Genomic DNA, 56855 nt, shown 5'->3' on the forward strand with positions numbered 1-56855 from the left:
ATCCATGATCCGACTTGAAACCATCCTGACCCCCGGCCGTTCCCTCGTGAACGTGCCGGGCGGCAGCAAGAAGCGCGCCCTGGAAAAGGTCGCCAACCTGATTGCCGAGCAAGTACCTGAGCTTGCGATGCAAGACGTCTTCGAAAAGCTCATCGCTCGCGAAAAACTGGGCTCCACCGGTTTCGGTAATGGCATCGCCATTCCTCATTGCCGCCTGGAAGGTTGTACTGCCCCCGTCAGCGCCCTGCTGCATCTGGACGCTCCCATCGACTACGACGCCATCGACGGCGCCCCTGTGGACCTGCTGTTCGTGCTGCTGGTCCCGGAAGCGGCCACCGATGCCCACCTCGAACTGCTGCGCCAGATCGCCAGCATGCTCGATCGCAAGGAAGTCCGTGATCGCCTGCGTGCCGCCGACAGCAGCGAAGCCCTCTACCAGGTAGTCCTGGACGCACAGAACGAGCACTGAACATGCGCCTGATCATCGTCAGCGGCCGGTCCGGCTCCGGCAAGAGCACCGCGCTCGATGTGCTGGAAGACAACGGCTACTACTGCATCGACAACCTGCCCGCCGGGTTGCTGCCGCAGTTGGCGGAAAACGCGCTGATCAATACCGAACTGATGCAACCCAAGGTCGCCGTGTCCATCGATGCGCGCAACCTGCCGAGCCATCTGTCGCGCTTCCCCGAATTGCTCGAGGACGCTCGCGCACGTCACATCCAGTGTGACGTGCTGTACCTGGACGCCGACGAGGACACGCTGCTCAAGCGGTTCTCCGAAACCCGCCGTCGCCACCCGCTGACCAACGCGGACCGTTCGCTCGCCGAAGCGATCCGCGTAGAAAGCGAACTGCTCGGCCCCATCGCCGACCTCGCCGACCTCAAGATCGATACCACCAGCCTTAATCTTTACCAGCTGCGTGACTCGATCAAGCTGCGCCTGCTCAACCAGCCTGAACCCGGCACCGCTTTTCTCGTCGAATCCTTCGGTTTCAAACGCGGCATGCCGGTGGACGCCGATCTGGTGTTCGACGTGCGCTGCCTGCCAAACCCTTACTGGAAACCCGAGTTGCGCGAGCACTCTGGCCTTGAAGCGCCAGTGATCGAGTACCTGGCAGCACAACCGGACGTCGAGGAAATGTTCCAGGACATCTCCAGCTACCTGTTGAAGTGGCTACCGCGCTTTGCCGCCAGCAACCGCGCCTACGTCACCATCGCCATCGGCTGCACCGGCGGACACCACCGCTCTGTCTATATCACCGAGCGCCTCGGACAACTGCTGCAGCAAACCCTGAAAAACGTCCAGGTCCGTCACCGCGACCTCTAACCCACAGGATCCACCCCACGATGCCCGCCCGCGAAATCACCATCATCAACAAGCTGGGCCTGCACGCCCGGGCGGCAGCCAAGTTCGTCGGCGTGGCCGGGAAGTTCCCCTGCCAGGTTCGGGTCGGGCGAGCCCCCGACAAGCTGGTGGACGGCAAGAGCATCATGGCAGTGATGATGCTGGCCGCGGGCAAAGGCACCCAAGTGCACCTGCATACCGAAGGCGAGCAGGACAACGACGCACTGGATGCCCTGGTGGCGCTGATCAACAATTATTTCGACGAAGGCGAGTAAACTCCCGCCCCGTCCCGCCCTTCGCCTGACAACCTCAGGACATCGCAGTGTCCATCACCATCATCAGGCAGAAGCCGATGCATAACCCCAGGCTTGCCAGGCGATGATTGCCATTGCTGCGTGACTCGGGAATGATTTCCTGGGTCACCACCAGCAACATCGCTCCTGCCGCACACGCAAGCCCAAGCGGTAGCAGCAGCTCGGCAACATTCACCAGCCAGGCACAGATCACCGCCGCTACCGGCTCCACCAGCCCGGATGCAGCACCGATGAGGAAGGCCTTGAACCGCGACATCCCAGCCCCTGCCAACACCAACGCGATCACCAGCCCCTCCGGCACGTCCTGCAGGGCAATGCCCATGGCGAGGCTGTCGGCGTCTGGCATGCCGCCGCCAGCGGAAACACCAATGGCCATGCCTTCCGGGATGTTGTGCGCGATGATCGCGGCTACGAACAGCCAGATCCGCGCAGCGATCACCGGCTGATTGCCTTGCCCGACCATGGACTCCGGCGAAACCCCGGAGATTCTCAAGTCGACCAGGAACAGGCACAGCGCCCCGAACAACAACCCGGCACTGACCAGGCCACCGGCGCCCCAAGGGCTGAAGCCAATGGACTGAGCCGCATCAAGGCCCGGGATGATCAGAGAGAACGCGGTGGCTGCCAACATCACCCCGGCACCGAAGCCAAGCAAGGTGTCAGCCACCGCCACCGGCATGTTGCGGATCACCAGCACCGGGACCGCGCCCAGCGCCGTGCCCAGTGCGCACAATGCACCGCCTTCAAGCGCACGTAACATGCGCGGCTCCAGGTCCAACCAGGCGATGCCCCGCGCCACCAACAGCGCGGTGCCGACAAGCAACAGCAAAGTCCCAAGCGCCAGTCGGAACAGGCGCACACTGCTGACAGACATCACCTCGGAGCGCATGACAGATCGACTCACTTCAGGGCTTCAAGGTAGCGACGCTCAACTTCCGTCCAATCGACGACGTTGTAGAAGGCACCGATGTATTCCGGACGACGGTTCTGGTACTTCAGGTAGTAAGCGTGCTCCCACACGTCCAACCCCAGGATCGGTGTGTTGCCGTGCATCAGCGGGCTGTCCTGGTTGCCGCTGCTCTCCACCACCAGCGTCTTGGCCGGGGTCACGCTGAGCCAGGCCCAACCACTGCCGAAACGGGTCAGCGCGGCCTTGGTGAACGCCTCCTTGAACGCCTCGAAGCCGCCGAGCTGCGTATCGATGGCCTGGGCGACCTGCCCCTGGGGTTGACCACCGCCCTTGGGTGACATCACGGTCCAGAACAACGCATGGTTGGCGTGGCCGCCGCCCTGGTTGATCACCGCTCCTTGCAGCTTTTCGGGCAACTGCTTGACCGCGCCGACCAGCTTGTCGATCGGCCATTCGGCCCACTCGGTCCCTTCGATGGCGGCGTTGAGGTTGTTCACATAGGTCTGGTGGTGCTTGCTGTGGTGAATCTCCATGGTCTGGGTATCGATGTGCGGCTCCAGCGCATCGTAGGCGTAAGGCAGTGCAGGCAAGGTGTGGGGCATGTCAGTGAATTCCGTATGCAGGTGAACGGTGGGTGGCATCCGGCCGGGCAGCCAGTTCGCTCGCTTCAGGTGCATGGCGATTGAGCAAGCGCTCGGTGCGTGGGTACTGGCCGTATTCGGCGATAAAGCTCAACAGCTCGGTGTAGGTACGCCCGCTGTGGCGCAACGCGGCATCACGCAGGGCCTGGGGCAGGCGCGACTCCTGACTGGCCTGGAGCAGCCGCTGATGGGCCGCACACAGGTAATCGGCGCTTTCGTGGGGCTGATTCAGGCGCAGGTGCAGGTCAGCCAGGTTGTGGTGGGCGATGACAAAGGCCGCTACCGCCTCGTCAACGTCATGCCAGCGCTCGAACAGCACCTGCGCCAGGGCCAGGGCTTGCAGGTAGTGCTCCCGGGCGTCTACCAGTTCGCCTTGGTCGAACAGGCGATTAGCGGTTTCCGTAGTGCGTTTCCAATGCTGCATGACGTGTCTCCTGGGCGAGGACCGTGGATCAGATACCGCCAGCGGTGAGTTTTTCCGGATCCAGCAGGGCCTCGAGCTGATCACGCGACAAGTCGGTATGCTCCAGCGCCACCTCCACGATCGGGCGACCTTGCTTGTAGGCGGTCTTGGCAATCTCGGCGGCCTTGAGGTAGCCGATGATCGGGTTCAGTGCCGTGACCAGGATCGGATTGCGCGACAGCGCCTCCTTGAGCTTCGGCTCATTGACCTTGAAGCTGGCGATCGCCTTGTCTGCCAGCAGGCGACTGGCGTTGGCCATCAGCTCGATGCTCTCCAGCAGGTTGCGGGCGATCACCGGCAGCATGACATTGAGTTCGAAATTACCCGACTGGCCGGCGACGGCGATGGTCGCGTCGTTGCCGATAACCTGCGCGGCAACCATCGCAGTGGCCTCGGGGATCACCGGGTTGACCTTGCCCGGCATGATCGAGGAGCCCGGTTGCAGCCCCTCGAGCTCGATTTCGCCAAGTCCGGCCAGGGGGCCTGAGTTCATCCAGCGCAGGTCGTTGGCGATCTTCATCAGCGCGACAGCGGTGGTCTTGAGCTGGCCGGACAACGCCACGGCCGTGTCCTGGGAGCCGATCAGGGCGAACAGGTTTTCCCCAGGGGTGAACGGGATACGGGTCAGGTCGCTCAGTTCACGGGCAAAGCCCACGGCGAATTGCGGGTGGGCATTGATCCCGGTGCCGACCGCTGTGCCGCCCTGGGCCAACGCCTGCAGGGCGGGCAAGGTGGCTTCCAGATGCGCTTGAGCACCCTTGATCTGTGCCGCCCAGCCCCCCAGGACCTGGCTCATGCGCACCGGCATGGCATCCATCAGGTGGGTGCGGCCGGTCTTGACGTAACGGTGAACCTCGACAGCCTTGGCCTCGATCACCTGAACCAAATGCCCCAGCGCCGGCAGCAGTTGCTCGTGCAAGGCCAGCGCCGCGCTGACATGAATTGTGGTCGGAATGATGTCGTTGCTGCTCTGACCGCAATTGACATGGTCGTTGGCGTTGATCTTGTCACCTAGCACCCGGCTGGCCAGGGTAGCGATCACCTCGTTGGCGTTCATGTTGGAGCTGGTGCCGGAGCCGGTCTGGAACACGTCCACCGGGAAATGCTGGATGAAGTCCTCGGCCAGCAGTTGCTCGACCGCCTTGACGATGGCACCGCCCTGCTCCGCGCTCAGTTGCTCCAGCGCGATGTTGGCCTTGGCTGCTGCGGCCTTGGCCAACAGCAGTGCCCGAATGAACTGCAGCGGCATGCGCTGGCCGCTGACCGGGAAGTTGTCGACCGCGCGCTGGGTCTGGGCACCATACAGCGCCTGGGCAGGCACCTGCAGTTCGCCCATGCTGTCACGCTCGATACGGGTATTACTCATCATCGGATCCTTGCATCAGTTCATCGGGGGAAATCGAAGGCAGCAACACGCAACTGGCCAGTTGCATCGCATAGGGCTGCCAGCGCTCGTTCTGCTCGCAACGGTCGAGGTTGCGCAGGTCAAGCAGCGGGCGCCAGGCCTGATCAAGGCACTGGCAGCGCCAATGCCAGGGCAACATGCGGTCGCAGGCGGTATCCAGCAGCAGACGGAAGGAGGTCAACGCCACGGTCCAGGGCGAGGTCTCGGTGCAACAGACCAGATAGCGCCCCTCGGCCAGATAGTGTTCGATCAGCCGCGGTTCGTCCGGCTCGAGGGCACAGCGGATGCGCCGACTCAACCAGCGCCAGTTTTCCAGGTAGGGCAATTCGTGGAGGACGGTTTTCATGAACATCATCGCCGGGGTTGCTGGATAATGATATTCATTATTAATTGATAATTAAAATCACTTCAAGGGCGGAGCCACAAACAAAAAAAAACCCGGCGCGATGGCCGGGTCTGTCGTCAAGCGTGGGTCAGCGGTGCGCCGTCAGCTACCGGCGACGGTCATCCGTTCGATCAGCACCGAACCGCTGTGAATATTGCTGCGCGTTTCAATATCGCTGCCAATCGCCACAATCTGCTGGAACATGTCTTTCATATTGCCGGCGATGGTCACTTCCTGGACCGGGAACTGGATTTCACCGTTCTCCACCCAGAAACCCGCAGCGCCACGGGAGTAGTCGCCCGTTACCATGTTAAGGCCATGCCCCATCAGTTCGGTCACCAGCAAGCCGCGCCCCATGCGACGGATCAGTGCAGCCTGGTCTTCGACGCCATGGGTGACGAACAGGTTATGCACCCCGCCTGCGTTGGCGGTGCTGGGCAGTTTGAGCTTGCGACCGGCATAGGTACCCAGGATGTAGGAGACCAGTTCGCCCTTGTCGATGAACGGTTTGGCATAGGTGGCCAGGCCATCGCCGTCGAACGCGGCACTGCCCAGCGCACGTGGAATGTGCGGACGCTCGTCGAGGGTCAGCCAGGTCGGGAACAGACGCTGGCCCAGGGTGCCTTCAAGGAACGACGACTTGCGGTAAAGGTTGCCGCCAGAGATCGCCGACAGGAAGCTACCGAACAACCCGCCAGCCAGTTCCGCAGCGAACAGCACCGGCACCTCGCAGGTCGGCACTGGACGTGCGCCCAGACGGCTGGCGGCACGCTGGGCAGCGCGCTGGCCAATACTGCGCGGGTCGGCCAGCAATTGGCCCTGGCGATTGACGTCGTACCAGTAGTCGCGCTGCATCTGCCCTTCGCCTTCGGCGATCATCACACAGCTCAGGCTGTGGCGCGTCGAGGCGTAGCCACCGATGAAGCCGTGACTGTTGCCATACACCCGCACGCCCTGGTGCGTGTTGAGGGTGGTGCCGTCGGCATTGAGAATACGCTTGTCGGCATCGAAGGCGGCCGCCTCGCACTCCAGGGCCATCTCGATGGCACGCTCGGGCTCGATGTCCCAGTCGTGGTAGAGGTCGAGGTCGGGCATTTCACGCGCCATCAGTGCCGCGTCGGCCAAGCCCGAGCACTCATCCTCTGAGGTGTGCTTGGCAATTGCCAATGCAGCAGCCACTGTTTCGCGAATGGCCTCCGGACCGCTTGCCGAAGTACTGGCCGAGCCCTTGCGCTGGCCCACGTAGAGGGTGATGCCAAAGCCCTGGTCGCGGTTGAACTCGACCGTTTCGACCTCGCGCTGGCGCACGCTGGTGGACAGGCCCTGCTCCAGCGAAACCGCCACCTCGCAGGCACTGGCGCCCTGGCGGCGTGCTTCGGCAACGATCGCCTCGACCTGCTCCTGCAACGCTGGCAGGTCCTTCGGACCTATGCTCTGGACTGCACTCATGGTTTTCTCCACTCAAATTCTGCGTTCGGCGAGGGCCATTCTTCGACCGGGCCGGACAAAGCGGCCCCCGACTGGTTATCATGGCGGCGATTTCCTGCGGACTGCCACCATGGTTGATTCATACGACGACGCCTTCGACGGCGAAAAAAGCAAAACCCAGATCAAGCGCGAGCTGCATGCGCTGGTCGAACTCGGCGAGCGCCTCACCACGCTCAAGCCCGATATCCTCGCGCGCCTGCCACTCACCGACGAGTTGCGCAAAGCACTGGAGGAAGCGTCCAAACACACCGCCCACGGTGCCCGCAAACGCCACATGTCGTTCGTCGGCAAGCTGATGCGCGTACAGGACCTGGATGCCATCCATGCGCTGCTCGAGCAGATAGACAGCTCCACGCGCCAGTACAACGAACGTTTCCACGGCCTCGAGCGCTGGCGCGACCGGTTGATCGACGGCAACGACGAAGACCTCGAGCGCTTCGTCCAGGAGTTCCCCGATACCGATCGCCAGCAACTGCGCTCGCTGATCCGCCATGCCCAGCACGAAAAGGCGCGGAACAAGCCGCCTGCCGCTGCGCGCAAGGTGTTCAAGTACATCCGTGACCTCGACGAGCTGCAACGCGGCCTGCGCTGAGCACCGCCACCGACCGCTTGTAGGCGCGGCATCGCGTCGCGAAAGGGCTGCACGGCAGCCCCGTCTGTGTCGCCGAGATCTCGAGGCCGCCTGGCGGCCTTTGCGCGACACAAGGCCACTCCTGCAGGCAGGGCTTGTCATCAAGCCCCGGTACCGCCCACGGTGATCGCGTCCAGCTTCAGGGTCGGCTGACCAACGCCAACCGGCACCGACTGCCCATCCTTGCCACAGGTACCGACTCCGCTGTCCAGGGCCAGGTCGTTACCGACCATCGACACCCGGCTCATCGCCTCCGGCCCATTGCCGATCAGGGTCGCGCCCTTGACCGGCGCGGTGATCTTGCCGTCTTCGATCAAGTACGCCTCGCTGGTGGAGAACACGAACTTGCCACTGGTAATGTCCACCTGGCCGCCGCCGAGATTGGCACAGTAGATGCCCTTCTTCACCGAGGCGATGATCTCCTGCGGGTCACTCTCGCCGGCACGCATGTAGGTGTTGGTCATGCGCGGCATCGGCAGGTGCGCGTAGGATTCGCGTCGACCATTGCCGGTCACCGCCATACCCATCAGGCGGGCATTGAGCTTGTCCTGCATGTAGCCCTTGAGGATGCCGTTCTCGATCAGCGTGGTGCATTCGGTCGGCGTGCCTTCGTCATCGACGCTCAGCGAACCGCGACGGCCTTCCAGCGTGCCGTCGTCGACGATGGTGCACAGCTTCGACGCCACCGCCTCACCGATCCGCCCGCTGTAGGCCGAGCTGCCTTTGCGGTTGAAATCACCTTCCAGACCGTGGCCGACCGCTTCATGCAGCAGTACGCCCGACCAACCCGGACCGAGCACTACCGGCAGCGTGCCGGCCGGTGCAGGTTGCGCCTCGAGGTTGACCAGCGCTTGGCGCAGCGCCTCGCGGGCATAGCCCATCACCCGCTCTTCGGTGAAGTAGCGGTAGTCGGTACGCCCGCCCCCGCCCTGGCCGCCCCGCTCGCGGCGACCGTTGTGTTCGACGATGACGCTGACGTTGAAACGCACCAGCGGCCGCACATCCGCGGCCAGGCTGCCATCGGCCGCCGCCACCAGGATCCGCTCCCACACGCCCGCCATGCTCACGCTGACCTGCTGGATACGCGGGTCGAGGGCACGAGTGGCGGCATCGACGCGCTTGAGCAGTTCGACTTTCTCGGCGCGGCTCAGGACATCGAGCGGGTTGCCCGGTGCGTACAGGGCGGTCACGTCCTGGCTGCGGAAGGCCTGCACCTTGCCGTTCTGGCCGGCGCGGGAGATCGAGCGGGCGGCGCGCGCCGCTGACGTCAGGGCTTCAAGGTTGATTGCGTTGCTGTAGGCGAAGCCGGTTTTCTCGCCAGACAATGCACGCACGCCGACACCCTGGTCGAGGTTGAAACTGCCTTCCTTGACGATACCGTCTTCCAGTGCCCAGGTTTCCGAGATCTGCCCCTGGAAATACAGGTCGGCAGCGTCGATGCCGGGCCCTGCCAACTCACCCAGCACAGCCTGCAGGCTGTCCAGGGTCAGTCCGCCCGGGGCCAGGAGCTGCTCGCTGACGGTGGATAACATCTGGCTCATAGTCACTCCGAGGTGTGCGCAGGCCGCAAGGCGTCCTGCGAGAAAAAGCGCCGGTGCGAAACGACCGGCATGCGCGCCCGTATGGACGCTTGTTCTTCAGCGTCGCGCTCGGCGAGCAATATCGCTTCGCCATGCGCATGTTCGGCGACGATCCGCCCCCAAGGGTCGACGATCGCCGCATGGCCATGGGTCTCCCGCGGGCCTGGATGGATACCGCCCTGCGCGGCGGCCAGCATGTAGCACTGGGTTTCGATGGCGCGGGCACGGATCAACACTTCCCAATGTGCCGCGCCGGTCACCGCAGTGAACGCCGACGGGGCGCTGATCAGCTCGGCCCCGGCAGCGCGCAGGGCGCTGTAGAGCTCGGGAAAGCGCAAGTCGTAGCACACCGACAAGCCCAGGCGTCCAACCGGCGTATCGGCCACCACCACCTGCGCGCCATGGGCGTAATCGTCCGATTCGCGGTAGCGACCGCGGTTGTCGGCCACGTCCACATCGAACAGGTGCAGCTTGTCGTAACGCGCGGCGATCTCGCCGTGCTCGTCAACCAGCAGCGAGCAGGCATGGGCCTTGGCCTCGGGCTCATCGACCGGCGGCAACGGCAAGGTGCCGGCAACAATCCATAACCTGAGGTCGCGTGCGGCACGTTTCAACCATGGCAGGATCGGGCCTTCGCCAAGCGCCTCGGCGCGACCGATCGCGGCCGCATCGCGCCGCCCCATGGCCGCGAAATTCTCCGGCAGCACCGCCAGCCGTGCACCGCTGTCAGCGGCCTGCTCCAGCAGCACGTGAGCCCGCTGCAGGTTGGCCAGTACGCCGTCCTGGCTGACCATCTGGATCACTGCTGACTTCATGACCACTCCTAGCGCGATTTATCGAAAGGTTTCACAAAGGTGATTTTAGGCTCTTTGACCGGACCTTCGACCCGATAGTGCACGCTGGCGAAGCGCGCGACACGATCGCCGATCAGCCGATCGACAAGGAACAACGCGCCGCCGACCGCAGGTGCCCCGACGATCAGCGCCGCCAACGGCAGGTTGTTGGTGACCGGCAGGGTCACCTGCAGGTTGGCATCGATACGGTCGCGCACAAAGTCGAGGGTGCCATCGAGCTCGAAATTGCTGGAGGGGCCGGTGACAGCGATCGGTTCACGGGTGACATAAACGCCCTCGCTGGCCACCAGCAGGCCCTTGACCCGATCATAGGCCAGCCCCTCGCCGAACAGGTCGGAGAAGTCCAGGCGCAGACGACGACCAATGGAGTTGAAGTTGAGCAGGCCGAACACCCGCAACGCCTGGGCGCTACCCTCGACCTCGACGAACTGGCCGGTGCGCAGCGAGGCATCGAGGCTGCCGGAGAATCGCTTGAGGTTGACCCAGGCCGGCGAACCCGGCCAACGACCATCGACATCCATGCGGAAATCGCGGCTGGTGACCGTGGGCGCGAAGCCCCAGGCCTTGAGCACGTCACCCAGGTCCTTGCCGTCCAGGCGCCCCTTGTACCAACTGTTGGTGCTGCCAGGAACACCTTCCCAGCCGCCGCTGCCGTCGATGTGCAGGCCCTTGAGATTGAGGTCGATGTCGTCCAGCGACACACCACGGGCATTCGGCCGCAGCTTGACCGAGGCGCTGCCGAACAGGTCATCACCGCGATACAACTTGTCGATGCTCAGGTCCAGGACCGGCGCCTTGCGCGGGTCGAAGGTGGCCAGCGGATCAGGCGCATCTTCGGCCTGGGCCTCCTGCGGATCGGCCGGCGGCAGGCGCAAGGTCTGCAGTTTGACCACCATGGGCGCGGCCTTGGCATCCGGGATCCGCGCATTGCCGATCACTTCCTTGCTGTCCAGGCGCAGGTCCCAGGCGCTGGCAACACGAGCCAGACGCACCACTGCCTGGTTGAGGTCGGTGCCGAATGCCTTCAACTGGCCAATGCTCACATCCACGCTCTGCAGGCCCTGTCGTGCGCTGCCACCTGGGTCTTGACCTGCGTATTTGTCCAACTGCTGCTGCCAGGGCTCAAGGTCCAGCGATTCGAGGCGCCCACGCACCCGCAGGCCCTGGCCGCCCGGCACGCTCGCCTCGCCACCGCCGAGCACCAACTCGCCGCGTCCCTGGGCCAGCTTGTCGAGCGAAGCCGCATAGGCCAACCGTGCCACATCAGCGTAGCTCGCATCAAAGCGCCGCTCGGCACCTTGCAGGTTCATGCTGAAGCTGCTGTCGCGTGACTCGCCCGCCGTTTTGCCGAAGGGCGCTGGCAGGTCGATGGTCAGCCCCTTGAGCGACGAGTTGACGCTCAGGCGATTGTCGCGGCTCCCCAGGCTGACCTGAAGTTGATAGGGGATATCGCCCGAGGCCGGGAGTGCCTGCTTGAACTGCAGCCAGTCGGTCAACGACTTGAGCGGCACCTGGCCGGTGGCGTTGATCCGGGTCTGAATCTGGCCACCCTGCCCTTCGGCGAGAATCTGCGCGGTCACCGGCCTGTCGAAGGCCTGGAGGCTGATGCCCTTGCCGCTCAAGCCCTTGTCGAGGTCGAAGGTGAAGTCACCCTTCAAGCGGCTCAGATCGAGTGCCGGCGGCTCCACCTTGAGGCGAGCATCCGAAGTCGAGAAATCCACCAGCACCTTGGGACGCAGACCGTGCTCCAGCGGGATGTCCAACTTGACCTTGCCCTGCAGCGGGCCCTCGCCTTCCCAGCCGGCGAAGATCTCGCCAGTGCCGATCGGTGCCTCTTTCAGAATCTTCAGGCCGTCGCCCAGGCTGCCGTCGAACTCGCCGTCCAGGTACAGGCGGCTATGCTGGTCGCCCTCGACATGGGGGATGTTGACGCTGACATCACTGACCCGGGTGTCGAGCAGCAGACCCTTGCTGGCCTGGATGCGCACACCGGTATCCTCGATGTACACATTGCCGTCCACCTGCTGCACCTGCGGCCAGCCCGGCTGGAAATCGAGCGCTGCGTCATGCACCTTGAAGAACAGGCTGATACTGCGCGAATGCGCCGGGGCGTTGTGGTTCAGCGATCCCTGGTACTGGAAATAGCCCTCGTCGACCGCACCCTTGACGATGGCACTGCGAAGCCACTCATCCAGCGCCGGGCTGAGCACTTCCGGCAGGTACTTGGCCGTGTAGCGGCCATCGCCCTCGGTGAGGCCGACACGCAGGTCCATATAATCGGCCTGCTCTTCGTGGAACCTGAAGCGAATGAGAAAATCGGCGGCGATCTTGCCCTCGTCGCCCAGCACCTTGATGTAGGGCGCGATGAGGGTGAAGCCGTCCTTGTCGAGCGCCCAGGTCAGGCGGGCATTGGCTTTCTGGTAGTGCCAGGGTTTGCCGAAGATGGGGTACAGATGCAGCATGAAGGCATCGGTATCCAGGCGTAGTTCGCCGTGCCCGAGATCGCCGCTGATGCTGCCGCTGACATTGCCGGCTGCGGGCGCTCCGTGATACGCATCGAAACCGATCTTGTCGAGATTGGCGGCGAACTGCAGGCGCTGGTCACCTTCGGCATGGGGACGGATGTCGAGCTGGACGTTACGCAGCGTGCCGGTCACGTTAAGGGCGTCGACGACGGTCATCAGGTTGTCCGGCAGCGGTGCCAGGCCATCGATCAGCGGGGTCAGCGGCGTCAGGTCGAGACGATCGGCCTGGACATGCCACACATCCTCGGTAGCCTCCTGCCCAGGACGCTGGCGCGCTTGCAAATGTGTTTCCCAGCGGGTTTCACCGATACTCGCAGCCAACGAATCGACCACGATCTCGTAGCCCTCCTTGCCCCGGCGCACCCAACTGGTCAGCGCCAGGTTGTCGAGAGTCACGGTCTTGCGCCCGGCATAGGCGCCGCGCAGCTGTGGCGCGTTCAGGCGGGCGACGGCGCGCTGCAAATGACCTTTGTTCCAGTCGATCCAGAATTCGCCCCCCGCACGCAGGGTCTTGGCTCGCCACTGCCCGAGCAGGCTTGGCGGTACCCAGCGCGCCCAATCGCTCTGCGGCAGGCTGACATAGGCCTCCAGGTGTCCGTCGCGCCAGGCGTCGAGGGTGGCGCGGCTGCGCAGGTTCACCGCCAGGGGCTGACCGTCGGGCAGGGTCGCGCGCATCTCCAGGCGCTGGCGCGACGGACCGGCTTGCAAGCCAAGGCTGACATAGGTGAGCGTGACCGAATCACGGCGCCACGGCTGGAAGGTAACCTGGCTGTCGAACACATCGACCCGGCCCAGTTGCTGGAGGCGTTGCAGCAATTGGGCAGGGTCGAGGGGCGCATCGTCTTTCTTCGGCAGGCCTTCAAGGGTCCAGGCACCTTGCTGGTCTTCATGCAGGATCAGTTGCAGGCCGCCGAGCTGGACATGCGCCAACCGCACTTCGCGAGCCTTCAAGCTGGCCCACAGGTCGGGCACCAGCTTGACGTCATCCAGGCGCAAGGCTGCAGAGCCTTCGCCCAATTGCAGGTCGCGCAGCCTGAGCACCGGGGCCAGACCACTCCATCGCCCTTCGAGCGCCCCCACATGCACAGGCAAGCCCAAGGCTTGCTGGGCCTTGTCTTCGAGGTCGGCCCGGTATTCGGCCACCAACGGCACCAGTTGCCGACCGAGGCTGACATACAGTGCCACCAGCACCGCGAGCAAGGCGCACAGCCCCAGCCCCCAACGGGTCAACGCGCCTAGAACGCGGGTCAGACGTTCCATGGCCATTGCCCTCCGAGTCGTCCATTAACTATGGCCGCAAGCGGTGTTTTCGCCACTGGGCGAACGGTTTCAGAACGCGTCAGAGCAGCACCACATCATATTGTTCCTGGGAATACATGGACTCGACCTGGAAGCGAATGGTTCGCCCGATGAAGGCCTCCAGTTCGGCGACGTTGCCTGACTCTTCGTCCAGCAGCCGATCGACTACCTTCTGGTTGGCCAGCACGCGGTAGCCTTCTGCCTGGTAAGCCCGCGCCTCACGAAGAATTTCGCGGAAGATTTCGTAACAAATAGTCTCTGGCGTCTTCAGCTTGCCGCGCCCCTGGCAGGCCAGGCAGGGCTCGCACAGCACCTGCTCGAGGCTTTCACGGGTACGCTTGCGGGTCATCTGTACCAGGCCCAACTCGGTAATGCCGATGATATTGGTCTTGGCATGGTCGCGCTCGAGCTGTTTTTCCAGCGTGCGCAGGACCTGGCGGCGGTGCTCTTCGTCTTCCATGTCGATGAAGTCGATGATGATGATGCCGCCGATGTTGCGCAGGCGAAGCTGTCGCGCAATGGCGGTGGCCGCTTCGAGATTGGTCTTGAAAATGGTCTCTTCGAGGTTGCGATGGCCGACGAAGGCGCCGGTATTGACGTCGATGGTCGTCATCGCCTCGGCAGGATCGACCACCAAGTAGCCCCCGGACTTGAGCGGCACCTTGCGCTCCAGGGCGCGCTGGATCTCGTCCTCGACCCCATAGAGGTCGAAGATCGGCCGCTCGCCGGGATAATGCTCGAGGCGGTCGGCGATTTCGGGCATCAGCTCACCCACGAATTGCGTGGTCTTCTGGAAGGTTTCCCGCGAGTCGATGCGGATCTTCTCGATCTTCGGATTGACCAGGTCGCGCAAGGTGCGCAACGCCAGGCCGAGGTCTTCGTAGATCACGGTCGGCGCACCGCAGGCCTGGATCTGGCTGCCGATCTGCTCCCACAGGCGACGCAGGTAGCGGATGTCCTGGAGGATGTCTTCAGCACGCGCGCCCTCGGCGGCGGTGCGCAGGATGAAGCCACCGGCGTCCTTGATGTTCTCTTGCGCCATCGAGTCGCTGACCACCTGTTTAAGACGGTCACGCTCGGCTTCGTCCTCGATTTTCAGCGAAATGCCGACATGGCTGCTGCGCGGCATGTACACCAGGTAGCGCGACGGGATCGACAACTGGGTGGTCAGGCGCGCGCCCTTGGTGCCGATGGGGTCCTTCGTCACCTGCACCACCAGGGCCTGGCCTTCGTGGACCAGTGCGGTGATGGTCTCGACCGCCGAGCCTTCACGCTGGGAGATCTCCGAGGCGTGGATGAATGCCGCACGTTCCAGACCGATATCGATGAAGGCGGCCTGCATGCCGGGCAGCACACGCACCACCTTGCCCTTGTAGATATTACCGACGATGCCACGGCGCTGGGTGCGCTCGACATGCACCTCCTGCAGCACTCCGTTCTCCACCACTGCCACGCGTGACTCCATCGGCGTGATGTTGATCAGGATCTCTTCACTCATGGCAGGCTCTCGTCAAAGGTCTTCGGTAATGATGGATCGCTGTCGGGCGGCTGGCTAGCGTTGGACGGTATCCTCATGCTGCCAGCAGGGAATGCCGAACTGCTCCAGCAACTCGGCGGTTTCGCTCAGGGGCAGGCCGACCACGGCCGAATAACTGCCTTCGATGGCGCTGACGAACACCGCGCCCAGGCCCTGGATCGCATAGCCACCGGCCTTGTCCAACGGTTCACCGCTGTCCCAGTAGCGACATGCTTCATCGAAAGAGATAGTACGGAAACGAACCTTGGTCGCCACGCACAGGCTCAGGGAGCGCGTGCCGTCGGTCACGGCCACGGCAGTGAGCACCTGGTGCTCGCGCTTGGACAGGTCGCCCAGCATCGCCAGGGCGTGCTCGCGGTTTTCCGGCTTGCCAAGGATCTGGCCGTCGAGCACCACGGCAGTATCGGCGCCGAGCACCACGCCCGGGGCATCGAGCAGGTTGAAACCAGCCACCGCCTTGGCTTGCGCCAGGCGCTCGACGTAGGCCTGGGCGGCTTCGCCGACCTGCGGGGTTTCGTCGATGGGGGCGCTGACCACGGTGAATGGCACGCCAATCTGCGCCAGCAGCTCACGTCGACGTGGGGAGCCGGAGGCCAGGTGCAGTCGAGTCATGGGGACATCTCCGTGTCAGTGGCGACGCGTCAGTGGATATGCAGGCGTCGGCGCATGCCGCGCAGGGCGAAGCTGATCCAGGGCCAGAGCAAGGCGCTGATCACCGCCGACCACACCAGTGCAAGCGTCGGCAGGCGATTGCCGGTCAGGGCGCTGAGCCACAGCTGGATCAACTGGGCGATGCCGAACACCACCAGGATCACCAGGCTCTGCTGCCACATGGGGAACATGCGCAGGCGTTGCTGCAGGGACAGCACCAGGAAGGTGATCAAGGTGAGGATCAACGCGTTCTGCCCCAGCAGGGTGCCGTAGAGCACGTCCTCGGCCAGGCCGAGCACGAAGGCGGTGGTCATGCCGACCTTGCTGGGTACGGCCAGGGTCCAGAACGCCAGCAACAGGGCCAGCCACATGGGGCGGAACACTTCCATGAACTGCGGCATCGGCGTGACGCTGAGCAGCAGGCCGATGACGAAGGTCAGCCAGATGGCCCAGCCGTTTCTGCTGCGGGTACTGGCCATCATTCTCTCCGGGGCTGTGCAGGCGACGCGGGTGCGGCTGGTGGGTGTGAGGTGGAAGAGCCGTGGGCTGGCGCGGTGGCGGCAGGTGCTGGCGCATGGGCCGGTGCGCCGCTCGCAGGCGCAGTTGCCGGTGCTGGCACGGCCGCCGGCTTGGCACTCGCACCGTCCTGACGGTCGGCCTCTTCCTGGGCGATCGCTGCATCAGTGGCACGCTGCTCAGGCGTACGTCGATCGCTGAACACCAGCAACATGTACCGGCTGCGATTGAGGGCGGCGGTAGGAATGGCGCGAACGATGGCGAACGGCTGACCGGAGTCGTGAATTACCTCGTTGACCGTGGCCACCGGATAACCGGCCGGGAAACGCTGCCCCATGCCGGAGCTCACCAGCAGATCGCCTTCCTTGATGTCGGCGGTATCGGCCACGTGACGCAGTTCCAGGCGCTCCGGGTTGCCGGTGCCGCTGGCAATGGCGCGCAGGCCGTTGCGGTTGACCTGCACGGGAATGCTGTGGGTGGTGTCGGTCAGCAGCAGCACGCGCGAGGTGTAGGGCATCAGCTCGACCACCTGGCCCATCAGGCCACGGGCATCGAGCACCGGCTGGCCGAGGAACACACCGTCGCGCTCGCCCTTGTTGATCAGGATGCGATGAGTGAAGGGATTGGGATCGACCCCGATCAACTCGGCGACTTCGACCTTTTCATTGACCAGCGCCGAAGAGTTGAGCAATTCGCGCAGGCGCACGTTCTGCTCGGTGAGCGCGGCCAGCTTCTGCAGACGCCCCTGCAACAGCAGGGCTTCGGTCTTGAGCTTCTCGTTTTCGGCGATCAGCTCGGTGCGGCTGCCGAACTGCCCGGCCACGCCCTGCCACAGACGCTGCGGCAAGTCGGTGACCCAATAGGATTCCATCAGCACCAGCCCCATCTGGCTGCGTACCGGCTTGAGCACGTCAAAGCGCGAGTCGACCACCATCAGCGCGACCGACATCACCACCAGCACGAGCAGACGAACGCCCAGCGAAGGGCCCTTGGAGAAAAGCGGTTTAATGGGCCGTTCCTCGTGGACGACGATTCAGGCGGTCATTGCACGAGGTCAATGCAACCACCAGCCTGCGGATTGACGGAAACGACGCCCGACGGACGTCAACAGCGCATACAGGTAGCACTGTGCGTGCCACCTGTAAACCAGGCGATCTTCAGCGACGGCTGGACAGCGCCAGGACTCACTCGCTGGAGAGCAGGTCCATGGCGTGCTTGTCCATCATCTCCAGCGCACGACCACCGCCACGGGCGACGCAGGTCAGCGGGTCTTCGGCAACGATCACCGGCAGGCCGGTTTCCTGGGCCAGCAGCTTGTCGAGGTCACGCAGCAGCGCGCCACCGCCGGTCAGCACCAGGCCACGCTCGGCGATGTCGGACGCCAGCTCCGGCGGCGACTGCTCCAGGGCACTCTTGACCGCCTGGACGATAGTCGCCAGCGATTCCTGCAGCGCCTCGAGCACTTCGTTGGAATTCAGGGTGAAGGCACGTGGTACGCCTTCGGCCAGGTTGCGACCGCGCACGTCGACTTCGCGGACTTCGCCACCCGGGTAGGCGGTACCGATTTCCTGCTTGATGCGCTCGGCGGTGGATTCACCGATCAGGCTGCCGTAGTTACGGCGCACGTAGGTGACGATGGCTTCGTCGAAACGGTCGCCACCCACACGTACGGATTCGGCGTAGACCACGCCGTTGAGCGAGATCAGGGCGATTTCGGTGGTACCACCACCGATGTCGACGACCATCGAACCGCGGGCTTCCTCGACCGGCAGGCCGGCACCGATGGCGGCGGCCATGGGCTCTTCGATCAGGAACACTTCGCGGGCACCGGCGCCCAGCGCCGATTCACGGATGGCACGGCGCTCGACCTGGGTCGACTTGCACGGTACGCAGATCAGCACGCGCGGGCTGGGCTGCAGGAAGCTGTTTTCGTGCACTTTGTTGATGAAGTACTGCAGCATCTTCTCGCAGACGCTGAAGTCGGCGATCACGCCATCCTTCATCGGACGAATGGCAGCGATGTTGCCGGGAGTGCGGCCGAGCATGCGCTTGGCTTCGGTACCGACGGCCACGACGCTTTTCTGGTTGCCGTGGGTACGGATGGCAACAACCGAGGGCTCATTCAGGACGATACCGCGCTCACGCACGTAAATAAGGGTGTTGGCAGTACCCAGGTCGATGGACAGATCGCTGGAAAACATGCCACGCAGTTTCTTGAACATGGGAAAGTGACCCTGGGGAAAGCGTGGGTAAAAAAGTGCGGCAAACTCTAACAATGGCAGGGATTTTGGGCAAGGAGCCAATATGTTAAATTGGCAGTTTTTCCGAGCACGCCAGCCGATGATCGCGGCCGTATGACCGCCAGAATCCCGGCATGTTCCTCATTACGGAAGCATTCTGTTTCTGTTTTTCCTGGAGATCCCCATGGCGCTTCAACGCTGTGACGTGGAAAAGATCGCCCATCTGGCCCGTCTGGGCCTCAATGAAGGCGAACTGCCACGCATTACCGATGCCTTGAACAGTATTCTCGGGCTGGTCGACCAGATGCAAGCCGTCGACACCACCGGCATCGAGCCCCTCGCCCACCCGCTCGAAGCCACCCAGCGCCTGCGTCCCGACCAGGTGACCGAAAGCAACCAGCGCGATCGCTACCAGGCGGTGGCACCCTCGACCGAGAACGGTCTGTACCTGGTTCCGAAAGTCATCGAGTAAGGGATAGAGCCTGCCATGCATCAACTCACTCTGGCCGAGATCGCCCGCGGACTCGCCGACAAGTCGTTTTCCTCCGAAGAGCTGACCGGCGCGTTGCTGTCGCGCATCAAGCAGCTCGACCCACAGATCAACAGCTTCATCAGCGTCACCGAAGCGCAGGCGCTGGAACAGGCCCGCGCTGCCGACGCCCGTCGCGCCAATGGCGAAACCGGCGCACTGCTGGGCGCACCGATTGCCCACAAGGACCTGTTCTGCACCCAGGGCGTACGCACCAGCTGCGGCTCGAAGATGCTCGACAGCTTCACCGCCCCCTACGACGCCACCGTGGTCGCCAAGCTCGCCGAAGCCGGCATGGTCACTCTCGGCAAGACCAACATGGACGAATTCGCCATGGGTTCGGCCAACGAATCCAGCCACTACGGCGCGGTGAAGAACCCCTGGAACCTCGAGCACGTGCCAGGCGGTTCGTCGGGTGGCTCCGCCGCAGCCGTGGCAGCGCGCCTGCTGCCGGTCGCCACCGGCACCGACACCGGCGGCTCGATCCGCCAGCCAGCCGCACTGACCAACCTCACCGGCCTCAAGCCCACCTACGGCCGCGTCTCGCGCTGGGGCATGATCGCCTACGCCTCGAGCCTCGACCAGGGCGGCCCGATGGCCCGCACTGCCGAAGACTGCGCCCTGCTGCTGCAAGGCATGGCCGGTTTCGACCCCAAGGACTCGACCAGCGTCGACGAATCGGTACCCGACTACAGCGCCAACCTCAACGCCTCGCTGCAGGGCCTGCGCATCGGCCTGCCGAAGGAGTACTTCGGCGCCGGCCTCGATCCGCGCATCGCCGAACTGGTCCAGGCCAGCGTCAAGGAACTGGAGAAGCTCGGCGCGGTGGTCAAGGAAATCAGCCTGCCGAACATGCAGCACGCCATCCCGGCGTACTATGTGATCGCCCCGGCCGAAGCCTCCTCCAACCTCTCGCGCTTCGACGGCGTGCGCTTCGGCTACCGCTGCGAAGACCCGAAAGACCTCACCGACCTGTACAAGCGCTCGCGTGGCGAAGGCTTCGGCGTTGAAGTACAGCGCCGGATCATGGTCGGCACCTACGCCCTGTCGGCCGGCTACTACGACGCCTACTACGTCAAGGCTCAGCAGATCCGTCGCCTGATCAAGAACGACTTCATGGCAGCCTTCGAACAGGTCGACGTCATCCTCGGCCCGACCACGCCGAACCCGGCCTGGAAACTCGACTCGAAGAACGCCGACCCGGTTGCCGCCTACCTCGAGGACGTCTACACCATCACCGCCAACCTCGCGGGCCTGCCCGGCCTGTCGATGCCGGCCGGCTTCGTCGATGGCCTGCCGGTGGGCGTGCAACTGCTGGCCCCGTACTTCCAGGAAGGCCGCCTGCTCAACGTCGCGCACCGCTACCAGCAAGTCACCGACTGGCACACCCGCGCCCCCAACGGCTTCTGAGGAATTCACACATGCAATGGGAAGTTGTGATCGGGCTGGAGATTCATACCCAGCTCGCCACCCAGTCGAAGATCTTCTCCGGCAGCGCCACCACCTTCGGCTCCGAGCCGAACACCCAGGCCAGCCTGGTCGACCTGGGCATGCCCGGCGTACTGCCGGTGCTGAACCAGGAGGCCGTACGCATGGCCTGCATGTTCGGCCTGGCCATCGATGCCGAGATCGGGCCGCGCAACGTGTTCGCGCGCAAGAACTACTTCTACCCCGACCTGCCCAAGGGCTATCAGATCAGCCAGATGGACCTGCCGATCGTTGGCAAGGGCCACCTGGACATCGCCCTGGAAGACGGCACCCTCAAGCGCATCGGCGTCACCCGCGCACACCTTGAGGAAGATGCCGGCAAGAGCCTGCACGAAGATTTCAACGGCGCCACCGGGATCGACCTGAACCGCGCTGGCACACCGCTGCTGGAAATCGTTTCCGAGCCGGACATGCGCAGCGCAAAAGAGGCCGTGGCCTACGTCAAGGCCATCCACGCCCTGGTGCGCTACCTGGGCATCTGCGACGGCAACATGGCCGAAGGCTCGCTGCGTTGCGACTGCAACGTCTCGGTTCGCCCGAAAGGCCAGGTCGAGTTCGGTACCCGCTGCGAGATCAAGAACGTCAACTCGTTCCGCTTCATCGAACGGGCGATCAACAGCGAGATCCAGCGCCAGATCGACCTGATCGAGGACGGCGGCAAGGTGGTCCAGGAAACCCGCCTGTACGACCCGAACAAGGACGAGACCCGTTCCATGCGCAGCAAGGAGGAAGCCAACGACTACCGCTACTTCCCCGATCCGGACCTGCTGCCGGTGGTCATCGAGCCAAGCTTCCTCGAGACCGTCCGCGCCTCGCTGCCCGAGCTGCCAACGCAGAAGGTCGAGCGCTTCCAGAGCCAGTACGGCCTGTCGGCCTACGACGCCAACGTGCTGGCCAGCAGCCGCGAACAGGCCGACTACTTCGAGCAGGTGGCCAGCATCGGCGGCGACGCCAAGCTGGCGGCCAACTGGGTCATGGTCGAGCTGGGCAGCCTGCTGAACAAGCTGGGTGTCGAAATCGACCAGTCGCCGGTCAGTGCCGAGCTGCTCGGCGGCATGCTGCAGCGTATTCGCGACAACACCATCAGCGGCAAGATTGCCAAGACCGTGTTCGAGGCCATGGCTGCCGGTGAAGGCGATGCCGACAGTATCATCGAGAGCAAGGGCCTCAAGCAGGTGACCGACACCGGCGCGATCGACAAGATGCTCGATGAAGTGCTGGCCGCCAACGCCGAGCAGGTCGAACAGTACCGCGCCGCCGATGAAGCCAAGCGCGGCAAGATGTTCGGTTTCTTTGTCGGCCAGGCGATGAAGGCTTCCAAAGGCAAGGCCAACCCGGGGCAGGTGAACCAATTGCTCAAGGCCAAGCTCGAAGGGTGACCTGAACGCCCTCGTTCGCGGGCAAGTCGGAGCGGCGGTTCGGCGCTCCGACTTGCCCGCGAATGGAAGCACCGGAGAGCACCTGCCTTGCTGAAAAAAAACCTCACCGCCCTGGCTCTTTTCTCTGCCTTGGCCGGCTGTGCCAGCCATGACATCGACCCACGCGGCTACGACGAAACCGGCACCGCCTCCTACTACGGCTCCCGCCACCACGGTAAACGCACCGCCAGCGGCGAAGCCTTCAACCAGCACGGCCTCACCGCCGCCCATCGCACCCTGCCGTTCGGCAGCCAAGTACTGGTGACCAACCTGTCCAACCAGCGCAGCGTGGTGGTGCGTATCAACGACCGCGGCCCCCATACCCGTGGCCGACTGATCGACCTGTCACGCGCTGCCGCAGAAAAAATCGGCATGCTCCGTAGCGGAACGGCGCGAGTCCGGGTACAAGGTCTGAGCGACTGACCTGACTGGAGCCCTGCCATTTTCGACCTCGCCACCCTCCCCACCTTCAGCCTCCTGCAACTGGGCCTGGGCCTGGTGCTGTTGGTCATCGGCGCCGAACTGCTCGTACGCGCCGCCCTGCGCCTGGCCACGCGCCTGCACGTGCGGCCGCTGATCATCGGCCTGAGCCTGGTGGCCTTCGGCAGTACCGCGCCACAACTGACAGTCAGCCTGCAGGCGGCCTACCAGGGCGCGCCGGACGTGGCGGTGGGCAGTGTGATCGGCAGCAATATCTTCAATGTGCTGGTGATCCTCGGGCTTGCTGCGCTGATCATCCCGCTGCGCGTTTCGCGGCAACTGGTACGCCTGGACATCCCGTTGATGATCGCGGCCAGTGCAGTGGTCTACCTGCTGGCGGCCAACGGCGAACTGGGCAGGCTCGAGGGCGCGCTGTTGCTGCTGGGCCTGCTGGGCTACCTGGGCATGCTCTGGCATCAGTCCCGCCACTATTCCCGCACCTATCCTGCGCCCGACGCCGCTCGCCGCAGCCCGGGCCGCTTCTGGAGTACCGTGGTGCTGCAGACCCTGTTCGGGCTGGTGCTACTCAGCCTCGGCGGGCACTTGCTGCTGGAGGCGGCGGTCGAGGTCGCCACCGACCTGGGCCTGTCCGAGCGGATCATCGGCCTGACCGTGGTCGCGGTCTGCACTTCGCTACCGGAACTGGCCGCCGCGCTGATCGCCGCCCTGCGTGGCGAGCGCGAGATCGCCGTGGGTACGGTGATCGGCAGCAACCTGTTCAACCTCCTGGCAGTGCTGGGGCTTACCGCCTTGACCACGCCCGAACCGCTGACCATCTCACCCAACGCCCTGGCGTTCGACCTGCCGGTGATGCTCGGGGTCGCCGTCCTTAGCCTGCCCGTGTTTTATTCCGGCTACCGGATCACCCGCGCCGAAGGGCTGGTGTTCCTCGCGCTCTACCTGGCTTACGGTCTGCACGTGGTGGCCTTCACCACCGGCATGCCACTGGCCGGGCGCCTGGAGCGCCTCATGCTGTTCTACGTCATGCCGGTGCTGGCGGTGGTACTGCTATACACCACGCTTCGCGCCTGGCGCCGCCAACACTGAGGAAAACGCAATGACCGACAACAAGAACGCCGGTGAGCAGGTTCGGCGCCAGGTGATGGGGGACGCTTTCGTGGATCGCGCCCTGGGCAATGCCACCGAATTCACCCAGCCCCTGCAGGACTTCGTCAACGCGCATGCCTGGGGCAGCGTCTGGTCCCGCGAGGGGCTGCCATTGAAGACTCGCAGCCTGATCACCCTGGCGGCGCTGACCGCACTGAAGTGCCCACAGGAGCTCAAGGGCCATGTGCGCGGGGCACTGAACAACGGCTGCACGGTGGAGGAGATTCGGGAGGCGCTGCTGCATTGCGCAGTGTACGCAGGGGTCCCGGCGGCGATCGATGCGTTCCGCGCGGCACAGGAAGTGATCGACAATTACCAGGCCTGAGTCGCACCGGCCTCTTCGCGGGTAAACCCGCTCCCACTGGCACACCGCTGCGCGGCCCCTGTGGGAGCGGGTTTACCCGCGAAAAAAGCGACGCATCAGCGGAGATTCATCCCCTTGGCCTGACGCGCCTTCTTCACCCGGAATGCCACCCACAGCGCAGCGATCCACAGCGGAATCAGCATCACCGAGATGCGCACTGGTGGGGTGAGGTACATCACCACCAGGATCAGTGCAATGAACGCCAGGCACAGATAGTTGGTCAGCGGATGCCCCCAACTGCGGTAGAACGGCGTGATGCCCGCCGCCAGCTTGGCCTTGCGGAACTTCAGGTGGGTGATGCTGATGCTCGCCCAGTTGATCACCAGCGCCGATACCGCCAGAGCCATCAGCAAACCGAACGCCTCACCCGGCATCAGGTAGTTGATCACCACGCACAAACCGGTCGCCAGCGCCGAAACGCCCAGCGCCACCAACGGCACACCGCTGCGGCTGACCTTGAGCAACTGACGCGGCGCATCGCCCTGGCTGGCCAGGCCGAACAGCATGCGGCTGTTGGCGTAGACGCAGCTGTTGTATACCGACAGTGCGGCGGTCAGCACCACAACGTTGAGCACGGTAGCGACCACGTCGCTGTCCAGCTCATGGAAGATCATCACGAACGGGCTGCCGCCCTGCACCACCTTCTGCCACGGGTACAGCGCCAGCAGCACGGCAAGCGCGCCGATATAGAAGATCAGGATGCGGTAGACCACCTGGTTGGTGGCCTTGGGGATGCTCTGGCGCGGATTGTCCGCCTCGGCAGCGGTGATCCCCACCAACTCCAGGCCGCCAAAGGAGAACATGATCACCGCCAGCGCCATGATCAGCCCGGTGATGCCATTGGGGAAGAAGCCACCGTACTGCCACAGGTTGGCCACGCTGGCATCCGGGCCACCATGACCGCTGCCCAGCAGCCAGGCGCCGAAGCCGATCATGCTGACGATCGCCACTACCTTGACCAGGGCGAACCAGAACTCCATCTCACCGTAGACCTTCACCTGGGTCAGGTTGATGGCGTTGATCACCACGAAGAAGATCGCCGCCGTGGCCCAGGTCGGAAACTCCGGCCACCAGTACTGCACGTAGATACCCACGGCCGTCAGTTCGGCCATGCCAACCAATACGTAGACGACCCAGTAGTTCCACCCCGAGACGAAGCCGGCGAACTCGCTCCAGTATTGATGGGCGAAGTGGCTGAAGCTGCCGGCAACCGGCTCCTCGACCACCATTTCACCCAGCTGGCGCATGATCAGGAAAGCCATCAGGCCAGCGATCGCATAGCCCAGCAGTACCGAAGGGCCGGCCAACTGGATGGTTTGGGCGATCCCCAGGAACAGGCCGGTGCCGATGGCACCGCCCAGCGCAATCAACTGGATATGGCGATTCTTCAGCCCGCGTTGCAACCCCGCGGGCGTGCTCTGGTCTTGCATGAAGTGTCCTTTAGTTCAGGAGGCAGTGTTGTTGTGTTGTGGCGGCCAGCATCTAGATCCACCCGCCCCATTGCAAGATGAATATGCCGATATTGGTGGTGATCGCCGCCATTAGCGTCGTGATCACGATGATAGACGCAGCCAGCTCGTGATTGCCATTGGCCGCGCGGGCCATGACATAACTGGCTGCCGCCGTCGGGCTGCCAATGTAGAGAAACAGGATCCCCAGCTCCGCGCCGCGAAACCCGCACAGCCAGGCGCCCAAGGTGGCCACCAGCGGCAGCCAGACCATCTTCACCAGGCTGGCATCCACCGCGAGCTTGCCGCTGTCGCGCAGGGCCGCCAGCGACAGGGTGCCGCCGATGCAGATCAGCGCCAGTGGCAGGGTCATCTGCGCCAGGTAGTCGCCCGAGGTCAGCAACCAGTTGGGCAGGGGCACCTGCCCATACGCCATGGGCGTCGCTGCCAGCACGCTGATGATCAGCGGGTTGCTGAAGATGCTCTTGCACAGGCTCCACGGGTCGGATTTCAAGCTCGGGCTGTACACCGCCAACACCACCGTCGACAGCGAGTTGTAGAGCAGGATCACCAGCCCGGCGAGTACCGCACCGAGGGAAATCCCGTAGTCGCCATAGAGGCTGGCCGCCAGCGCCAGGCCGATCACTCCGTTGTTGCCGCGAAACGCACCTTGCGTGTAGATGCCGCGGTCCTCTGGCGGGCTGCGCCAGATCGCCAGCCCCCAGGAGAGCGCAAAGCACACCAGAGTCGCGAGGATGAAGTAGAGGATGACCCCGGGCTTGACCGCCGTCGACAGGTCGGCGTGATAGATACCCAGGAACAGCAGCGCCGGCATGCAGGTGTTGAACACCAGCGAGGACGCGACCTTGATGAAGTTGTCGTCGATCAAGCGGATGCGCTTGAGGAGCACGCCCATGAACAGCATGGCGAAAACCGGAGCCGTGATGTCCAACGTCTGGATAAGAAGGGCGAGCATTGCGCGCGATCCTGGAGAAGGTTGCCGATAGGGGGCTAATCATACGTCAGTGCCAGGTGATTGCGTCCGCCATGGATGAAGGATCTGTCCACAAACAGATCTTGACGTAGGAAATTTCCACCCTATTATCAAAACAACTGTATATACGTACAGTTAATTGGAATTTTTCAGACATCGCATGGAGCAAACAATGTCAGAAATGCAATCACTGCCGGCAACCGGCCAGGCCCATCTGTCGGTCGCGGATCTCGACCGCTTGTTCGACCCTGAGGGCGTTCCTCTGGAGGGGGCGCACACGCATCTGGTGCTGGTAGTGGACGGCCATCACACCGTCAAATATCACCGCCTGCCGCCACTCCAAGCACCTAAGCTCACCGGGCCCGAATTGCGCTTCGAAGGCGGCGAGCACACCGCCATCGGCGACAACGTCCTGCTGCGTTTTGCCGCCAACCAACCGCCGGTCGTGGCGCACCAGTCACCTCTGCCGTTGCCCAATGGCCTGAGCCTGACCTACGGCCAGGTGGTGGCTCTGGGCGGTGACTTCTATGGTGTGCCCGAACGCCCCATCGCCGATGGAGCAACACCCGCCGAACGCATCGAACGTTTCCTCCAGGCTTTCGACTCCTTGGCCCGCCTGCCAGCCTCCCGTGCCGAAGCCCAGGACATTCTGGCGGTCATGCAGGAAGAGATCTCGGCGGCCAATCGCGCCATCAAGGACGGACGTCAACCCCATGAAGCCTATGACGCACTGGGCGACAGCCTGTCGGCGCGCTGGAATCGCATCACCGGAGGCGGCAGCGTGGCTTCGGATCTACTGCCACTGGGCCGCTACCTGAAACTGGCCGCCAGCAACTGGGACCATTTCGGCCGGTCGGCCCTGCTGGCTTACCAGGCCGGCCACGGCGCAGCACTGCAGCAGGCACTGCGCGCCCGTGACAGCGGCGACGAACGCGACCTGCAACTGGCCTATGCCATGAACGCCTTCGCCGACCACTTCCTTACCGACCTGTTCTCCGCCGGCCATTTGCGCGTACCGCGCAAGGCCCTGGCCGACACGGTCACGCCGAGCGATATCGGCTCGCTGGTGTCGCGCTTCATGCACGACGAGGACAGCAAGTATGGCCTGCGCGTACGCAATGCCGAAGGCGAGCAATGGCGGGCCTATGGCGACAAGCGTTATTTCGACAGCGTCGATGTGACTAACCGACGCCAGGTCAGCCGCGCGGTACAGCGTTCGGCCGACGAAGTGTTCCAAGCCTTCGACAAGGGGCAGGCCACGTCGCCGGAGCAGTACGCCGCCCTGCGCCTGACACCGGACCTGCAGGCCGCCGAACAGGACCTGGTGCCCGGCAATTTCGCTCCGCTCTACCGCCAGCAAGACTCGACAGTGCTGCGGCGCAAGAATGTGGCCGACCTCAACGACGGCCAGTACACCCGTGATTGGTGGGGCTGGAGCACTTACCTGCTGCTCAAGGACTACAAGCCCAACCGTCCGACGGGCTTCATCGATGCCCCGACAGCCTCGCCAGCCATCGTTGCCAACGGTTGGCAACGCCGCGAGCCGGATGGCCTGAACTGGCGTCGGGGTAACGCCGTGCGCTATGCATTCAGTGTTGACGATGGCATCAACGAATCCTATATCGGCCCTTGGAATCCCTATAGCGAGCTGGGCGAGCAGTTCCACCCGACCGTGCAACTACCGCTCGATGCCCAACGCCGTGGGCGCAACCTGTTCCGCCAGTTTCGCGATGGCGCACCAGAGCTGATCGCTCGCCTCGACGGGCAGGCCACCACCTATATCGACCGTAACGCGTGACAAGGAGGTCACCGATGAACATCAGGATCAAACTGGAACTGGCTTCAGGCCAGTCGCTGCAAGGGATGCCGCTGGAGTTGCTGCGCGATGGGCAAGTGGTCGGGCGGGCGCAGGTGGGCCGGGATGGAGAGGTGTCGTTCGCGGTCGAGCCAGGCACAGGTGCGCTGGCGGTGCGAATGGATCGGGCAGTGATCGGGGGCTGATCTTCGCGGCGCCTGCTTCACGGGCAAGTCGGAGCAGACGCCGCGGTCTACCGATGGATCAGCGCCGCACCGGGCGCTTCTGCAGCTTGCGCTGCAAGGTGCGCCGGTGCATGCCCAGCGCCCGCGCCGTGGCGGAGATATTGCCCTCGTGCTCGGTCAACACGCGCTGGATGTGTTCCCACTGCAGGCGGTCCACCGACATCGGGTTTTCCGGCACCAGGGTATCGAGGTCGGCATGTTCGGACAGCAGCGCCGCCAGCACATCGTCGGCGTCGGCCGGCTTGCACAGGTAGTTGCAAGCACCGCGCTTGATCGCCTCAACCGCAGTGGCGATGCTCGAATAGCCGGTCAGGATCAGCACACGCATCTCCGGGTCCAGTTCCAGCAGCTTGGGCAACAGGACCAGACCCGAGTCGCCCTCCATCTTCAAGTCCAGCGTGGCGTAGTCCGGCAAGTCCTGCTGGGCCAGGATCAATCCCTCTTCGGCGCTGGCGGCGGTGCTCACCCGAAAACCGCGGCGGCTCATGGCACGGGCCATCACCCGGGTAAAGGTGGCGTCATCATCCACCAGCAGCAGATGCGGCAGCTCTTCGCCTTCGATCTGGTTCTCGTCGCTCATCGTTCATCTCCTCGCTTGCCATGGGGCAGGCGCAGCTCGGTCAGGGTGCCGCCCTCTTCATGACTATAGAGTTTCACCGAGCCCCCCGCGCGGGTCACGCTGGCCTTGCTCAGGAACAGGCCCAAGCCGAAGCCTTTGCCCTTGGTGGTAAAGAAAGGTTTGCCGATCGCCTCGGCGATGGCCACCGGTACGCCGGCGCCATGGTCGCGGATGCTGATCAGGATATCCTGTGCATCCCAGTCCAGACGCACTTCGAGGTCGTTCGGACAGGCATCGGCGGCGTTGTTCAGCAGGTTGAGCAGCGCCTGGGTGAGGTCGGGTGGCGGAATCAGCCGCGGCACCTCGCCATCGCGCAGGCGCTGGAAGCGGTAACTGGCTTCAGGGCGCATCAGGTGCCAGCGGTTGAGCGCCTCGTCGAGCCAGGCGGTGACCTCCTGCTCCTGCACATTCATGCGTCGGTTGGCTTCGGCAGCACGCACCAGTTGCTGCAGCGTCTGCTTGCACAGCTTGACCTGGTCCTGCAGTACCGCAAGGTCTTCCTGCAACTGCGGATCGGTATGGTCCTGGCGCATCTCGTTGATCAGCACGCTCATGGTCGCCAACGGCGTGCCCAGCTCGTGGGCGGCCCCAGCGGCCTGGGTGGCCACGGCCAGCAACTGTTCATCGCGCAGGCTTTCCTCGCGCCGTTCGGCACGCATCTGCTCCTGGCGGCGCAGCTCCTCGGCCATGCGCGCGGCGAAGAAGGTAATGACAGCAGCGGCCAGGGCGATGCTCAGCCACATGCCATACACCTGCATGGTGTCGCGCGCCAGCGGCAGCGTCTCCAGCGGGTAGAACTGCACCAGCAGCAGGCTGTAGGCGACCAGCGCAATGCCCGACAACACCAGTGAATAGATCCACGGCAGGGTCACGGCAGCAATCGCCAGCGGCACCAGGTAATAGGACACGAAGGGGTTGGTCGAGCCCCCCGAGTAGTACAGCAAGGCACTGTGGATCAGCAGGTCACAGGCCAGTTGCAGGGCGTACTCCATCTCCGTGACCGGCAGGGTCAGGCGCAGCCGCAAGGCGGTGAAGGCACACAGCAGCGACGATAGCGCCAGGGTTGCCACCAGCGACAGCCATGGCAGCGGCAGCAGCTCGGTCCAGTAGGCCACGCCCACGGAGCCGGCCTGGGCGGCCAGGACCAGGATGCGAATGATGGTCAGGCGCCAGAGGTTCTGGCGAGTGGCGGACATTGGGTGTGCGGGGGCGAGCATGAGCTCTCCTGATGAGTGCTCCAGGACAATCGGCTGGAGTATACCGAAGCCATGGCCCCCGCTGCAGCAATGCGGCAAAGCGCCACACTCTGTCACAAAGTCATGATGGCATTGTTGAACCCACTACACTGTTTTCGGTCTGATTGGCCATGCGTGGAATGGACATCATCCCCACGCTTTCCATTTGAAGGAGTCATACATGCACATTTCCCGTCGCAGCGCCGCGTTCGTCCTGTCTTGTGGCATGCTCGCCAGCCTGCCGGCCCTGGCCGCAGACGAGCCACGCTACAACCAGGTTTCGCTGCGCGCCGAGGTCAGCAAGGAAGTGGCCCGCGACCTGATGGTCGTCACCCTTTACAGCGAAGCGCAGAACACCGACCCGGGCAAGCTCGCCACGCAGATCACCGAGACCATGAACAAGGCGGTCCAGCAGGCCCGCGAAGTCAAGGACGTGAAGATCAGCCAAGGCAGCCGTAACAGCTATCCGGTCTACGACACCAAGGGCCAGAAGATCACCGGCTGGCGCGAGCGCGCCGAACTGCGCCTGGAAAGCGCCGACTTCCCAGCCCTGTCCAAGCTCACCGGTGAACTGCTGCAGGAGCTGAAGATGGGCGGCATGGATTTCTCCATCGCCCCGGCCACCCGCAAGGCCAGTGAAGACGAGCTGCTCAAGGATGCAGTCAACGCCTTCAAGGCCCGCGCCCAACTGGCCACCGAGGCCCTCGGCGGCAAAGGCTACAAAGTGGTCAGCCTGAACCTCAACAGCAGCGGCTACCCGCGACCTTACATGCGCAGCGCACCGATGGCGATGAAAGCCATGGCTGCGGATGAAGCGGCCTCGCCGGATATCGAAGCGGGCACCAGCGAAGTCAGCATGAATGCCGACGGGCTGATCGAAGTACAGATGCCGTGATCGCGGCTGCGCTCGATTGAGCGACCGGGGCCGCCGCCAGGACGGCCCCTTCCCTCCCCATCTCGCCGCACCTGTCGCAATGACAGCGGCGAAGCCCTTACCGCAGCTCTTCAGATGAATATTCCCACGCACCCTTAAAGTGCATCCTACATCCCTCAACGCTTCGAAACATGTCGCAAAATGCCAGCTTTTTTCTTGCGCAAACGTTCAACCTACGCAAAATTTACATGAATGCGACATCCATGTACGACCGTGCCACATTTCTGGCGCCGACTATCCTGTTGAGTGTTGCAATGGGTACACCCCCTGCATAAGTATCCGCAGGTCGGCTCACGAGGCCACCTCAAATCAAAAATGACAACAATGAGGCCACCATGCTCAAACACGCAGTCATTCCGTTCCTGGTAGGCGCAGGCCTGCTGGCTGGCGCCCCTGCCGCCCTCGCCGCGTCCAACCTGGTGTTCTGCTCCGAAGGCAGCCCCGCCGGTTTCGACCCGGGCCAATACACCACCGGAACCGACTTCGACGCCTCGGCCGAAACGATCTTCAACCGCCTGACCCAGTTCGAGCGTGGCGGCACCGCCGTCGTCCCCGGCCTGGCCACCAAATGGGACGTTTCCGACGACGGCAAGACCTACACCTTCCACCTGCGTGAAGGGGTCAAGTTCCACACCACCGACTACTTCAAGCCAAGCCGCGAATTCAACGCCGACGACGTGCTGTTCACCTTCAACCGCATGCTCGACAAGGACATGCCGTTCCGCAAGGCCTACCCCACCGAATTCCCGTACTTCACCGACATGGGCATGGACAAGAACATCGCCAAGCTCGAGAAGGTCGACGAACACACCGTACGCTTCACCCTCAACGAAGTGGACGCCGCGTTCATCCAGAACCTGGCGATGAGCTTCGCCTCGATCCAGTCCGCCGAGTACGCCGACCAGCTGCTCAAGCAGGGCAAGGCCGCCGACATCAACCAGAAGCCGATCGGCACCGGCCCGTTCGTGTTCAACAGGTACCAGAAGGACGCGCTGATCCGCTACAAGGGCAACAAGGACTACTGGAAACCGGACGACGTGAAGATCGACAACCTTGTCTTCGCCATCAGCACCGACGCCTCGGTGCGCATGCAGAAGCTCAAGCGCGACGAGTGCCAGGTCACCCTGTTCCCGCGTCCGGCCGACATCGAGCCGCTGAAGAAGGATCCGAAGCTGCAGATGCCTGAGCAGGCCGGCTTCAACCTCGGCTACATCGCCTACAACGTGATGGACAAGATCAAGGGGAGCAACGAGCCCAACCCCATGGCCCAGCTCAAGGTGCGCGAGGCGCTGGACATGGCGGTGAACAAGCAGCAGATCATCGATTCGGTGTACCAGGGCGCCGGCCAGCTGGCGGTCAATGCCATGCCACCGACCCAGTGGTCCTACGACACCACCATCAAGGACGCCAAGTACGATCCGGAGAAAGCCAGGCAGTTGCTCAAGGAAGCCGGCGTCAAGGAAGGTACCGAGATCACCCTGTGGGCCATGCCGGTGCAACGCCCCTACAACCCCAACGCCAAGCTGATGGCCGAGATGCTGCAATCGGACTGGTCCAAGATCGGCATCAAGGCCAAGATCGTCAGCTACGAATGGGGCGAGTACATCAAGCGCTCCAAGGGCGGCGAAAACGGCGCCATGCTGATCGGCTGGAGCGGCGACAACGGTGACCCGGACAACTGGCTCGGTACCCTGTTCGGCTGCGACGCGCTGGAGGGCAACAACTTCTCCAAGTGGTGCTACAAGCCGTATGACGACATCATCAAGCAGGCCAAGGCCACCTCCGACCAGGCCAAGCGCACCGAGCTGTACAAGCAGGCGCAGCACATCATCAAGGAGCAGGTGCCGATGACCCCTATCGCCCACTCCACTGTCTATCAGCCGATGAGTGCGAAAGTGAAGGACTTCAAGATCAGCCCGTTCGGACTGAACTCCTTCTATGGCGTAAGCGTGGAGAAATAGCGCCCAGCCAGCCCCGTCATTTGTCGGGGCTGGCGTGAGCACGGCGGGGCGCCGAAATTTCTCGGCAAACTTCCGAAATTTCTTACGCCACTAGACATATTCATTACCTGTCTCGCCCTTCCTGATGCCGCTAACGTCAGGAACGGGCTTCTGTTGCCGCCCGTTCAGTGTGCGGCAGCGCAAACAGATGAGGAAAGGATCGCCATGCGCCATACCACACTGCTCGGCACCGTGCTGGGTCTGGGACTGCTCAGCCAGGCCCTCCCTGCCCAGGCCAACAACCTGGTGTTCTGCTCCGAAGGCAGCCCGGCGGGCTTCGACACCGCTCAATACACCTCGGCCACCGACAACGATGCCGCCGAACCGATCTACAACCGCCTGGTCGAGTTCGAGCGTGGGGGCACCGCTGTGCAGCCAGGCCTGGCCACCGACTGGCAGGTCTCCGAAGACGGCCTGCGCTACACCTTCCACCTGCGGCCCGGGGTGAAGTTCCACCACAACAAGGACTTCAAGCCCACCCGCGACTTCAACGCCGACGACGTGCTGTTCACCTTCAACCGCATGCTCGACAAGGACCATCCTTTCCGCAAGGCCTACCCGACCGAGTTCCCCTACTTCATCAGCATGGGCCTGGACAAGAACATCGCCAAGGTCGAGAAAACCGACCCGCTCACGGTGGCCTTCACCCTCAACACGGTCGATGCCGCGTTCATCCAGAACATCGCCATGGCCTTCGCCTCCATACTCTCCGCCGAATACGCCGAGCACCTGCTGGCCAGCGGCAGGCCCAGCGACATCAACCAGAAGCCGATCGGCACCGGCCCGTTCGTGTTCCAGCGCTACCAGAAGGACTCGCAGATCCGCTTCAAGGGCAACAAGGAGTACTGGGCGCCTGACCGGGTGAAGATCGAGAACCTGGTGTTCTCGATCAACATCGACCCTTCGGTGCGCATCCAGAAGCTGCGCCGCAACGAGTGCCAGGTCACCCTTCACCCACGCCCGGCCGATCTCCCTGCGCTCAAGCAGGACAGCAAGCTGCAGGTCATGACGCAGCCCGGCTTCAACCTCGGCTACATCGCCTACAACACCCAGCACCCACCGTTCGATCGACTTGAAGTGCGCCAGGCGATGGACATGGCAGTCAACAAGCAGGCGATCATCCAGGCGGTCTACCAGGACGCCGGGCAAACGGCAGTCAACGCCATGCCGCCCACCCAATGGTCCTACGACGATACGCTCAAGGACGCGCCGTTCGATCCGCAAAAGGCCAAGCAGTTGCTGGAGCAGGCCGGGGTCAAGCCAGGCACGGAAATCACCCTCTGGGCCATGCCGGTGCAACGCCCTTACAACCCCAATGCCAAGCTCATGGCCGAAATGCTCCAGGCCGACTGGAGCAAGCTCGGCTTCAAGGTCCGTATCGTCAGCTACGAATGGGGCGAATACCTCAAGCGCATGAAAAATGGCGAACACGACATCGCCCTGATCGGTTGGACCGGTGACAACGGCGACCCGGACAACTGGCTTGGAACCCTGTTCAGTTGCGATGCCATTGGCAGCAACAACTACTCGCAGTGGTGCGACAGCCAGTACGACGAACTGGTCAAGAAGGCCAAGCAGGTCACCGACCGCGAACAGCGCACCCATCTCTACCAGCAGGCCCAGCAACGCCTCAAGCAGCAGGTACCGATTACCCCGGTGGCCCATTCGACGGTCAACCAACCCCTCAGCATCAGTGTGAAAGACTTCAAGGTCAGCCCCTTCGGACGCAACGTTTTCTCCGGCGTCAGCATCGATTGACCCTGTATCGCCAGACCGGGAGTGCCCCACTCCCGCGACCGCGTGCAGCCCGGATTTGCCTGGCAATCCCAGGTGAACACCCGCAGTACCGCGTCACCGAGCCAAGCCCGACCCACAAGATCGGGCCACAGATATAAGAATAGAAAGGGAGCTTTAACCTTGAAACGAACCACCAAAACCGCGCTGGCCCTGTCCATCGGCGCCTTCTGCGCCGCCGCCCAGGCAGAACCTGTCAGCCAGGACTTCTACCCGCTGAGCCTCAAGTCGGGCAGCGAGCAGGCCGACGCCTCGGGCTTCTTCGAAGGCCAGAGCCTTTCCGGCAGCACCCGCAACTGGTACGCCCGCGAACGCGCCACCCGTGCGCCGCTGTGGAAGTACTACAAGAGCGACGGCACCCGCCACGACACCCACAGCCGTGACAACTGGGTACAGGGCACCATCCTCAACTACAGCTCGGGCTTTACTCAGGGCACCGTGGGCTTCGCCACCGAAGTCGCCGCCTACAACGCCATTGCCCTCGAGCGTGGTCGCGCAGCGATTGCCGGGCCGAACAACCGCACCCTGACCCATAGCGATGGCGACCCTGTCGGCCAGTGGAGCAAGGCGGGCCTGGCCAACGTCAAGGCGCGCATCTCCAACACCACCCTCACCGTCGGCCGCCAGTCCCTGGACACGCCGATGATCGCCTACATCGGCAACCGTGCCCTGCCTTCGAGCTTCCAGGGCGTGGCGTTGCACAGCGCCGAGTTCGACAACCTGTCGTTCGACATCGGCACCTTCGACCGCGTCTCGCCGCGTACCGAGCAGAGCCTGAGCAAGTTCCGCACCGAGTACAGCGCCACCGGCGTGGAAACCGACCGTGCCAGCACCGCCGGTATCAACTACCAGCCGTTCAAGAGCCTGACCACCAGCCTGTACGCCACCAAGGTCGACGACTTCTGGAACCAGTACTACTTCGGCGCCAACCACGTGTTGGGCGACAGCGCGGTGCTGAGCCTGACCACCGGCCTGAACTACTACAAGACGGTCGATGCCGGCAGCAAGAAGATGGGCGATATCGACAACGATACCTACAGCCTCTCGTTCGGCCTCACCCACCAGGCGCACACGCTCACAGCCTCCTGGCAGCAGGTCAACGGCAACGAGTACTTCGACTACCTGCACGAAACCAACGGTATCTACCTGGCCAACTCCCTACTGTCGGACTTCAACGGCCCGAACGAGAAATCCCTGCAGATTTCCTACGTGCTGAACATGGCCCAGTACGGCGTACCAGGCCTGAAGTTCAACCTGTACAACGCCCGCGGCTGGGGCATCGACGGTACCCACTACCGCGGTACCGCCTACGACGTGCGTGGCATGGATGGCGAGACCCACTACGAGTGGGGCATCGGCACCAGCTATGCGGTGCAGAGCGGCATGCTGAAGGACACCAGCATCCGCGCCACCTATACCGCTCACCGCGCCAGCAAGGCCCAGGCCGATGGCAGCCTGGACGAGCTGCGCATCGTGACCACCATTCCGTTCAACATTCTCTGACCGCCAACGTCACGGCCCGGGCTATCCGGGCCGTGACGTCTACGCTGGAGTCATTCGCAGGGAGGTTCCATGAAATCGCTACCGCTACGCGCTGCCCTGGCAGCGATCATCCTGGGCGCTGCCGGCAACCTCGCGGCCAAGCCCCTGGTGGTGTGCACCGAAGCCAGCCCCGAAGGTTTCGATATCGTCCAGTACACCACCGCGGTCACCGCCGACGCCTCGGCCGAAACCGTGTTCAACCGCCTGGTCGACTTCAAGCCCGGCACCACCGATATCCAGCCGGCCCTGGCCGACAGCTGGGAAATCAGCGCCGACGGCCTGACCTACACCTTCCACCTGCGCCAGGGTGTGAAGTTCCACACCACCGACTACTTCACCCCCACCCGCGACTTCAATGCCGATGACGTGCTGTGGAGCCTGAACCGTCAGTTCGATGCCAAGCATCCGTGGCACGACAAGACCAGCGTCGGCTACCCCTATTTCGAGAGCATGGCCTTCGGGCAACTGCTCAAGTCGGTGAGCAAGACCGACGACCACACCGTGGTGATCACCCTTACCCGCCCGGAAGCGCCGTTCCTGCGCGACCTGGCCATGGCCTTCACCTCGATCTACTCCGCCGAATACGGCGACCAGTTGCTCAAGGCCGGCAAGACCGGCGACCTGAACAGCAAGCCGATCGGCACCGGGCCATTCGTGTTCCAGCGCTACAACAAGGACGCCCAGGTCCGCTTCAAGGCCAACCCCGACTACTTCCGCGGCAAGCCGCCCAGCGACACGCTGGTGTTCGCCATCGCCACCGACAACAACGTGCGCCTGCAGAAACTGCGGGCCAACGAATGCCAGATCGCCCTGTACCCCAAACCCGACGACGTCCCGGCGATCAAGACCGATCCCAAGCTCAAGGTCGCCGAGATCGAGGCCCTGGTCACCGGCTACATCGCCATGAATACCGAGCACAAGTACCTGAGCGACGTGCGCGTGCGAAAGGCGATCAACATCGCCTTCGACCGCCAGACCCACGTCGACCAGTTGTTCGGCAAGGGCAATGCGCTGGTCGGGGTCAACCCCTACCCGCCGACCATGATCGGCTACAACACCGCCAACAAGAACCCGCCGCGCGACCTCGACAAGGCCCGCGCCCTGCTCAAGGAAGCCGGCGTCCCCGAGGGCACCGCCATCACCCTGTTCACCCGCAACGGTGGCGGCCCAACCAACCCCAATCCGCGTTTGTCGGCCGAGATGCTGCAGGCCGACCTCGCCAGGATCGGGCTCAAGCTCGACATTCGCGTGATGGAGTGGGCCGAGATGCTACGCCGCGCCAAGAAGGGCGAGGCGGACCTGGTCTCCGCCGGCTGGGCCGGCGACAATGGTGACCCGGACAACTTCCTGACACCAATGCTCAGCTGTGATGCCGCCAAGACCGGCGAGAACTATGCGCGCTGGTGCAACCCTAAGTTCCAGGAACTGATCACCCGTGCCCGCGAGATCATCGACAACGATGAGCGTGCCAAGCTCTATAGCGAGGCGCTGGCGGTGTACGATGAGGATCAACCGTGGATCAGCATGGCCCACCCGAAGATGTTCACGGCCATGCGCGACAACGTAGAGGGATATGTCATCAACCCTCTGACCAATAACAACTTCGCCACCACCAAGGTGAAGTAGAAGAAAAACATGACCGCCGGCCTCTGCAAGGGCCGGCGGCTGCCTTGACCGGCCGATGAGGTACCTCCGACGATGTTGAGTTTTATTGCCCGGCGCCTGGGCCTGCTGATACCGACCTTCTTCGGTATCACCCTGCTGACCTTCGCGCTCATACGCCTGATCCCCGGCGACCCGGTGGAAGTGATGATGGGCGAGCGCAGGGTCGACCCTGAAATGCACGCCCAGGCCATGGAACGCCTTGGCCTGAACAAACCCCTGCCAGCCCAGTACATGGATTACATCGGCAAGCTCGCCCAGGGCGATCTCGGCGAATCGCTGCGCTCGCGCGAGAGCGTGTGGAACGAGTTCACCACGCTGTTCCCCGCGACGCTGGAGTTGGCGTTCTGCGCATTGATCTTCGCCGGGGTCTTCGGCCTGTTGGCCGGAGTGATCGCGGCGCTCAAGCGCGGATCGTTGTTCGACCATGGGGTGATGGGCGTCTCGCTCGCCGGCTATTCCATGCCCATTTTCTGGTGGGGCCTGATTCTCATCATGTTCTCGTCGGTGAGCATGGGCTGGACGCCCGTGTCCGGGCGCATCGACCCGTTGTACGACGTCGAGCCGGTGACCGGCTTCATGCTGATCGACACGCTGCTGGTGGGCGATGAAGGCTCGTTCAAGGATGCGTTCATGCACCTGATCCTGCCGACCATCGTGCTCGGGACCATCCCGCTGGCGGTGATCGCCCGCATGACCCGTTCCTCGATGCTCGAGGTGCTGCGCGAAGACTACATCCGTACCGCCCGCGCCAAGGGCCTGTCGCCGGCCCGCGTGGTGTTCGTGCACGGCTTGCGCAATGCGCTGATCCCGGTCCTGACGGTGTTCGGCCTGCAGGTCGGCACACTGCTCGCCGGTGCCGTGCTCACCGAAACCATCTTCTCCTGGCCGGGCATTGGCAAATGGCTGATCGAAGCCATCGGCGCCCGTGACTACCCCGTGGTCCAGAACGGCATCCTGTTGATCGCCTGCCTGGTGATCCTGGTCAACTTCGTCGTGGATATCCTCTACGGCCTGGCCAACCCACGCATCCGTCATCAGCGCTGAGGGCTCCGCCATGACTAACCCGACTTCCAACGCTGTGACCCAGGCCCCAACCGCCGACCACAGCCAGCTCTACCCCTCCCCGTACAAGGAATTCTGGCAGGCCTTCTCGCGCAACAAGGGCGCAGTAGCAGGCCTGGTCTTCATGTGCCTGATCGTGTTCTGTGCGCTGTTCGCCCCCTGGGTCGCGCCACACAACCCCAGCGAGCAATACCGCGACTTCCTGCTGACTCCACCGGTCTGGCTCGAGGGCGGCACCTGGCAGTTCATCCTCGGCACCGACGAACTGGGCCGCGACCTGCTCTCGCGCCTGATCCAGGGCGCACGCCTGTCGCTGCTGATCGGCCTGTCATCGGTGGTGATGTCGCTGATCCCCGGCATCCTGCTGGGCTTGTTCGCCGGTTTCTTTCCGCGTCTGCTCGGCCCGTCGATCATGCGCCTGATGGACGTGATGCTGGCCCTGCCTTCGCTGCTGCTGGCCGTGGCCATCGTCGCCATCCTCGGCCCCGGCCTGATCAACACCGTGATCGCCATCGCCGTGGTGTCGCTGCCCTCCTACGTACGCCTGACCCGCGCCGCGGTGATGGGCGAGCTGAACCGTGACTACGTCACCGCCGCACGTCTGGCCGGTGCCAGCCTGCCACGCCTGATGTTCGTCACCGTGCTGCCCAACTGCATGGCACCGCTGATCGTGCAGGCTACCTTGAGCTTCTCCTCGGCGATCCTCGACGCCGCTGCCCTGGGCTTCCTCGGCCTCGGCGTCCAGCCGCCCACGCCTGAGTGGGGCACCATGCTGGCCTCTGCTCGCGACTACATCGAGCGCGCCTGGTGGGTGGTGAGCCTGCCTGGCCTGACGATCCTGCTCAGCGTGCTGGCAATCAACCTGATGGGCGACGGCCTGCGCGACGCGCTGGACCCGAAACTCAAGAACGCCGCCTGAGGAGAGCGCCATGTCACTGTTGCAGATCAACAACCTGAACGTGCGCTTCGGCGACACCAACGCAGTACCCGTGGTAGACGGCCTCGACCTGTCGGTGGACGCCGGCGAGATCCTCGCCATCGTCGGCGAGTCCGGCTCCGGCAAGTCGGTGACCATGATGGCCCTGATGGGCCTGATCGACGCCCCCGGCCGCATCACCGCCGACAGCCTCACCTTCGACGGCACCGACATGCTCAAGCTCAGCGGTCGTCAACGGCGCAAGGTGGTAGGCAAGGACATCGCCATGGTCTTCCAGGACCCGATGACCGCACTCAATCCCAGCTACACCGTGGGCCACCAGATCGAGGAAGTGCTGCGCCAACACCTCGGTCTGAAGGGCAAGGCAGCACGCCAGCGCGCGTTGGAGCTGCTCAAGAAAGTCGAGATCCCGGCCGCCGAAAGCCGCCTGGACGCTTACCCGCACCAGCTCTCCGGCGGCATGAGCCAGCGCGTCGCAATCGCCATGGCGATTGCTGGCGAACCCAAGCTGCTGATCGCCGACGAACCGACCACCGCCCTTGATGTGACCATTCAGGCGCAGATCATGGAACTGCTGGTCAACCTGCAGAAGGAGCGCAACATGGCGCTCATCCTGATCACCCACGACCTGGCAGTGGTCGCGGAAACCGCCAGGCGGGTGTGCGTGATGTATGCAGGACAGGCAGTGGAAGTGGGCCAGGTGCCGGAACTGTTCGACATCCCCGCACACCCTTACAGCGAAGCGCTGCTGGCGGCGATCCCCGAGCACAGCATCGGCGCCGAACGGCTGGCCACACTGCCCGGCATCGTGCCTGGGCGCTATGACCGCCCCCAGGGTTGCCTGCTGTCGCCGCGTTGCCCTTATGTCCGTGACAACTGCCGGGCACAGCGTCCGGCCCTCGATCCCCAGGCCCACAGCCTGGTGCGCTGCTTCTACCCGTTGAACCAGGAGGTGGCGTGATGACTGTCGTTCTGTCCGCCCGTGAACTGACCCGTCACTACGAAGTCTCCCGCGGCCTGTTCAAGGGCCATGCACTGGTGCGCGCGCTCAATGGCGTGTCGTTCGAACTGGAGGCCGGCAAGACCCTGGCCGTGGTCGGCGAGTCCGGCTGCGGCAAGTCCACCCTCGCCCGTGCCCTGACCCTGATCGAAGAGCCGTCCTCGGGCTCGCTGCAAATTGCCGGCACCGAGGTCAACGGCGCCGACAAGGCCCAGCGCAAGCAACTGCGCCGTGATGTGCAGATGGTCTTCCAGAGCCCCTATGCGTCACTCAATCCGCGGCAGAAGATCGGCGACCAACTGGCCGAGCCGCTGCTGATCAATACCTCGCTGAGCAAGACCGAGCGCCGCGACAAGGTGCAGAAGATGATGCAGCAGGTCGGTCTGCGCCCCGAGCACTACCAGCGCTATCCGCACATGTTCTCAGGCGGTCAACGCCAGCGTATCGCCCTGGCTCGGGCGATGATGCTGCAGCCCAAGGTACTGGTCGCGGACGAACCCACCTCGGCGCTCGATGTATCGATCCAGGCCCAGGTGCTGAACCTGTTCATGGACCTGCAGAAAGAGTTCAACACCGCCTATGTGTTCATCTCGCACAACCTCGCGGTGGTGCGGCATGTCGCTGACCAGGTGCTGGTGATGTACCTGGGGCGCCCGGCGGAAATGGGGCCGAAGGAAGATATCTACGACAAGCCCCTGCATCCCTACACCCAGGCACTGCTCTCGGCGACTCCGGCCATTCACCCCGACCCGCTGAAGCCGAAGATCCGCATCGCCGGTGAGCTCCCCAACCCGCTGAACCCGCCTGATGGCTGCGCCTTCCACAAGCGCTGCCCCTATGCCACCGAGCGTTGTGGCAAGGAGATTCCGGCGTTCAGGCAGGTCGGGACGCGGCAGGTGGCGTGTCACTATGCTGAGCAGTTCCTGTAAAGCGGCATAAAGCCGCTTCTGCGGGTTGTACAGTTGCGAAAAGGGCCGCATTAGCGGCCCTTTTCTATTAGTGCATGAAGATCGCGATCAGAATGATCACCGGGATTGGCACCCCAAGCATCCAGAGCAGAATCGAGCGCATGATGGTTCCTCCAGTCGTGAATTCGAATTAACGGACAACAGTGGTCGAAGCATGCAGCGCACGCGGGTCTTCTTCGACCCAACGAGCACGGTCACGCAGGCGACCACCAAACAAGGCTGCGAAGCTTGCGAAGAACGCACCGCACAGCAGGGCGATGAAGGTCCAGATAGCGGTCCAGGCCGCAACCTTCGCTGCGGTCTCGGCAGCTTCCTGCGCAGCCTGCTTGGCCTGCGCGGCATCCTGACGCGCCTCTTCATAAACTTGCTCGACGCGGGCCTGGGCCTCGGCCTGGGTCAGGCGAGTACGCTGGGCCACCAGCTGCGCCAGGTAGGTGCGATCCTCGGCAGCCATCCCGCCATCGGCAGCCAGGCCGCGGATCAGGATCCGGCTGGCCACGCCATTGGCCGCATCCTCGCTCACCGCGACCGGGCCGTCGCCACGGAATAGACGATCCACGTAGTAGCCCATAGGGTCGGCGGCGCCTGAAGGCTTGCTCTTGTCATCGTTCATGGAAACGCTGGCCACGGCACCCGAGGCGGCAGCAGCACCCGCCGAAGCACCAGCACTGGCAAGCCCCCCTGCCGAAGACACGACCATCAACACCGTGACCAGGGTCGCAATAGCCCAGGACAGGAAGCCATGGGCGGTATCGCGGAAATACACCTCGTCACCATGCAGGTTGGCCCACTTCACTCGCAAGCGGCCAGCCATGTACCCGCCCAGCCCGGAGGCGAGGATCTGGGTAATCAGCAGCCAGACGATGGTGGATATCCCCAGCGCCTTTGCGCTGGCACCTTCGTTGGCCCAAGGCGAGGAGGCGGCAAAGCCCAGGCCCGCGCCCAGTATCACGAGGATCAACGACAACGCAGCCGCAGCAGCGGCACCGGCGAAGATGGCAGCCCAGGAAACGCCCGAGCGGTTCGGGGCCTCGGAGACAGCAGTTGGCAGATCGGCAGTGGTAATCATGATTCGGCGCCTTATGAGGGTGAGCAAAACTTCCTTTTTGTTTGCCACTCGATTGGTGCAGCGCGCGTGCCAGTTGTGACAAAAAATGACTCCCAGCTAAATCAAGCACTTAGGCAAAAACCACTTCCTAGGATCGTGCGAATCGCCCGAACCCACCCAGTTGAACAGGGCGTTATGCAGTATCCACAGGCCTGGGGCCTCAACGGTCAGCCTGCACGCCCTTGTCGGCTGAAGCAGCCCGATGCATTATCGGTCCATGACCGCCACCCTCCTTCCAGACGGCCCCGCCCAGACCCCGCTCACTGCGGAAGTCGTCATGCGCTACCACTTGTGCTGGAAGCATCGTGACCTGGATGGGGTCATGGCGCTGTATCACCCGGAAATCCAATACCACGACTTTTTCCAGAACCGCGTGCTCGGCTTCGATGAGCTGCGCGAGTACGTGCGCGTCTCGTTGCCGCACGAAGCCGGGGAAGACATCGTCCACAGCGACCGCATCCGGGTCGACGGTTGCACAGCCTTCATCCAGTACCAGGTGACGGTCCAGGGCGGTGAAGGCCTGGTGGCTTTCCAGTCCAGCGAGGCGATCACGGTCAAGGACAACCTGATCTGGCGGGTCAATGAATACGGCACGCTGATCCGCCGCGACGGCAAGGGCGCCAGCGCGTCCGGGCCACGTCCCGCCACCAGCCGCCTGGGTCTTTCGCCCCGCCAGTTGAGCACCATGGCCCAGGACCTCGAACACTATTTCCAGGCCCAACGTCCCTACCTGGACCCTGAGCTGGACCTGCAGCAGGTGGCAGAAGAAAGCGGCTACAGCCGCAACCAGATTTCCTACCTGCTCAACCAGGTGCTCGGCCAGAGTTTCTACCGCTACGTCAACCAGGCCCGCCTGCAGCATCTTCTGGCCGGGCTCGAAGGCGCAGGCTGCCGAGCCCCCATCGACGAACTGGCTTTCGATGCCGGCTTCAATTCGCTGTCGGCGTTCTACAAGTGCTTCCGCGAACACACCGGGCTCTCGCCCAAGGCCTACGTGAAGCAGATTTCTCTGCGTGCACGCACGTAAGACAGCGAAGCGCCCGCACTACTAGCATCGCTCCCAGAACCTTGAACGGAAGTGGGAGCAGTACCTGATGCAAGCCTGGCGCACGATCAGCCTCTGGATGGACCAGCTCGACGAGCCGCTCGACGCTCGCCCGTCGCTGCAACAGGACCTGGATGTCGACGTGTGCATCATCGGCGCCGGCTATACCGGCCTGTGGACAGCCTACTACCTCAAGCGCCAGGCGCCGCACCTGCGCATCGCCATCCTCGAGGCCAACACCGCAGGCTTCGGCGCCTCCGGGCGCAACGGCGGCTGGCTGATGGGCAACCTGCTGGGCGAAGACCGCCTGCTGGCCACCCTTTCCCCACAACAGCGCCGCGCCAGCGTCGACCTGCTGCATGCCATCCCTGACGAAGTGCACGGCGTGCTGCAACGCGAAGGCATCGACTGCGACTACCGCAAGGGTGGGGTCATCTACTGCGCCGCCCGCTACCCGGAGCAGGAGCGCAGCCTGCGCGCCTACCTCGACGACCTGTACCGCCAGGGCATGAACGAAGACGACTACCGCTGGCTCAAGCCCGAACAACTGGCCGGCCAACTGCGCGTCAGCAATGCCTACGGCGCGATCTTCAGCCCCCACGTCGCCACCATCCAGCCCGCCAAGCTGGTGCGCGGCCTGGCACGCGTGGTCGAGGGCATGGGCGTGCCCATCTACGAAAACACCCCGGCCAGCGACTGGCAGACCGGTGAGGTGCGCACCGCCCAGGCCAAGGTCCGTTGCCAATGGGTCGTGCCGGCGGTCGAAGGCTACGCCGCCAGCCTGCCGCCGCTGGGTCGCCATCAACTGCCCGTGCAAAGCCTGCTGGTGGCCACCGAGCCGCTGCCGGAATCGGCCTGGGAGCAGATCGGCCTGAGCCAGGGCCAGGCCTTCAGCGAAGGCAGCCGCCAGGTCACCTACGGTCAGCGCACCACCGACAACCGCCTGGTGTTCGGCGCCCGCGGCGGGTATCGCTTCGGTGGCCGCCTGCGCGAGGACTTCAGCCTCAGCGACGCCGAGATCGAGCTGCGCCGCTATCTGTTCGGCGAGCTGTTCCCGCACCTCAAGAACGTGCGCATCACCCACTCCTGGGGCGGCAACCTGGGGATGGCGCGGCGCTTCCGTCCGCACATGCTGTGCGACCGTCAACGCGGCCTGGCGCTATCGGGTGGCTATGGCGGCGAAGGTGTCGGCGCCACCAACCTGGGCGGGCGCACGCTCGCGGCACTGATTCTCGGCCAGCACAACGAACTGACAGCCCAGCCCTGGGTCCACGACAACCGCCCGCTGTCGAGCCTGGCCAGTTGGCCTCCCGAGCCCTGCCGCTGGCTAGGCTACAACGCGATCATCCAGAGTTTCGTCCACGAGGACCGCACCCTCGCCAACCCGGCCAGCCCGGCCTGGCGGCGGCGCCTGGCCAGCAGCCTGGCCGGATTCATGGAAGGTTTCATGCACTGAGTTGCACCCACTACCACAAGAGATCCTGCAGTCATGAGCATCACCCAGTTCAAGCACACCGACAGCGCCGCGCTGGAAACCTCCAACCCGGTCGCCGTCCCCCTCGGAGAACCCGTCGCAGTGACATCGGTCACCTGCGTCGAACGCAACGATGGCGTCGAAACCGGTATCTGGGAATGTACGCCCGGGCGCTGGCGCCGGCAGATCGTGCAACAGGAGTTCTGCCATTTCATCAAGGGCCGCTGCACCTTCACCCCCGACGGTGGCGAGCCCCTGGTCATAGAAGCCGGAGACGCACTGATGCTACCGGCCAACAGCACCGGGATCTGGGATATCCAGGAAACGGTGCGCAAGACCTACGTACTGATTTTCTGATCCGCTGATCGCCTGCCGTTCTTCGATAACAACAGACAAAGCAAGGTAAACCGGACATGCGCAAACTCCTCCTCGCCCCCCTGATGCTGGCTGCTGGCGTCGCCAGTGCCGCCGACTCGGTGAAGATCTACAACTGGTCCAGCTACATCGCACCCGACACGCTGCAGAACTTCCAGAAAGCCACCGGCATCGTGCCCACCTACGATGTCTACGACAGCAACGAAACCCTCGACGGCAAGCTGATGACCGGCAACTCCGGTTACGACGTGGTCTTCCCCTCCAACCACTTCATGGCCCGGCAGATCCAGGGCAAGGCCTTGAAGAAGCTCGACAAGAGCCAGCTGCCGAACTGGCAGAACCTCAATCCGGTGCTGCTCAAGGCGCTGGAGGTGAACGACCCCGGTAACCAGTACGGCTTCCCGTACCTGTGGGGCAGCACCGGCATCGGCTACAACATCGACAAGGTCAAGGCCGTGCTCGGCGACAAGGCACCGGTCGATTCGTGGGACCTGGTGTTCAAGCCCGAGAACATGGAAAAGCTCAAGAGCTGTGGCGTGGCCATGCTCGACAACGGCCCGGAGTTGCTGCCGATCGCCCTGAACTACCTGGGCCTGCCGCCGCACAGTCAGAATCCCGATGACTACAAAAAGGCCCAGGCACTGCTGATGAAAGTACGTCCGTACATCAGCTACTTCCACTCCTCGAAGTACACCGGCGACCTGGCCAACGGCAACATCTGCGTGGTGGTCGGTTTCTCCGGCGACGTGCTGCAGGCCAAGAACAGCGCCGACGATGCGAAGAACGGGGTAAAGGTGGGTTACTCGATTCCCAAGGAGGGTGCACCGCTGTGGTTCGACATGGTCGCCATGCCGGCCGACGCTCCGGACGAGAAGGCAGGCTACGCCTACATGAACTACCTGCTGCAGCCTGAGGTGATGGCCGGCATCAGTAACTCGGTGCAGTACGCCAACGGCAACGCCAAGGCCGATGCTCTGGTCGATCCGGCGCTCAAGCAGAACACCATGATCTACCCAAGCGCGGATGTGATGGGCAAGCTGTTCGCCCTGGAAGCGATGCCGGCGAAGATCGACCGCATTCGCACGCGGCTCTGGACCAGCATCAAAGCGGGTAACTGAAGCTCCGCCTCTCCCCCCGCAGACACCAGGGTGTCTGTGGGGGTACAGGTGATTTCAGCGCACCACCGTCACCCGCCCGAACAGTGTCTGCGGCACGAAGCCCATCACCTTGCCCAGCGACGCCAGCGCCAGCATGGGCTCCTCCACCGGGAAACTGCCGCTGACCTTGCGTTGCGCCAAGGCCTCGTCGAGCAACAGGATACGCCCCGGGTAATACCGTCCCAGGTCCTCGACCACCTGCGCCAGCGGCACCTGGTAATAGTTCAGCCATCCCTGGCGCCAGGCCAGGCGACTGTCACTGTCCACGGCACTGATCGCCCCCGCCACGCCCTGGGCATAGTCCAGTTGCTGATTGGCGGTCAGCTCACGCGCCACGGCGCCGGTAATCGGTGTCACCGCTACCCGTCCACTGCGCACGGTAACCTGGGCGCCGTCGCCCTGCCCGCGTACCTCGAACTGAGTGCCCAGCACTCGCACTTCGCCGCCCGCCGCATCGACCAGGAACGGCGCACCGGTGTGGGTCACCTCGAAGAACGCCGCGCCGCGCAGCAGGCGCACGCGCCGCTCGCCATGGTCGAAATCCACAACCACGGCGCTGTTGGCATCCAGGGTCAGGCGTGACTGGTCGGCCAGGGTGACCTGGCGCACATGCTCATCACTGCGATAGTCGGCGCGCAGGTCCTGCAACCAGTATTGCGGCTGCCAACCGGCCAGGCTGCCCAGCGCCAGCACCAGGCAGGCCGCTGCCGCCAGTGCTCCGCCACGCCGCCCCCAGCGGGCTTTCGGTCGACGCATGGCCTGCAGGTAGTACTCGAGGCCCTCGCGTTCCTCCGCGGCCAGACGCGCGGCGGGCGCTTCGCTTTGTTGCCACAGGGCCTGGGCCTCGGCATAGGCGGCGCGGTGCGCCGGATCGGCCAACAACCAGCGCTTGAACTCAGCGCCTTCGGCTGCCGGAGGATGCTCGTTGATGCGGCTCAGCCAGCCCAGGGCCATGCGCGACTGCTCGGCGGTGATCGGATAGGGCTGGCTCATCGACGGTCGCTCCCTGGCCTGCGCAATGGGGTAGCGGGCTCGGCGACACTCGCCTTGCACGCTTCGAGGGCGCGCATCATATGCTTTTCCACCGCACTCTGGGACACCTGCATGGCCTTGGCGATCTCGCCGTACTTGCAGCCGTGGATGCGGTTGAGCAGGAAGATCTGTCGCGTACGTTCCGGCAAGGCGCGCAGGGCCTGCTCGATGCGGCGCAGATCGTGATCGACCTCCAGCGCCTGCTCTGGCGCCTGGGCCGAGAGCGCCTCGTCGCTGATCGACAGCCCTTCGGCGACCCGACCGCGACTGCCTTCGCTGCGCAGGTGGTCGATCGCCAGGTTGCCGGCACAGCGCAAGAGGTAGGTGTCGAGCGCTTCGACCTTGACCGCAGGCCGACGCCAGAAGCGCAGGAACAGTTCCTGGACCAGGTCCGAGGCCGTGGCACGACAGCCAACGCGCCGGCTGACCAGCGCCTCCATGCGCCCGCGCTGGGCCAGGAACACCTGCAGGAAGCGCGCCCGGCCACCGGCCTCGTCGAGGTCGGGCTCGCTCACGCCCCAAACACCGCCACGACCGGCGCCAACACCAGGCTCGCCGCCGCCAGGCTCAGCAGCAGGCGGGGTTGGTACGGCAGGCCGAATACCCAGAGGGTCAGCCCGGCCATCAACACGGCCGTCCACTCCACCAGCCCCAGCGCCCAGCCACGCAAGTGCACGGCCAGTACCGCCGACAGCACCAGCAGTAGCCAGCCGGCGATGCGCAAGGCACGCAACTGGGCCTGCCGCGGCTTGCGACCCAGCAGGTCGGTGAAGTGTTTTTCCATGGCCAGGCACAAGGCAACCAGGCCGGCAAAGGTAGACAGGGCCAGGCTCAGCATCAACTCGCCTCCACGGTTTCGGTGCGGGCCTTGACCTTGGCCGAGCGCTTGGCGACTGGCTTGGGCGCGCGCAGCATCTTGCCGGCCGCCCAGCCGAGGAACAGCCCGGTGGCCAGGGCCGTGAGATCGAAGCCGGCCATCGCCCAGTCACCGGCGATCAGCGAATGGTCCAGGCCTTGGCCTGTGGTCACAGCATTGAGCAGCGGCAACGCAGCGAACACCACGGCACCCAGCGCCAACTGCTCGCCCCAGGCGCGACGACCGGGGCGCAGCATGGCGTGAAGCAGCGACAGTGCCCAGACCATGAAGAACGCATTGACCTCCCAGTCGGCGCGCCCTTGCAGCCCGATCGGCAGCAGGCGATTGGCCCAGAAGAACGCCGCCACGCCCAGCAGCAGGCCGCTCATGCTGGCGATGTTGAGGACCTCGACCAGGCGCAGCTCCGCAGGCATGCGCTCGCTCTTGGCATGCTTGAGCTGACGCTTGCCCAGCCACATCACAAGGCCAGTGCCGATCACCGCCGTGCCGGCGACACCGAAGACGAAGTACAACCAGCGCAGCCATGGCCCGGCGAAGTTGCCCATGTGCAGGCCGACAAAGGTGAAGGAAGTCATCATCGCGGCGCTTTCCGGCGCACCTTGGGTCAGCAGTGCACCGGTGGCACCGTCGAAGGTCCAGTTGGCGCTGCGCTTGTACGCGACACTGTCGGCCGAGGCACGGTTCAAGGTGACACGGGCATTCTGGTCGCCAGGGTTCTGCACCTGAATGAAGCCCATGCGTGCGCCTGGCGCTTGCTCCTGGACCTTGGCGTACAGGCTCGACAGCGGGACCAGCGGCGTGGCCACCCCGGCCACCTTCGGCACCTCGTCACGGCCGAACAGGTCGTTGAAATAACCGTTGGGGCTGCCATAGCTGGCCATGATTCCGGCCGGCATGACCATGTACATGAAGATCACCAGGCTGCTGTAGCTGATCATCAGGTGGAAGGGCAGTACCAGCACGCCAATGGCGTTGTGGCCATCGAGCCATGAGCGCTGGCCCTTGCCGGGACGGAAGGTGAAGAACTCCTTGAAGATCTTCTTGTGCGTGATGATCCCGGTCACCAGTCCCAGCAGCATGATGAAGGCACAGAAGGTCGACAGCCAGCGCCCCCAGGGGTGGGGCATCTCCAACTGGAAATGGAAACGATAGAAAAAGTCGCCGCCACGGCTGTCGCGGCCCTCGACCACCTCGCCGCTGGCCGCGTCCAGCTCCTTGCTGGTGAAGCCGCGTCGGCCACCGGCGTTGGGGTCGCGATAGCCGACACTCAGCGCCGCCTCGCGCTCGCTGGGCAGGCGGATGAACCAGGTGCTGGCATCCGCGGCGTTGGCTTGCAGGTAGCGCTGCGCCATCTCCAGGCTGGCCGCTGGATTCAGCGGATGGCTGTGGATTTCCGGTTTGGTCCAGTGGTTGATCTCTTCCTTGAAGTAGGCAAGCGTGCCGGTGAAGAAGATGGCGAACAACAGCCAGCCGAAGATCAGGCCGGTCCAGGTATGCAGCCAGGCCATGGCCTGGCGGAAGCCCTCTTTCATGGGTTCTTCATCCAGTAAGCCAGCCCGCCGATCGCGCCCAGCACCAGGCTCGGCAGCAATACGCCCAGCCAGGCGCGCAATGCGCTGCGGCAGGCGAAGCACCAGATGAAGGCGAGCAGGTAGAACACGAACGACAGCATCATCCCGGTCAGTGCCGCATCGACCTGGGCGCCGGGCATCAGCAGGCTGACACAGACGCTGGCCGCCGAGGCCAGCAGGTAGCCGCCCAACAACGCAGCCAGGCTGCGCGAGGTCACAGCCAGGCGGTAGCTCAGGGGCAGGCCGGCGGCTTTGCTTTTCATGGGGCGACGGTCCGGGGCAAGGTCAAGAGGGTGCAATAGTAATGATTTCAATTCTCATAAGCAAAGATTGGAGATGAGCTGCTGCGATCTCTGTTTAGCCGGGTTTGCCCCCGAATACCCCGCAGGCCGAACAGGATTGCTACACCCTGCCGCCCGGAATACAATGCGAACAATTCTTACTCCCACTCGCGTCATCGGACGCCGGAGTCACCTCGGTGTCCAGTGCCCTCTCCTCCACCGTCGAAGGCCTCTACCACGCTCACCACAACTGGCTGACCGCTTGGCTGCGCCGTCGCCTGGGCTGCCCGCAGAGCGCCGCCGACCTGGCCCAGGACACCTACGTGCGCTTGCTCCAGGCCCGCGAAGCGCCACAGTTGATCGAACCTCGGGCCTTTCTCGCCACCGTCGCCAAGCGCGTACTGTGCAACCATTTTCGCCGTCAGGAGCTGGAGCGCGCCTACCTCGAAGCCCTGGCCCAGGTGCCGGAACGCCTGGCGCCAAGCGAGGAAGACAAGGCGCTGATCTTCGAAACCCTGCTCGAACTCGACCGCCTGCTCGATGACCTGCCACCGCTGGTCAAGCGCGCCTTCCTGCTGGCCCAGGTCGATGGCCTGGGCCAAGCCGAGATCGGCCGTGAACTGGGTATCTCCCTGGCGACGGTCAAACGCTACCTGCACAAGGCAGCCCTGCGCTGCTATTTCGCCCTGTGAGCACAGGCATCTCACCCCAGGTTGCCGAGCAGGCGGTGCACTGGCTGATCGAATCACAGGGGGCCGATTTCGACCCGGCCCAGCAGCAGGCACTCGAACACTGGTTGCAGGCTGACGGCGAACACCAGCGCGCCTGGGCGCACATCCAGCAGGTCAACCAGCGGCTGCGTGGCGCGACCTCGCCCGTGGTGCACGCCACCTTGCAGGCACCGCCCTCCCCGGCCCGGCGTCGCGCGCTCAAGGCGTTACTGCTGGCGGGCGTGGCCAGTGCCACCGGGCTCGGATTGCAATCACACAATCCGTTGCCAGGGCTGATGGCCGATTACCGCAGCCCCGTGGGCCAGCGCCGACGCCTGCCGCTGGACGACGGCAGCCTGTTGCGACTGAACACCCGCAGCGCCGCCGATGTGCGGTTCGATGGGCAGCAACGTTACGTGCGCCTGCTCGAGGGTGAGTTGTCGCTGGACGTCGCCCGCGATACCCGCCCGCTGGTGTTGCGCAGCGACGATGGCAGCCTGCACCTCGACAGCGGCCGCTTCAACGTGCGTCAGTTCGAGGGCTACAGCCTGGTCTCGGTGTTCAGCGGCATGGCTCGGCTACAGGGCCAGGTGTTGCTCGCCGGTCAGCAAGCCCGCCTGGCAGCGGGCCATTGGCAAGGTATCGGCGCGCTGGATCGCAACATCGGCGCCTGGGTCGATGGAATGCTGGTGGTCTCGCAGATGCGCCTGGGCGAGTTTCTCGCCGAGCTTTCACGCTATCGCCACGGACAACTGGGCTGCAGCGAGCAGGTCGCCGGGCTGCGGATTTCCGGGTCGTACCCACTGGATGACAGTGAGCGGATCCTGGAGATGCTGGAAGTCGCCTTGCCGGTACGGGTGCGGCGATTCACCCGGTACTGGGTCAAGGTCGAGGCGGTTTGAGCCTGTGCCGACAACTATTTTTCTTTCAACCTGAGCCATTTCGCTTCCCTCGCGTGACAGAGCAGGCAGAACCCTCCTTACAGGACCCGACCCCATGCCCCTGCGCCCCACGCCGCTCGCCATCGCCCTGCTGTTCGCCACCAGCCTGAACTTCGCCCAGGCTGGCGAACCGCGCGCCTACCACATCGCCCCCGGCACCCTGGAAGACGCTCTCAACCAATTTGGCCGTGAAAGCGGGGCGCTGATTTCGTTCGGTTCCAGCGTCACCCAAGGCTTGCGCAGCCCCGGGCTGGAAGGCCAGTACGACGTACAGCAAGGGCTGCAGGCTTTGCTGCGTGGCAGCGGCCTGCAGGCACGTCAGGAGGCTGACAATGCCTACAGCCTGCAACCGCTTGCCGCCTCCAGCAGTGATGCGGCGATCGAGCTGGGTGCCTCTACCGTGGTTGGCGACTGGCTGGCCGAGGCGCGCCAGGACAACGTCTTCGAGCATCCCGGCGCACGTGACGTGATCCGCCGCGAGGAGTTCGAGCGCAGCGGTGCCAACAGCGCCCGTGAGGTGCTCGACCGCATCCCCGGCGTCAATGCCCCGGAAAACAACGGCACCGGCAGCCACGACCTGGCACTGAACTTCGGCATTCGCGGCCTCAACCCGCGCCTGGCCTCGCGCTCCACGGTGCTGATGGACGGCATCCCGGTGCCCTTCGCCCCCTATGGCCAGCCACAGCTGTCACTGGCCCCGCTGAGCCTGGGCAACATGGATGCAGTGGATGTGGTACGCGGCGGCGGCGCAGTGCGCTACGGCCCGCAGAACGTCGGCGGCATCGTCAACTTCGTCACCCGCGCCATCCCCGAGGAAGCGACCTTCAAGGCCGCCATGCAGAACCAGATCAGCCCCTCGTCCAGCCACGACGGCTTCAAGAACAGCGCCAACCTGCTGGTCGGCGGCACCAACGACAACGGCCTGGGCGGCGCCCTGCTCTACTCCGGCACCCGCGGCGGCGACTGGCGAGAACACAGCGACACGCAGATCGACGACCTGATCCTCAAGGGCAAGCTGCAACTGGACGAAGCCAACAGCCTGCACGCCATGGCCCAGTACTACGAGGGCGAGGCCGACATGCCCGGCGGCCTGAGCAAGGCGGCGTTCGATGAAGACCCTTACCAGTCGACCCGCCTGAAGGACAAGTTCTGGGGCCGTCGCACCCTGGTCAACGTCGGCTACGACTACAAGCAGGACGATCGCCAGTTCAGCGTCAACAGCTTCTTCACCAAGACCCTGCGCAGCGGCTACCTCGACCAGGGCAGCTTCGTCTCGCTTTCGCCACGCGAATACTGGGTACGTGGCATCGAGACCCGCTTCTCGCAAGGTGTGGCACTGGGCGACAGCTGGCACGAACTGGGCGTGGGCTACCGCTACATCAACGAGGCCGGCCACGAACTGCGCTTCCGCGAACCGGTGACCGGCAACCTGCCGACCACCGCCAGCCGCAACGACCGCGACACCCGTGGCGCCACCGAAGCCCACGCGATCTACCTGGACGACCGCATCGACATCGGCCGCTGGACCATCACCCCCGGCATCCGCTACGAGATGATCGACTCCGAGCAAAGCAACAAGCTCAGCAATCAGCGTTACCAAGGCAGCTACAACACCGCATTGCCGGCACTGAATGTCATGTACCACCTGACCGACACCTGGAACCTCTATGCCAACACCGAGGGCTCGTTCGGCAGCGTGCAGTACAGCCAGATGCCCAACCGCGTCAGCAGCGGTGAAGTGAAGCCGGAAAAGGCGCGCACCTGGGAAGTCGGTACCCGCTACGACAGCGGCGACCTGCAGGCAGAGATCGGCGCCTTCCTGATCAACTTCGACAACCAGTACGAAAGCAACCAGACCAACGATTCGGTGATCGCCCGCGGCGAAACCCGCCACCAGGGTATCGAGACCAGCGTGCGCTACGCCCTCGACGGCCTGAGCCCGACGCTGGCCGGTTTCGATGTGCACGCCAGCTACGCCTTCGTCGACGCCACCATCCGCGAAGACGGCCCGAACAAGGGCAACCAGGTGCCGTTCTCCTCGCGCCACAAGGGCACGCTGGGGCTTGGTTACACCGAAGGACCATGGCAGTTGAACCTGGATGGCAGCTTCCAGAGCAGCCAGTACGCCGACAATGCCAACACCGCGAGCGAAAGCGCCGATGGCAGCACCGGACGGATTTCGGGCTACATGCTGGTCAGCACTCGCGCCGGGTACGACTTCGGGCCGCAGCTGTCGAACCTGAAGGTGGCGGTGGGGGTGAAGAACCTGTTCAACCGCGAGTACTACACCCGTTCGTTCGACGACAACAACAAGGGCAAGTACGTGGGCGAACCGCGCACGCTGTATGTGCAGACCTCGGTAGCGTTCTGACGATGGACACTTGGGAGCGGCCTTGTGCGCTACCAGCCCGTGCACGCTCCTCGGCATCGGTACGGTACCTGTAGGAGCGGGCTTGCCCGCGAAAAAGACACCGCGCTGTCTGGCACGGGCTGCGCCCGTGTTCGCGGGACAAGCTCTCTCCCACAGGGGGATTGGGCTGGTCTTTAGATTTTGAACAAGACAGTCGCTCCTGCAGCAACAGCGTCAACCTTGCGAATTGCTACAAAAAATTTATCGAAAAAGGGGCTTGAATTCGGCGCGCCAATCCCTGACCTTAGAGTCAAGAGGCGACGCTTTTCCCAAAGGCCTCAAGGGCCTAGGCACGCCTCCACGCGAGCAAGCTGAATAAGGATTGAATCATGCAAATCCAGGTCAACAGCAGCAACCATATCGACAGCAGCAGCCGTCTGAACGAATGGGTCCGCAGTACGCTGGAAAGCACGCTGCAGCGCTACGAGGACGACCTCACCCGCATCGAGGTCCACTTGCGTGACGAGAACGGCGACAAGCCCGGCCCGCATGACAAACGCTGCCAGATGGAGGCTCGCCCCAAAGGTCATCAACCGATTTCCGTCAGCCATACCGCCACCTCGCTGGACCATGCGATCGACGGTGCGGCCAGCAAGCTGAACAATGCGCTGGAACATTTCTACGGCAAGCTGCGCAGCAAGCGCAGCGTGGTGCAGCACACTGAAGAAGAGTGATCGGTGACACACAGACGCCCGGTGCCTGGCACCGGGCGTTTTCGTTTCCAGGGTTTCGGGCCGGGGCAGGCCACAGAACTCATCATTTGATCAACGTCGCTGAACCATCTCCACGGTCTCCCGGTCAATCGGTGAACATTCTTTGCAGATGCCAGCCCATGACCAATCCCTTCGACCTCATCAGCGACGCCTTCGCCCCGTACTATCGGGTCAACCTGAGCATCGAGCGGCTCGACGGCAGCATCATGCTGACCCTCTCCAACGATACCGGCGTGGTCGCCAAGCGACTGATCAGCGCCGCCCAACGCAACGACCCTATACGCCTGCGCCGAGTGGTGGACAGCATTCGCCTGGGGCTGGCCATCGAACAAGGGGAAGATGCCCTGCAGGTGCTGGCGGCGATGACCGACAGCGCCGGACGCGATCGGGTCTGGCGGGGGGCCGGGATCGCTCGATAGACCAGTGTCGATCTCTTCGCTCCCACAGGAAAGGAGCGAAGAGGTCAACACACGCCTCATCACTGCGGAAAGACAACCTCCCGCACTTGCACCGCACGCGGGATCAAGCGGTTTGCAAAGAACAGATCGGCAATCCGCTGCTGGGTTTCGATCGCCGCGGCATCCAGCGGGCGGATCGGCGCGTTGTAGCGATGCTCGAAATACAGCTCCACCACTTCACGCTTGAGCCCCAGCACCTTGGTCATGCCGTCGATGCTCTGCTCACGCTGCTCGACTGAAATCTTCTGCGCCTGGCGCAACGCCTCCAGCACCTTGTCGATGGTCGCACCGTACTG

Annotated in this window: 55 protein-coding genes (1 of these 55 only partly in view); 30 read left to right on the forward strand and 25 right to left on the reverse strand. The window is 63.9% G+C overall.

Annotation, left to right across the window (positions count from 1 at the left end):
* Positions 1–4 precede the first annotated feature (4 nt).
* The 3 genes from ptsN to F6X62_RS03185 are packed head-to-tail and all read left to right on the forward strand — an operon-like array spanning position 5 to position 1619.
* Positions 5–469, forward strand: coding sequence for a PTS IIA-like nitrogen regulatory protein PtsN (gene ptsN / locus F6X62_RS03175; protein WP_054894383.1), 465 nt, complete (start codon positions 5–7; stop codon positions 467–469).
* Positions 470–471: 2 nt separating this feature from the next.
* Positions 472–1326 carry an RNase adapter RapZ gene (rapZ, locus tag F6X62_RS03180; RefSeq protein WP_063543167.1) on the forward strand — a complete coding sequence of 285 codons (855 nt, stop codon included), beginning with the start codon at positions 472–474 and terminating at the stop codon, positions 1324–1326.
* Between the two features lie 20 nt (positions 1327–1346).
* Positions 1347–1619: an HPr family phosphocarrier protein gene (locus tag F6X62_RS03185; protein ID WP_054894385.1), complete on the forward strand. Its 273-nt coding sequence runs from the start codon at positions 1347–1349 to the stop codon at positions 1617–1619.
* 34 nt (positions 1620–1653) lie between these two features.
* On the opposite strand, the gene F6X62_RS03190 is transcribed toward F6X62_RS03185, so the two are convergent.
* From F6X62_RS03190 to pmbA, 6 genes are all read right to left on the reverse strand, one after another.
* Positions 1654–2547: a ZIP family metal transporter gene (locus F6X62_RS03190; RefSeq protein ID WP_063543165.1), complete on the reverse strand. Its 894-nt coding sequence runs from the start codon at positions 2545–2547 to the stop codon at positions 1654–1656.
* An 11-nt stretch (positions 2548–2558) separates the two neighbouring features.
* Positions 2559–3170, reverse strand: coding sequence for a superoxide dismutase (locus F6X62_RS03195; protein WP_063543163.1), 612 nt, complete (start codon positions 3168–3170; stop codon positions 2559–2561).
* A 1-nt stretch (position 3171) separates the two neighbouring features.
* Entirely contained in the window at positions 3172–3633 is a 462-nt protein-coding gene (locus tag F6X62_RS03200; RefSeq protein ID WP_153772672.1) for a hypothetical protein, read from the reverse strand.
* Positions 3634–3661: 28 nt separating this feature from the next.
* A complete protein-coding gene (locus F6X62_RS03205; protein WP_153772673.1) occupies positions 3662–5038 on the reverse strand; it encodes a lyase family protein in 1377 nt (458 codons plus the stop codon).
* Positions 5031–5432, reverse strand: a complete 402-nt coding sequence (locus tag F6X62_RS03210) for a FagA protein (RefSeq protein ID WP_082421003.1) — start codon at positions 5430–5432, stop codon at positions 5031–5033. Before F6X62_RS03210 ends, F6X62_RS03205 begins: the two co-directional genes overlap by 8 nt.
* A 132-nt stretch (positions 5433–5564) precedes the next feature.
* Positions 5565–6911, reverse strand: a complete 1347-nt coding sequence (gene pmbA / locus F6X62_RS03215; protein ID WP_125930677.1) for a metalloprotease PmbA — start codon at positions 6909–6911, stop codon at positions 5565–5567.
* Positions 6912–7020: 109 nt separating this feature from the next.
* On the opposite strand from pmbA, the gene yjgA reads away from it, so the two are divergent.
* Positions 7021–7542, forward strand: coding sequence for a ribosome biogenesis factor YjgA (yjgA, locus tag F6X62_RS03220; protein ID WP_054894391.1), 522 nt, complete (start codon positions 7021–7023; stop codon positions 7540–7542).
* Positions 7543–7682: 140 nt separating this feature from the next.
* Here yjgA and tldD read toward each other — a convergent pair whose 3' ends face one another.
* From tldD to mreB, 8 genes are all read right to left on the reverse strand, one after another.
* The gene (tldD, locus tag F6X62_RS03225) at positions 7683–9122 is read right to left on the reverse strand and encodes a metalloprotease TldD (protein WP_054894392.1); all 1440 of its coding nucleotides are present in this window, start codon (positions 9120–9122) and stop codon (positions 7683–7685) included.
* Positions 9123–9124: 2 nt separating this feature from the next.
* Complete coding sequence (locus F6X62_RS03230; protein ID WP_054894393.1) at positions 9125–9976, reverse strand: carbon-nitrogen hydrolase family protein; 852 nt, start codon at positions 9974–9976, stop codon at positions 9125–9127.
* Positions 9977–9984: 8 nt separating this feature from the next.
* The gene (locus F6X62_RS03235; RefSeq protein WP_153772674.1) at positions 9985–13806 is read right to left on the reverse strand and encodes a YhdP family protein; all 3822 of its coding nucleotides are present in this window, start codon (positions 13804–13806) and stop codon (positions 9985–9987) included.
* Between the two features lie 73 nt (positions 13807–13879).
* Positions 13880–15337 (reverse strand): ribonuclease G, encoded by a 1458-nt coding sequence (rng, locus tag F6X62_RS03240; protein ID WP_054894395.1) that lies wholly within the window; start codon positions 15335–15337, stop codon positions 13880–13882.
* A gap of 54 nt (positions 15338–15391) precedes the next feature.
* Positions 15392–15988 (reverse strand): nucleoside triphosphate pyrophosphatase, encoded by a 597-nt coding sequence (locus tag F6X62_RS03245; RefSeq protein ID WP_054894396.1) that lies wholly within the window; start codon positions 15986–15988, stop codon positions 15392–15394.
* 29 nt (positions 15989–16017) lie between these two features.
* A complete protein-coding gene (mreD, locus tag F6X62_RS03250) occupies positions 16018–16506 on the reverse strand; it encodes a rod shape-determining protein MreD (RefSeq protein ID WP_054894397.1) in 489 nt (162 codons plus the stop codon).
* Complete coding sequence (gene mreC / locus F6X62_RS03255) at positions 16506–17552, reverse strand: rod shape-determining protein MreC (protein ID WP_082420955.1); 1047 nt, start codon at positions 17550–17552, stop codon at positions 16506–16508. The genes mreD and mreC overlap by 1 nt, the downstream gene beginning before the upstream one ends.
* Before the next feature lie 175 nt (positions 17553–17727).
* Positions 17728–18765 (reverse strand): rod shape-determining protein MreB, encoded by a 1038-nt coding sequence (mreB, locus tag F6X62_RS03260; protein ID WP_003255163.1) that lies wholly within the window; start codon positions 18763–18765, stop codon positions 17728–17730.
* Between the two features lie 202 nt (positions 18766–18967).
* Between mreB and gatC the strand changes: the two genes are divergently transcribed.
* From gatC to F6X62_RS03290, 6 genes are all read left to right on the forward strand, one after another.
* A complete protein-coding gene (gene gatC / locus F6X62_RS03265) occupies positions 18968–19255 on the forward strand; it encodes an Asp-tRNA(Asn)/Glu-tRNA(Gln) amidotransferase subunit GatC (RefSeq protein WP_054894398.1) in 288 nt (95 codons plus the stop codon).
* A gap of 15 nt (positions 19256–19270) precedes the next feature.
* On the forward strand, positions 19271–20722 hold the full coding sequence (gatA, locus tag F6X62_RS03270) for an Asp-tRNA(Asn)/Glu-tRNA(Gln) amidotransferase subunit GatA (RefSeq protein WP_153772675.1): 1452 nt from the start codon (positions 19271–19273) through the stop codon (positions 20720–20722).
* A gap of 11 nt (positions 20723–20733) precedes the next feature.
* A complete protein-coding gene (gene gatB, locus F6X62_RS03275) occupies positions 20734–22179 on the forward strand; it encodes an Asp-tRNA(Asn)/Glu-tRNA(Gln) amidotransferase subunit GatB (protein WP_054894400.1) in 1446 nt (481 codons plus the stop codon).
* 87 nt (positions 22180–22266) lie between these two features.
* A complete protein-coding gene (locus F6X62_RS03280; protein WP_176717867.1) occupies positions 22267–22641 on the forward strand; it encodes a septal ring lytic transglycosylase RlpA family protein in 375 nt (124 codons plus the stop codon).
* Positions 22642–22701: 60 nt separating this feature from the next.
* The gene (locus F6X62_RS03285) at positions 22702–23745 is read left to right on the forward strand and encodes a calcium/sodium antiporter (RefSeq protein WP_153772676.1); all 1044 of its coding nucleotides are present in this window, start codon (positions 22702–22704) and stop codon (positions 23743–23745) included.
* A 10-nt stretch (positions 23746–23755) separates the two neighbouring features.
* Positions 23756–24130, forward strand: a complete 375-nt coding sequence (locus F6X62_RS03290) for a carboxymuconolactone decarboxylase family protein (RefSeq protein WP_153772677.1) — start codon at positions 23756–23758, stop codon at positions 24128–24130.
* A gap of 95 nt (positions 24131–24225) precedes the next feature.
* On the opposite strand, the gene F6X62_RS03295 is transcribed toward F6X62_RS03290, so the two are convergent.
* Both F6X62_RS03295 and F6X62_RS03300 read right to left on the reverse strand, forming a co-directional pair.
* Positions 24226–25599 carry an amino acid permease gene (locus tag F6X62_RS03295; protein WP_153772678.1) on the reverse strand — a complete coding sequence of 458 codons (1374 nt, stop codon included), beginning with the start codon at positions 25597–25599 and terminating at the stop codon, positions 24226–24228.
* A gap of 52 nt (positions 25600–25651) precedes the next feature.
* The gene (locus tag F6X62_RS03300) at positions 25652–26593 is read right to left on the reverse strand and encodes an AEC family transporter (protein WP_153772679.1); all 942 of its coding nucleotides are present in this window, start codon (positions 26591–26593) and stop codon (positions 25652–25654) included.
* A 190-nt stretch (positions 26594–26783) separates the two neighbouring features.
* On the opposite strand from F6X62_RS03300, the gene F6X62_RS03305 reads away from it, so the two are divergent.
* Positions 26784–28409, forward strand: coding sequence for a phospholipase (locus F6X62_RS03305; RefSeq protein ID WP_153772680.1), 1626 nt, complete (start codon positions 26784–26786; stop codon positions 28407–28409).
* Between the two features lie 14 nt (positions 28410–28423).
* The gene (locus F6X62_RS03310) at positions 28424–28612 is read left to right on the forward strand and encodes a hypothetical protein (protein WP_153772681.1); all 189 of its coding nucleotides are present in this window, start codon (positions 28424–28426) and stop codon (positions 28610–28612) included.
* A gap of 58 nt (positions 28613–28670) precedes the next feature.
* Here the strand turns inward: F6X62_RS03310 and F6X62_RS03315 are convergent, their stop codons facing one another.
* Both F6X62_RS03315 and F6X62_RS03320 read right to left on the reverse strand, forming a co-directional pair.
* A complete protein-coding gene (locus tag F6X62_RS03315) occupies positions 28671–29231 on the reverse strand; it encodes a response regulator transcription factor (protein WP_054894408.1) in 561 nt (186 codons plus the stop codon).
* A complete protein-coding gene (locus F6X62_RS03320) occupies positions 29228–30487 on the reverse strand; it encodes an ATP-binding protein (RefSeq protein WP_054894409.1) in 1260 nt (419 codons plus the stop codon). The genes F6X62_RS03315 and F6X62_RS03320 overlap by 4 nt, the downstream gene beginning before the upstream one ends.
* A gap of 199 nt (positions 30488–30686) precedes the next feature.
* Here F6X62_RS03320 and F6X62_RS03325 point away from each other — a divergent pair, with 199 nt between their 5' ends.
* The 9 genes from F6X62_RS03325 (at position 30687) to F6X62_RS03365 (ending at position 42368) form a co-directional block, all read left to right on the forward strand.
* A complete protein-coding gene (locus F6X62_RS03325) occupies positions 30687–31400 on the forward strand; it encodes an SIMPL domain-containing protein (protein WP_153772682.1) in 714 nt (237 codons plus the stop codon).
* Between the two features lie 374 nt (positions 31401–31774).
* Positions 31775–33400, forward strand: coding sequence for an ABC transporter substrate-binding protein (locus tag F6X62_RS03330; RefSeq protein WP_125930684.1), 1626 nt, complete (start codon positions 31775–31777; stop codon positions 33398–33400).
* A gap of 204 nt (positions 33401–33604) precedes the next feature.
* Positions 33605–35197, forward strand: a complete 1593-nt coding sequence (locus F6X62_RS03335; RefSeq protein ID WP_153772683.1) for an ABC transporter substrate-binding protein — start codon at positions 33605–33607, stop codon at positions 35195–35197.
* Between the two features lie 159 nt (positions 35198–35356).
* Positions 35357–36736: an OprD family porin gene (locus tag F6X62_RS03340; protein ID WP_054893478.1), complete on the forward strand. Its 1380-nt coding sequence runs from the start codon at positions 35357–35359 to the stop codon at positions 36734–36736.
* Positions 36737–36805: 69 nt separating this feature from the next.
* Positions 36806–38401 carry an ABC transporter substrate-binding protein gene (locus tag F6X62_RS03345; RefSeq protein WP_153772684.1) on the forward strand — a complete coding sequence of 532 codons (1596 nt, stop codon included), beginning with the start codon at positions 36806–36808 and terminating at the stop codon, positions 38399–38401.
* Between the two features lie 72 nt (positions 38402–38473).
* Complete coding sequence (locus tag F6X62_RS03350) at positions 38474–39484, forward strand: ABC transporter permease subunit (RefSeq protein ID WP_054893480.1); 1011 nt, start codon at positions 38474–38476, stop codon at positions 39482–39484.
* Between the two features lie 10 nt (positions 39485–39494).
* A complete protein-coding gene (locus F6X62_RS03355; RefSeq protein WP_054893481.1) occupies positions 39495–40421 on the forward strand; it encodes an ABC transporter permease subunit in 927 nt (308 codons plus the stop codon).
* 10 nt (positions 40422–40431) lie between these two features.
* Positions 40432–41400, forward strand: a complete 969-nt coding sequence (locus tag F6X62_RS03360; protein ID WP_153772685.1) for an ABC transporter ATP-binding protein — start codon at positions 40432–40434, stop codon at positions 41398–41400.
* Entirely contained in the window at positions 41400–42368 is a 969-nt protein-coding gene (locus F6X62_RS03365; RefSeq protein ID WP_054893483.1) for a peptide ABC transporter ATP-binding protein, read from the forward strand. The genes F6X62_RS03360 and F6X62_RS03365 overlap by 1 nt, the downstream gene beginning before the upstream one ends.
* Positions 42369–42537: 169 nt before the next feature.
* Here F6X62_RS03365 and F6X62_RS03370 read toward each other — a convergent pair whose 3' ends face one another.
* On the reverse strand, positions 42538–43476 hold the full coding sequence (locus tag F6X62_RS03370) for a hypothetical protein (RefSeq protein ID WP_063543127.1): 939 nt from the start codon (positions 43474–43476) through the stop codon (positions 42538–42540).
* Between the two features lie 241 nt (positions 43477–43717).
* Here F6X62_RS03370 and F6X62_RS03375 point away from each other — a divergent pair, with 241 nt between their 5' ends.
* From F6X62_RS03375 to F6X62_RS03390, 4 genes are all read left to right on the forward strand, one after another.
* Entirely contained in the window at positions 43718–44542 is an 825-nt protein-coding gene (locus F6X62_RS03375) for a helix-turn-helix domain-containing protein (RefSeq protein WP_178117516.1), read from the forward strand.
* Positions 44543–44609: 67 nt separating this feature from the next.
* A complete protein-coding gene (locus F6X62_RS03380) occupies positions 44610–46016 on the forward strand; it encodes an FAD-binding oxidoreductase (protein WP_153772686.1) in 1407 nt (468 codons plus the stop codon).
* Positions 46017–46049: 33 nt separating this feature from the next.
* Positions 46050–46391 carry a cupin domain-containing protein gene (locus F6X62_RS03385; protein WP_054893487.1) on the forward strand — a complete coding sequence of 114 codons (342 nt, stop codon included), beginning with the start codon at positions 46050–46052 and terminating at the stop codon, positions 46389–46391.
* Positions 46392–46447: 56 nt separating this feature from the next.
* Positions 46448–47527, forward strand: coding sequence for a polyamine ABC transporter substrate-binding protein (locus tag F6X62_RS03390; RefSeq protein ID WP_054893488.1), 1080 nt, complete (start codon positions 46448–46450; stop codon positions 47525–47527).
* A gap of 54 nt (positions 47528–47581) precedes the next feature.
* Here the strand turns inward: F6X62_RS03390 and F6X62_RS03395 are convergent, their stop codons facing one another.
* From F6X62_RS03395 to F6X62_RS03415, 5 genes are read right to left on the reverse strand one after another with little or no spacing between them, the layout of a single operon-like run.
* Positions 47582–48559: a FecR domain-containing protein gene (locus tag F6X62_RS03395; protein ID WP_153772687.1), complete on the reverse strand. Its 978-nt coding sequence runs from the start codon at positions 48557–48559 to the stop codon at positions 47582–47584.
* Complete coding sequence (locus F6X62_RS03400; protein ID WP_153772688.1) at positions 48556–49113, reverse strand: RNA polymerase sigma factor; 558 nt, start codon at positions 49111–49113, stop codon at positions 48556–48558. The genes F6X62_RS03395 and F6X62_RS03400 overlap by 4 nt, the downstream gene beginning before the upstream one ends.
* On the reverse strand, positions 49110–49436 hold the full coding sequence (locus F6X62_RS03405; RefSeq protein ID WP_153772689.1) for a DUF3325 domain-containing protein: 327 nt from the start codon (positions 49434–49436) through the stop codon (positions 49110–49112). The genes F6X62_RS03400 and F6X62_RS03405 overlap by 4 nt, the downstream gene beginning before the upstream one ends.
* Positions 49436–51007, reverse strand: a complete 1572-nt coding sequence (locus F6X62_RS03410) for a PepSY domain-containing protein (RefSeq protein ID WP_153772690.1) — start codon at positions 51005–51007, stop codon at positions 49436–49438. The genes F6X62_RS03405 and F6X62_RS03410 overlap by 1 nt, the downstream gene beginning before the upstream one ends.
* Complete coding sequence (locus tag F6X62_RS03415; protein WP_054893493.1) at positions 51004–51309, reverse strand: DUF3649 domain-containing protein; 306 nt, start codon at positions 51307–51309, stop codon at positions 51004–51006. The genes F6X62_RS03410 and F6X62_RS03415 overlap by 4 nt, the downstream gene beginning before the upstream one ends.
* A 215-nt stretch (positions 51310–51524) precedes the next feature.
* Here F6X62_RS03415 and F6X62_RS03420 point away from each other — a divergent pair, with 215 nt between their 5' ends.
* From F6X62_RS03420 to F6X62_RS03440, 5 genes are all read left to right on the forward strand, one after another.
* Positions 51525–52019, forward strand: coding sequence for a sigma-70 family RNA polymerase sigma factor (locus F6X62_RS03420; RefSeq protein WP_153772691.1), 495 nt, complete (start codon positions 51525–51527; stop codon positions 52017–52019).
* The gene (locus F6X62_RS03425; protein WP_054893495.1) at positions 52016–52939 is read left to right on the forward strand and encodes a FecR domain-containing protein; all 924 of its coding nucleotides are present in this window, start codon (positions 52016–52018) and stop codon (positions 52937–52939) included. The genes F6X62_RS03420 and F6X62_RS03425 overlap by 4 nt, the downstream gene beginning before the upstream one ends.
* Before the next feature lie 94 nt (positions 52940–53033).
* Positions 53034–55349 (forward strand): TonB-dependent Fe(3+) dicitrate receptor FecA, encoded by a 2316-nt coding sequence (gene fecA / locus F6X62_RS03430; protein ID WP_153772692.1) that lies wholly within the window; start codon positions 53034–53036, stop codon positions 55347–55349.
* A 368-nt stretch (positions 55350–55717) separates the two neighbouring features.
* Entirely contained in the window at positions 55718–56062 is a 345-nt protein-coding gene (locus F6X62_RS03435) for an HPF/RaiA family ribosome-associated protein (RefSeq protein ID WP_054893497.1), read from the forward strand.
* Positions 56063–56220: 158 nt separating this feature from the next.
* The gene (locus F6X62_RS03440; RefSeq protein WP_054893498.1) at positions 56221–56520 is read left to right on the forward strand and encodes a DUF3509 domain-containing protein; all 300 of its coding nucleotides are present in this window, start codon (positions 56221–56223) and stop codon (positions 56518–56520) included.
* 59 nt (positions 56521–56579) lie between these two features.
* Here the strand turns inward: F6X62_RS03440 and F6X62_RS03445 are convergent, their stop codons facing one another.
* A protein-coding gene (locus F6X62_RS03445; RefSeq protein ID WP_153772693.1) for an aliphatic sulfonate ABC transporter substrate-binding protein crosses the window boundary here: on the reverse strand, positions 56580–56855 show its final stretch. 651 nt of this gene lie beyond the right edge of the window; the window shows 276 of its 927 coding nt (coding positions 652–927); its start codon lies beyond the right edge, outside the window; it ends in the stop codon at positions 56580–56582.

This window comes from Pseudomonas sp. MNR3A (assembly GCF_009650575.1).
Classification (GTDB): domain Bacteria; phylum Pseudomonadota; class Gammaproteobacteria; order Pseudomonadales; family Pseudomonadaceae; genus Aquipseudomonas; species Aquipseudomonas machongensis.

Coding starts and splice junctions, on each gene's coding strand:
- ptsN (WP_054894383.1), top strand. CDS start 5: ATGATCCGACTTGAAACCATCCTGACCCCCGGCCGTTCCCTCGTGAAC.
- rapZ (WP_063543167.1), top strand. CDS start 472: ATGCGCCTGATCATCGTCAGCGGCCGGTCCGGCTCCGGCAAGAGCACC.
- F6X62_RS03185 (WP_054894385.1), top strand. CDS start 1,347: ATGCCCGCCCGCGAAATCACCATCATCAACAAGCTGGGCCTGCACGCC.
- F6X62_RS03190 (WP_063543165.1), bottom strand. CDS start 2,547: ATGCGCTCCGAGGTGATGTCTGTCAGCAGTGTGCGCCTGTTCCGACTG.
- F6X62_RS03195 (WP_063543163.1), bottom strand. CDS start 3,170: ATGCCCCACACCTTGCCTGCACTGCCTTACGCCTACGATGCGCTGGAG.
- F6X62_RS03200 (WP_153772672.1), bottom strand. CDS start 3,633: ATGCAGCATTGGAAACGCACTACGGAAACCGCTAATCGCCTGTTCGAC.
- F6X62_RS03205 (WP_153772673.1), bottom strand. CDS start 5,038: ATGAGTAATACCCGTATCGAGCGTGACAGCATGGGCGAACTGCAGGTG.
- F6X62_RS03210 (WP_082421003.1), bottom strand. CDS start 5,432: ATGATGTTCATGAAAACCGTCCTCCACGAATTGCCCTACCTGGAAAAC.
- pmbA (WP_125930677.1), bottom strand. CDS start 6,911: ATGAGTGCAGTCCAGAGCATAGGTCCGAAGGACCTGCCAGCGTTGCAG.
- yjgA (WP_054894391.1), top strand. CDS start 7,021: ATGGTTGATTCATACGACGACGCCTTCGACGGCGAAAAAAGCAAAACC.
- tldD (WP_054894392.1), bottom strand. CDS start 9,122: ATGAGCCAGATGTTATCCACCGTCAGCGAGCAGCTCCTGGCCCCGGGC.
- F6X62_RS03230 (WP_054894393.1), bottom strand. CDS start 9,976: ATGAAGTCAGCAGTGATCCAGATGGTCAGCCAGGACGGCGTACTGGCC.
- F6X62_RS03235 (WP_153772674.1), bottom strand. CDS start 13,806: ATGGCCATGGAACGTCTGACCCGCGTTCTAGGCGCGTTGACCCGTTGG.
- rng (WP_054894395.1), bottom strand. CDS start 15,337: ATGAGTGAAGAGATCCTGATCAACATCACGCCGATGGAGTCACGCGTG.
- F6X62_RS03245 (WP_054894396.1), bottom strand. CDS start 15,988: ATGACTCGACTGCACCTGGCCTCCGGCTCCCCACGTCGACGTGAGCTG.
- mreD (WP_054894397.1), bottom strand. CDS start 16,506: ATGGCCAGTACCCGCAGCAGAAACGGCTGGGCCATCTGGCTGACCTTC.
- mreB (WP_003255163.1), bottom strand. CDS start 18,765: ATGTTCAAGAAACTGCGTGGCATGTTTTCCAGCGATCTGTCCATCGAC.
- gatC (WP_054894398.1), top strand. CDS start 18,968: ATGGCGCTTCAACGCTGTGACGTGGAAAAGATCGCCCATCTGGCCCGT.
- gatA (WP_153772675.1), top strand. CDS start 19,271: ATGCATCAACTCACTCTGGCCGAGATCGCCCGCGGACTCGCCGACAAG.
- gatB (WP_054894400.1), top strand. CDS start 20,734: ATGCAATGGGAAGTTGTGATCGGGCTGGAGATTCATACCCAGCTCGCC.
- F6X62_RS03290 (WP_153772677.1), top strand. CDS start 23,756: ATGACCGACAACAAGAACGCCGGTGAGCAGGTTCGGCGCCAGGTGATG.
- F6X62_RS03295 (WP_153772678.1), bottom strand. CDS start 25,599: ATGCAAGACCAGAGCACGCCCGCGGGGTTGCAACGCGGGCTGAAGAAT.
- F6X62_RS03300 (WP_153772679.1), bottom strand. CDS start 26,593: ATGCTCGCCCTTCTTATCCAGACGTTGGACATCACGGCTCCGGTTTTC.
- F6X62_RS03305 (WP_153772680.1), top strand. CDS start 26,784: ATGTCAGAAATGCAATCACTGCCGGCAACCGGCCAGGCCCATCTGTCG.
- F6X62_RS03310 (WP_153772681.1), top strand. CDS start 28,424: ATGAACATCAGGATCAAACTGGAACTGGCTTCAGGCCAGTCGCTGCAA.
- F6X62_RS03315 (WP_054894408.1), bottom strand. CDS start 29,231: ATGAGCGACGAGAACCAGATCGAAGGCGAAGAGCTGCCGCATCTGCTG.
- F6X62_RS03320 (WP_054894409.1), bottom strand. CDS start 30,487: ATGCTCGCCCCCGCACACCCAATGTCCGCCACTCGCCAGAACCTCTGG.
- F6X62_RS03325 (WP_153772682.1), top strand. CDS start 30,687: ATGCACATTTCCCGTCGCAGCGCCGCGTTCGTCCTGTCTTGTGGCATG.
- F6X62_RS03330 (WP_125930684.1), top strand. CDS start 31,775: ATGCTCAAACACGCAGTCATTCCGTTCCTGGTAGGCGCAGGCCTGCTG.
- F6X62_RS03335 (WP_153772683.1), top strand. CDS start 33,605: ATGCGCCATACCACACTGCTCGGCACCGTGCTGGGTCTGGGACTGCTC.
- F6X62_RS03345 (WP_153772684.1), top strand. CDS start 36,806: ATGAAATCGCTACCGCTACGCGCTGCCCTGGCAGCGATCATCCTGGGC.
- F6X62_RS03350 (WP_054893480.1), top strand. CDS start 38,474: ATGTTGAGTTTTATTGCCCGGCGCCTGGGCCTGCTGATACCGACCTTC.
- F6X62_RS03355 (WP_054893481.1), top strand. CDS start 39,495: ATGACTAACCCGACTTCCAACGCTGTGACCCAGGCCCCAACCGCCGAC.
- F6X62_RS03360 (WP_153772685.1), top strand. CDS start 40,432: ATGTCACTGTTGCAGATCAACAACCTGAACGTGCGCTTCGGCGACACC.
- F6X62_RS03365 (WP_054893483.1), top strand. CDS start 41,400: ATGACTGTCGTTCTGTCCGCCCGTGAACTGACCCGTCACTACGAAGTC.
- F6X62_RS03370 (WP_063543127.1), bottom strand. CDS start 43,476: ATGATTACCACTGCCGATCTGCCAACTGCTGTCTCCGAGGCCCCGAAC.
- F6X62_RS03375 (WP_178117516.1), top strand. CDS start 43,718: ATGCATTATCGGTCCATGACCGCCACCCTCCTTCCAGACGGCCCCGCC.
- F6X62_RS03380 (WP_153772686.1), top strand. CDS start 44,610: ATGCAAGCCTGGCGCACGATCAGCCTCTGGATGGACCAGCTCGACGAG.
- F6X62_RS03385 (WP_054893487.1), top strand. CDS start 46,050: ATGAGCATCACCCAGTTCAAGCACACCGACAGCGCCGCGCTGGAAACC.
- F6X62_RS03390 (WP_054893488.1), top strand. CDS start 46,448: ATGCGCAAACTCCTCCTCGCCCCCCTGATGCTGGCTGCTGGCGTCGCC.
- F6X62_RS03395 (WP_153772687.1), bottom strand. CDS start 48,559: ATGAGCCAGCCCTATCCGATCACCGCCGAGCAGTCGCGCATGGCCCTG.
- F6X62_RS03405 (WP_153772689.1), bottom strand. CDS start 49,436: ATGCTGAGCCTGGCCCTGTCTACCTTTGCCGGCCTGGTTGCCTTGTGC.
- F6X62_RS03410 (WP_153772690.1), bottom strand. CDS start 51,007: ATGAAAGAGGGCTTCCGCCAGGCCATGGCCTGGCTGCATACCTGGACC.
- F6X62_RS03415 (WP_054893493.1), bottom strand. CDS start 51,309: ATGAAAAGCAAAGCCGCCGGCCTGCCCCTGAGCTACCGCCTGGCTGTG.
- fecA (WP_153772692.1), top strand. CDS start 53,034: ATGCCCCTGCGCCCCACGCCGCTCGCCATCGCCCTGCTGTTCGCCACC.
- F6X62_RS03435 (WP_054893497.1), top strand. CDS start 55,718: ATGCAAATCCAGGTCAACAGCAGCAACCATATCGACAGCAGCAGCCGT.
- F6X62_RS03440 (WP_054893498.1), top strand. CDS start 56,221: ATGACCAATCCCTTCGACCTCATCAGCGACGCCTTCGCCCCGTACTAT.